Raw genomic sequence first — 54,692 nt, 5'->3', positions numbered from 1 at the left:
GCGCCCTCGACGCCGTCGACGGCCTGCTGTCCTCGGGGCGGCTGGACCGGCTCGCCGACGGGCTCGACCGGCTCCTGGCGGCCGACCTGCTGCCCCGGCTGGACCGGGCGCTGGACCTGGTGGGCGACGAGCGCCTGCAGCGGGCGCTGGACCTCCTGGCCGACGGGCGCACCGAGCGGGCGCTCGAGCTGGCCGCCGACGACCGGGTCGGGGTGGCCCTCCACCTGGCCGCCGACCCGCGCGTCGGTCGGCTGCTCGACCTGGTCGCCGACGACCGGATCGGCCGGGCTCTCGACCTCGCCACGGACGCCCGGACCGGGCGGGCCCTCGACGTCGTCACCGACGACCGGGTGGACCGGACGCTGGCCATCCTGACCGGCGACCGGGTGGAGCAGGCCCTGGAGCTGGCGGCCGACGATCGGGTCCGGGCGCTGCTCGACCTCGCCGCCGACGAGCGGGCGCGCCGGCTGCTCGGCCGGCTCGACCGGTTGCTGTCCGACCAGCACCTCGACGACGCCGAGGAACTGCTCGACGGCGGTCAGGCGGCAGCGGCCCTCGACCTGCTCGCCCGGCTCGACCGCGAGCTGACCGACGACGCGGTCCGCGCCCTCCGCACGCTGCTCGACCGCACGCCGGCCCTGCTCACCGACGACCGGACCGCGGCGCTGGCCGCGCTCGCCGACCAGGTGCCGCGCCTGCTCCGCGGGCTGGAGTCCGGGCACCTGCCGAGCGTCACCGACCTCGGGCGGGTGCCGACGGACCTGCACGCCCTGCTCGAGCTCCTCGACGACCTCCACCAGGTGGTGTCGGGGCTGCCCGGCGCCGGCCGCGCCCGCGACCGCGGCGACGACCCGCACCCGCAGGTCGAGGACCCCCGGCCGCCCGACGACGACCCGGCGCCGTCCGGGGACGCGCCGCCGGCCGTCGTGGACCCGGTCGAGGACGTCCGGCCGGTGGCCGTGGCGCCGCAGCCGGGGGCCTGACCGCGGCGCCCGGGATCAGTCCCGCGGTCGCCGGCCGATCCGGGAGCCGAGCCAGGTGATCGGGTCGAACCGGCGGTCGACCACACGCTCCTTGAGCGGGATGATCCCGTTGTCGGTCAGGTGGATGCCTTCCGGGCACACCTCGGTGCAGCACTTGGTGATGTTGCAGTAGCCGAGGCCGAACTCCTCCTGCGCGGCGTTCCTGCGGTCGGTGGTGTCCAGCGGGTGCATGTCCAGCTCGGCCAGCCGGATGAGGAACCGCGGGCCGGCGAAGGCGCGCTTGTTCTCCTCGTGGTCGCGGATGACGTGGCAGGTGTTCTGGCAGAGGTAGCACTCGATGCACTTGCGGAACTCCTGCGAGCGCTCGACGTCGACCTGCTGCATCCGGTGGGTGCCGTCGGCCTCGCGCGGGCGCGGGGCGAACGCCGGGATCTGCGCGGCCTTCTCGTAGTTGTAGGAGACGTCGGTGACCAGGTCGCGGACCACCGGGAAGGTCCGCATCGGCGTGACCGTCACCGTCTCGTCCTCGGCGAACGTGCTCATCCGCGTCATGCACATGAGCCGGGGCCGCCCGTTGATCTCCGCGCTGCACGAGCCGCACTTGCCGGCCTTGCAGTTCCACCGGACGGCGAGGTCGCCGGCCTGGGTGGACTGCAGCCGGTGGATGACGTCGAGGACGACCTCACCCTCGTTGACCGGCACGGTGAACGTCTGCAGGTCGCCCCCGGTGGCGTCCCCGCGCCACACCCGGAACGTCGCGTCGTAGGTCACGCCGAGCCCTCCTCGAAGATCTCGGCGAGCTCCCGCGGCATCTGGGGGAGCGGTTGCCGGGTCAGCGCGACGCCGCTGTCGGGACCGAGCGCGCAGACGAGGTTCGTCCGCGCCCACTCGGCGTCGGTGGCGGGGAAGTCGTCACGGGTGTGCCCGCCGCGGCTCTCCTGCCTCGCCAGCGCCGCCCGGGCGATGCACTCGCTGACCAGCAGCATGTGCGGCAGGTCCAGCGCGAGGTGCCAGCCGGGGTTGTACTGCCGGTGGCCCTCGACCGATAGCCTCGCGACCCGCTCCTTGAGCGCGGCGATCCGCTCCAGCGCCTGCTCCATCTCCGGCGCCGTCCGGATGATCCCGACCAGGTCGTGCATCGTCTGCTGCAGGTCGTGCTGCACGGTGTAGGGGTTCTCGCCGCCCTCCCGCTCGAAGGGGGCCAGCGCCGCGCGGGCCGCGTCGGCGAGCGCGTCGTCGGCGAGCAGCCCGCGGGTGTGCTCGCGCTTGGCGGCGTGCTCGGCCGCGGCCAGCCCGGCCCGCCGGCCGAAGACGAGCAGGTCCGACAGCGAGTTGCCGCCCAGCCGGTTGGACCCGTGCATGCCCCCGGCCACCTCGCCCGCGGCGAACAGGCCGGGCACGCGCGCCGCCTCGGTGTCCGGCTCGACCTCCACCCCGCCCATCACGTAGTGGCAGGTGGGGCCGACCTCCATCGGCTCGGCGGTGATGTCGACCTCGGCCAGCTCCTTGAACTGGTGGTACATCGACGGCAGCCGCTTGCGGATGTACTCCGCCGACCGGCGCGAGGCGATGTCGAGGAAGACGCCGCCGTGCGGGGTCCCGCGGCCGGCCTTCACCTCGCTGTTGATCGCCCGGGCGACCTCGTCACGGGGCAGCAGCTCCGGCGGCCGCCGGTTGTTCTTCTTGTCGTCGTACCAGCGGTCGGCCTCGTCCTCGGTCTCCGCCGTCTCCTTGCGGAAGAAGTCGGGGATGTAGTCGAACATGAAGCGGTTGCCGGCCGAGTTCCGCAGCACGCCGCCGTCGCCGCGCACGCTCTCGGTCACGAGGATGCCGCGCACCGACGGCGGCCAGACCATCCCGGTCGGGTGGAACTGGACGAACTCCATGTTCACCAGCGTCGCGCCGGCCTGGAGCGCGAGGGAGTGGCCGTCGCCGGTGTACTCCCACGAGTTCGAGGTGACCTTGTAGGACTTGCCGATCCCGCCCGTGGCCAGCACCACCGACGGCGCCTGCCAGGCCACGAAGCGCCCGGACTCCCGCCAGTAGCCGAACGCGCCGGTGATGCCGTCGTCGTCGGTGAGCAGCCGGGTGACCGTGCACTCCATGTAGACGTCGATGCCGAGGGCGACCGTGCGCTGCTGCAGGGTGCGGATCAGCTCGAGCCCGGTGCGGTCACCGACGTGGGCCAGCCGCGCGTACCGGTGGCCGCCGAAGTCGCGCTGGCTGATCAGCCCGTCGGCCGTCCGGTCGAACAGCGCACCCCAGTCCTCGAGCTCGCGGACCCGGTCGGGGGCCTCCTGCGCGTGCAGCTGGGCCATGCGCCAGTGGTTGAGCATCTTCCCGCCGCGCATGGTGTCGCGGAAGTGCACCCGCCAGTTGTCCTCGGGGTAGAGGTTGGCCATCGCCGCGGCGATCCCGCCCTCGGCCATCACCGTGTGCGCCTTGCCCAGCAGGGACTTGCAGACGACGGCGGTGCGCGCCCCGCTCTCGTGGGCCTCGATCGCGGCCCGCAGACCCGCGCCTCCCGCCCCGACGACGACGACGTCGTACTCGTGCTTCTCGAGCTCCATCAGAAGAACCTCGGGTCGGAGATCGTGCCGGTGGCCAGGAGGAAGACGTAGAAGTCGGCGAACGCGACGGTGAACAGCGAGATCCAGGCGTACTGCATGTGCTTGCCGTTGAGCCGGGAGACCAGCGTCCAGGCCCGGTAGCGCAGCGGGTGCCTCGAGAAGGAGTTCAGCCGGCCGCCGACGATGTGCCGGCAGGAGTGGCAGGAGACCGAGTACAGGAAGAGCATCACCGCGTTGACCAGCAGGATGAGCGTGCCGAGCCCCATGTGGCCCCACTCGCCGGTCTCGTCCCGGAACCCGCGGAACGCCTCGTAGAAGAGGATCACGTTGAACAGCAGCGCCGCGTACAGGAAGTACCGGTGCACGTTCTGCCCGATGAGCGGGAGCCGGGTCTCGCCGGTGTAGCGGCGGTGCGGCTCGGCCACCGCGCAGGCCGGCGGGGACAGCCAGAACGAGCGGTAGTAGGCCTTCCGGTAGTAGTAGCAGGTCAGCCGGATCCCCAGGGGCAGCACGAGGATGTAGATGGCGGGGGAGATCCAGGCCGGGCCGGTGAAGAACTCGGGGAAGCTGTCGCCCTCGCACCGGGTGGTGATGCACGGCGAGTAGAACGGCGAGATGTAGGGCGAGGCGTAGTAGTAGGCGTTCTGGAAGGCGCGGAACGTCGAGTAGGCGATGAACAGCAGCAGCACGACGACGGTGACCAGCGGCTGGACCCACCACCGGTCGGTGCGCAGGGTGCGCGCCGCGATCGTCGCCCGCCGCGGCGCCGGGCCCCCGTCGCCGCGTCCCGCCGACACCGCCCCGGACCCGCGGGGCGCGGTGGTGGTCACCGGCGCGTGCGGCCGGACCCGCCCAGGCCCTCGTCGTCCCCGTCGCCGTACACGATCGCGAACGGCTCGTACGTCCCGCGCGGCCGGGCGCCGCACAGCAGGTCGAGGTCGTCACGCAGCCGGGCGACGTCGACCCGCAGCCGGCGCGAGTCCAGGGTGTCGCCGAAGTGCCTCGTGACGAGGGCGCACGCCCGTTCCAGGGCGTCGACCGCCCCGCGTGCCGCCGTCACGTCCTGCTCCAGGGACATCGCTGCCTCCAGATCGCTCTGACGCCGCCGGGAGGGCGGGGCCGCAGTCCACCACGGACCCGCGCACCGGGGAAAGGGCTGCGCCGGTGGTTCCGCGACCGGCCGGTCTCCCCGCGCGGCGGGGACCCCGAGGTGTCGGCGGCGCCGGGGACGGGCAACCCCCGGGACGTCCCGACAGCTCCGCGCCGGCACCGCCGGGGAACCGGAGGACCAGCCGTGCAGCGAGACCCACGACCGGGCGAGGACGACGTCGACCGCGACGACGCGCAGGCGCTGTCGCGGGCCACCGGCGACGGCGGCGGGGGCGGGCCGGACGCGGACACGACGACGGGGACCGGCACCACCGGCACCTTCGTCGGACGCGTGTCCGGCCAGGACGTCGGCTACGCGGAGGAGACCGGCGCCGAACGGCGGGCGGCCGCCCAGCAGGACGACTGACCGCCGCCCGCCGGTCCGTGCACTTGCGCCGAAGTGCACGGATCGAGACCAGTTCGGCCGACCGCAGGAGCAGGATGCGGGCATGCCCCTGTTCACCGGCGTCGGCGTCGCCCTGGTCACCCTCTTCCGCGAGGACGGGGCGCTGGACGCGCCGGCCACCGCCGACCTGGCGGCGCAGCTGACCGGCCTGGGTGTGCGGTGCGTGCTCGTCGCCGGGACGACGGGGGAGGCGGCCGCCCTGACCGCCGAGGAGCGGGACGTGCTCGTCGGCGCGGTGCGGTCGGCGGTGCCGGCGGAGGTGCCCGTGCTCGCCGGCACCGGCGCGCCCACCGGCCGACAGGCGGCGGAGCTCACCGGGCGCGCCTTCGCCGCGGGTGCGGACGCCGTGCTGGTGCTCTCGCCGGCCGGCGTCCCCGACCCGCGGCCGTACTACGCAGCGGTCGCGGAGGCGGCCAGCGGGCCGCTGCTGGCCTACCACTTCCCGGGAGCCTCCGCGCCCGGGATCCCCGTCGACCTGCTGCCCGACCTGCCGGTGTCCGGGCTCAAGGACTCCTCCGGGGACGCCGGCCGGCTGCTGCTCGAGCGCGACGTCCTCGCCGGCGACCTCTTCACGGGCGCGGCGACCCTGGTCGGCCTGTGCACCGCGATCGGAGCGGCCGGCGCGCTGGTGGCGGCCGCCAACCTCGCCCCCGAGGAGTGCACCGCGGCTGCCGGCGGCGACTGGGAGGCGCAGGTCCGGCTCGCCGCCCTCGACCGCGGGGCGTCGGCCGACTTCCCGGCGGGCTACAAGCGGGCGGCCGCGGAGCGCTTCGGCACCTCGGTGGTCACCCGGGTGGGCGGCTGAGCGCGCTCAGTGGGACTCCCGGCCCACCGTCGACCCGCTCGAGCCGACGAGGAAGTCCAGGTCCGCGCCGGTGTCGGCCTGCAGCACGTGGTCGACGTAGAGCCGCTCCCAGCCGCGCCGGGGGGCGGCGAACCCGGCGACGGTCGCCTCGGCCGGCCGGCGCCGCGCCAGTTCGCCGTCCGGGACCTCGACGTCGATCCGCCGGGCCGCGACGTCGAGCGCGATGACGTCGCCGGTGCGCACGAGGGCCAGCGGGCCGCCGGCGGCCGCCTCCGGGGCGACGTGCAGGACGACGGTGCCGTAGGCGGTGCCGCTCATCCGGCCGTCGCACACCCGCACCACGTCGCGCACCCCCTGCTCCAGCAGCTTCCGCGGGAGCGGCATGTTCGAGACCTCGGGCATGCCGGGGTAGCCCCTCGGGCCGCAGCCGCGCAGGACGAGCACGGAGTCGGCGTCGACGTCGAGGTCGGGGTCGTCGACGCGGGAGTGGAAGTCCTCGATGGAGTCGAAGACCACGGCCCGGCCGCGGTGCCGCATCAGGTGCGGCGAGGCGGCGGCCGGCTTGATGACGGCGCCGGAGGGCGCGAGGTTCCCGCGCAGGACGGCGATGCCCCCGTGCTCGAGCAGCGGCTCCCCGCGGGGCCGGATCACCTGCGGGTCCCAGATCGCGGCGCCGTCGAGGGCGTCGACCAGCGGCGTTCCGGTGACGGTGAGCGCGGTCGGGTCGAGCAGGTCGCGGACCTGGCCCAGCACGGCGAGCAGGCCGCCGGCGCGGTGGAGGTCCTCCATGAGGAACCGCCCGGCCGGCAGCAGGTCGACCAGCACCGGCACGCCCGAGCCGATGCGGTCGAAGTCGTCGAGGGTCAGGTCGATCCCCAGCCGGCCGGCGATGGCCAGCAGGTGGACGACGGCGTTGGTCGACCCGCCGATGGCGGCCAGCGCCACGATGGCGTTGGCGAAGGAGGCCTTCGTCAGGAACGTCGAGGGCCGGCGGTCGGCGGCCACCATCTCCACCGCCAGCCGGCCGGTCCCGTGCGCGGCCTCCAGCAGGCGGCTGTCCGCGGCGGGGGTGCCGGCGACCCCGGGGACGACGGTGCCCAGCGCCTCGGCGACGAGCGCCATGGTCGAGGCGGTGCCCATCGTGTTGCAGTGCCCGCGGCTGCGGATCATCGCCGACTCCGACCGGGCGAACTCCTCCGCCGACAACGTGCCCGCGCGCACCTCCTCGGAGAGCCGGAAGACGTCGGTGCCGCAGCCCAGTGGCACCCCGCGGAAGGTGCCGGTCAGCATCGGCCCGCCGGGGACGACGACGGCGGGCAGGTCCACCGAGGCCGCGGCCATGAGCAGCGACGGAATCGTCTTGTCGCACCCGCCGAGCAGCACGAGCCCGTCGACGGGGTTGGCGCGGAAGGCCTCCTCCATCTGCATCGCGGCGAGGTTGCGCCAGAGCATCGCCGTGGGGCGGACCTGGGTCTCGCCCAGCCCGAACACCGGCAGCTCCAGCGGGGTGCCGCCGGCGGCGTGGACGCCGTCGCGCACGGCGGCCGCGACCTCGGAGAGGTGGCGGTTGCACGGCACGAGGTCGGAGGCGGTGTTCGCGATGGCGATCTGCGGGCGGCCGAACGCGTCGTCCGGGACGCCGCGGCGCATCCACGCCCGGTGGATGTAGGCGGAGCGGAGGTCCCCGGAGTACCACTGCGCGCTGCGGAGGGTCACGGCCGCCATCCTCACCGCGTGCTGGGACGGTGGTCCAGGTGAGCGCACCGACCATGCGGGCCTTCGTGCTGACCGGGCCGGGCGAGGGGGCGGTGCAGGAGGTCCCCGTCCCGGTCGCTGCGCCCGGCGAGGTGGTCGTCGAGGTGGACCGGGCCGGCGTCTGCGGCACCGACGTCGAGCTGTTCACCGGCGAGCTGTCCTACCTGCACACCGGGCACTCCTCCTACCCCGTGCGACCCGGCCACGAGTGGTGCGGCCGGGTCACCGCGGTGGGCGACGCGGTCGACCCGGCCTGGCTGGGCCGGCGGGTCACGGGGGACACGATGCTCGGCGACCGGGTCTGCCGCCGGTGCCGGCGGGGGCAGCAGCACGTGTGCGAGGACCGGCAGGAGGTGGGCATCCGAGGCGACCGCCCCGGTGCGCTGGCCGAGCAGCTCGCCGTCCCTGCGGAGTCGCTGCACGAGCTGCCCGACTCCGTCGACGCGGCGCTCGGCGCGCTCGTCGAGCCGGGGGGCAACGCCTGGCGGGCGGCGCAGGCCGCCGCGGTCGCCTCCGGCGACCGCGCGCTGGTGATCGGGCCCGGGACGATCGGCCTGCTGACGGCGATGTTCCTCCGTGCGGCGGGCGCCGAGGTGCACCTGCTCGGTATCACCCACTCCTCGCTCGAGTTCGCCCGCGGTCTCGGCTTCCCCGGTGCCTGGACCCGCGACACGCTCCCGGACCTGCCGTTCGACGCCGTCGTCGACGCCTCGACCGCCCCCGGGTCCCCGGCGCTGGCCGTGGACCTGGTCGAGCCCGCCGGGCGCGTCGTGTGCATCGGCCTCGCCGGCACGCCGAGCACCGTCGACACCCGCACGCTGGTGCTCGGGGACGTCACGGCGGTCGGGATCCTCTCGGCGTCCCCCGGCCTGGCCCCCACGATCGCCGCCTATCGGAGCGGGGAGGTCGACCCCCGGCCGCTGGTCGCTGCCACCGTGGGCCTCGATCAGGTGGGCGCGGTGCTCGCGGGCGGCCGCCCTCCGGGCAGCGGCGCCGGGCCCAAGGTCCACGTCGACCCGCGGCTGCCCGCCTGAGCGGGGCGCCCCAGCCCGCTGATCCGTGCACGTCCGCGGATGTGCACGGGGCACTTCCGCGGAAGTGCACGGGGGTCAGACCCGCAGTCGCGTGCACTGCCCGGCGCGTCGGGTCGTGTTCGCTCACCGCGGCGCGTCCTCCCTCACCGCGGCGCGTCCTCCCTCACCGCGGCGCGTCCTCCCTCACCGCGGCGCGTCCTCCCTCACCGCGGCGCGTCCTCCCTCACCGCGGCGCGTCCTCCCTCACCGCAGGGCGTCCTCCCTCACCGCAGTGCGTCCTCCCTCGTGGTGGGCGGTCGGGTAGGACGCCCGACGATCAGGTCACCTGATCGTGGCCACCGCCCCTCACTCGCGGGCGCGCTGCCCCTCGATCGCCTCGAGCACCGTCTTGCGTCCCTTGCCGAGTTCGCGCTCCGCCTGCTCGGCGCGGTCGAGCTGCGACTCGCCGGACATCCGGGCCACCCGTTCCCGCGCCTCCGTCGCGTTCGCATCGACCAGCTCGGCGGCCTTGCGGGCCTCCTTCGCCGCGTCGGTGTTGGCCACGTGCTGCTCGGTGGACCCCCGCTTCCTCGTGTCGGTGGCCCGCTTCTCCTCGTCGGAGAGCAGCTCCCACGCCGCGTCGGGCAGGTACCGCTTCGTCCCGTCCGAGCCGCGCGCCCGGTCGCCGCCGTCGGCGGTGTGCCAGTCCTGCGCGCCCCACTCCTGCAGGTGCCGCTGCGACTCGGTGCGCTCGCCCTCGTGCCGGTAGCCGCCGCCGGCCTTCTCGTACTCGGTGGTGAGCAGCTGGCTCTTGCGGGCGCTCCACTGGCCGGGCCGACCGCCCCGGTCGCCGGCCTTGATCTCCTCCTTGAGCCGCGCGCGCAGCTCCGGGTCGGTGTAGTCCTCGGCGTAGTCCTCGGCCGACTTCCCGCTCATGCCGACGGTGGTACCCCATCCGGCCGTGCCTCACCCGGTGTAGCACCACCGGTCAGCGGCGGGCGGGGGAGGCGCGCACGTGGATGCGCTCCCCCTGCGGGCCGAAGAGGGCGAGCACCTCGGCCGGCCGGTCGTCGGGGTTCCCCAGCCGATGCGGCGTGCGGGTGTCGAACTCGGCCACCTCGCCGGGGGTCAGGGTCACGTCGGCATCGCCGAGCAGCAGCCGCAGCCGCCCGGACAGGACGTAGAGCCACTCCCAGCCCTCATGCGAGCGGAGCTCGCCGGGCTCCCCGCCCCAGCCCGGCGGCAGCACCATCTTGTAGGCCTGCAGCCCGCTCGGGCGCCGGGTGAGTGGCAGGAAGGTGGCGCCGTGCCGGGTGATCGGCCGCAGCCGCACCCGCGGGTCGCCGGTCTCGGGGGCGTCGACGAGCTCGTCGAGCGGCACCTGGTGGGCGCGAGCCAGCGGCAGCAGCAGCTCCAGCGTGGGGCGGCGCTGCCCGGACTCCAGCCGCGACAGCGTCGACACCGAGATGCCGGTGTCCTCCGACAGCTGGGTCAGCGTGGCGCCCCGCCGGCGCCGCAGCTCGCGCAGTCGCGGGCCGACGGCGTCGAGGACGGCGTCCAGGTCGGTCACGTTGCCAGTATGGCAAAGGAACTTGCCTTCCTGGCAGGTCGAGGCGCACCGTCGTCGGCATGGACGAGACGTACGACGTGGTGGTCATCGGCGGGGGTGCGGCCGGCCTCTCCGGTGTCCTCGCCCTGGGACGGGCGCGCCGCTCGGTGGCGGTGGTCGACGACGGGACGCCGCGCAACGCGCCGGCGCACGAGATGCACAACTACCTGGGCCGCGACGGGACCCCGCCCGGTGACCTGCTCGCGGCCGGCCGGGTCGAGGTCGCCGGCTACGGCGGCGTGCTGGTCGAGGGCACGGTCACCGCGGCCGGCGGGTCGGCCGGCGCCTTCACCGTGGAGCTGGCCGGCGACCGGGTGCTGCGCGCGCGCCGGCTGCTGGTCACCACCGGCCTGACCGACGAGCTGCCGGAGGTCCCCGGCGTGCGCGAGCTGTGGGGCACCGACGTCCTGCACTGCCCGTACTGCCACGGCTGGGAGGTGCGCGACCAGCCCGTCGGCGTGGTCGCCACCGGCCCGATGTCGCTGCACCAGGCCCAGCTGTGGCGGCAGTGGAGCGCCGACCTCGTCTTCTTCCTGCACACCGCGCCGGAGCCGGACGACGCCACCGCCGAGGCCCTCGCCGCCCGCGGCATCCGGGTGGTGCGCGGCGAGGTCGCGGCCCTGGAGACCGACGGCGGCCGGCTGACCGGCGTGCGCCTGGCGACCGGGGAGGTCGTGCCGCGCAGCGCCGTCGTCGTCGCCCCGGTGTTCACCGCCCGCTCGGCCGTGCTGACCGGGCTGGGGCTGGAGGCGCAGCCGTTCCGTATGGGCGAGACGGTCGTCGGGTCGCACGTGCCGGTCGACGCGCGCGGGGCCACCGCGGTGCCCGGCGTGTGGGCGGCCGGCAACGTCGCCGACCCCGGCGCCCAGGTCGTCGGTGCCGCGGCCGCGGGGCTGATGGCCGCCGCCGCGCTCAACGCCGACCTCGTCGCCGAGGACACCCGGGCCGCGGTGGAGGTGGTCCGGGCGATGAGCGACCCGGAGTTCGGCGAGCAGTGGTGGGAGGAGCGCTACCGCTCGCACGGGCACGGCGTCTGGAGCGGCCGGGTCAACGACGTGCTGGCCACCGAGGCCGCCGACCTGCCGCCCGGGAGGGCGCTGGACGCCGGGGCCGGCGAGGGCGGGGACGCCGTCTGGCTGGCCCGCCGCGGCTGGGAGGTCACCGCGCTCGACCTCTCCCGCACCGCGCTGGACCGGGCCGCCGCGGCCGCCGCTGAGGCGGGCGTCGCGCTGGAGACCCGCCACGCCGACGTCACCGCATGGGAGCCGGGGGAGGAGCGCTGGGACCTGGTGACCGCGTCGTTCCTGCACTTCCCGCCCGGCACCCGCGACACCGTGCTGCGGCGGCTGGCCGCGGCGGTCGCCCCCGGCGGCACGCTGCTGGTCACCATGCACGACGGCAGCGACTCCTCCCGGGGCATCCAGCGGCCGGGACTGCCGGACTGGTACGCCACCGGCGAGCAGCTGGCCGCGGTCCTCGACGCCGGCGACTGGGAGGTGCAGGTGGCCGAGGCGCGGCCGCGCGAGGCCCGCGGCCACGAGCACGGGTCGGTCCACGCCGCGGACGCGGTCCTGCGGGCCCGGCGGCGTCAGCCGGTGACGTCGTCCTCGCTCGTGTAGAGCAGCCGCAGCCGCGCGGGCGGGGTGAACGGCCGCCAGCCGTCGCGGGTCTGGGCGAGGCGGTCGGCCACCAGCCACAGCACCGCCGGGTCGTGACCCATCCCCAGGTGGCTGGCGTGCACGCCGACGTTCTCCGCGCGCGGGCCGGGCGTCTGCCGGCAGGCCCGCCAGTCGACGACGCCGTCCCACCGCGAGTAGACGGCGGTGCTCGGCACGGGCAGGCCGCCGGCGAGCCCGCCCCGCCCGCGCGGCACCGCGTGCAGGTGCCGGTAGCGGGCGTAGGCGCGGGCGCCGGGGCTGTCGTCGGCGGGGCGGCCGGACATCCCGAACGGCGAGCCGAGGCTGACCACCTGGCGCACCAGGTGCGGGACCCGCAGTGCCAGCCGGCGGGCGTAGATGCCGCCGAGGCTCTGCCCGACGATGCTCACCGGCCCGCCGTGTCGCTCGGCGAGCCGCTCCACCAGCCGGGGTAGCTCGTCGGTGATCTCCTTGGTCGGACCGCGGTTGCGGCCCAGTTCCCAGCCGACCACCGGGTAACCCAGCCCGCGCACCCAGCGGCGGAGGGTGACCGTGGAGACGTCGGAGGCCAGCAGCCCGGGCAGCACCAGGACGCCGTGTGCCTCACCGCGCGGGGCGCCGCGCAGCAGGGGGTAGGCGAGGGCGAGCGCACCGGCGCTGGCGGCGGCGCGCACCGGCTCGGTGGCGGCCAGCAGCGTGCGGCGGCGTCCGGCGGTCCGGGGGTCCGGGGGTCCGGTCACGGGCTCTCCTCCGCAGGCGGCGGTTGCTGTCCGGGTGCCCATACCCGCCCGGACGCCTCCGGACCGTCGCCATGACGTGGCCCCGGTCGCGTTCTCGAGCCTCTTCCGGCTCCGGCCCGCGTCATGCCGGCGGGCCGGCGGGGTCTTCATGCGTGCACGGCCCCCGCGGTGACGACGCCGCACCGGGCCACACACGGAGGAGACGCCGATACCCAGCACGCTCAAGCGTTCCGCCGTCTGCGTGGTCGCCAGTGCCGCCCTCGTCACCGGCAGCGCCGGGATCGCCGGCGCCCAGCCGGTCCAGGACGGCCTCGTCAACGTGGCCGTCGGCGACATCACCATCCTCGAGGACGTCAACGTGGCCGTGGCCGCCCAGGTCGCGGCGCAGGTCTGCGGGCTCACGGTCGGGCTGGTGGCCGTGCTCGGCCGGGCCGTGGACCGCAGTGGCGAGATCACCACCGTCTGCGAGGCGCCGTTCGGGGACGTCGTCTTCGAGCAGGCCTGACCGAGCCGGCGCGGACACCCGTCCGCGCCTCATGAGCCCCCGGCCGGGAGCGAAGCCCCCCGACCCGGCCGGGGGCCCTCTCCTCACCGCGGGCGCAGCAGCGCCCGCTGGGCCATGTCCGACGTCGCCAGCACCTCGCAGAGGAACTCCGACGCGGCGGCGGCGACGTCGGGCAGCTCGCCCGCGGGCGTCTCCCGGAGCACCTCGAGCAGTACCTCGTGGTGCACCCGAGCGACCTCGAGGATCCCCAACCCCCCGGTGACCGCGGCCCGGCCGAGTTCGTAGCCGCGGTTGAGCGAGGCTTCGCTGCGGCGGGCGAGGTGGGCCAGGAAGCCGACGCGGTAGTCGCGGGCGAACCCCTCGACGCCGGTCACACGGCACCACCCCGCGGGGCCGTCAGCGGACGGCGGGCGCCGACGACCCGGTCGAGGAAGGCCAGTCCCTCCTCGAGATCGAGGGCGGTGTGCAGCGGCCCGGTGTCCATGCCCAGCGCCACCATGGCGAAGGCCACGTCCGGCTGGATGCCCACCACCACGGTCACCGCGCCGCGCAGCCTGGCGACCTCGCCGATCGTGCGCAGGGTCCGGGTCCCGAAGGAGTCCAGGACGTCGAGCGCGGCGACGTCGATGACGACTCCCCGTGCCCGGTCGCGGCCGATGCGCTCGACCAGGTCGTCCTGGAACGCGGTCATCTGCGTGTCGTCGAGGGCGGTGTGGATCGACGCGATCAGGTAGGACCCCTGCCGCAGGATCGAGACCAGCCGGGGCCCGGTCACGGGACCGCCGTCCCGTCGTCCCTGCCGCCGCTGTAGCCGAGGAGGCGCTCGGCCTCCTCGAGGCCGCCCTGCAGGTCGCCGATGGTGTCCATCTTGCTGAGGTCCACCCCGATGGTGACCAGGGTCTGGGCGATCTTCGGTGAGAGGCCGGTGATGATGACGCTGGCGCCCATGAGCCGGGAGGCGTCGACGGTCTGCACGAGGTGGTTGGCCACCGACTCGTCGACCTCGGGGACCCCGGTGATGTCGATGACCACCACCCGCGCGCGGTGGGTGCGGATGCCGGTGAGCAGCTGCTCGGTGAGCTGGCGGGCCCGTTCGCTGTCCAGGACGCCGATGATCGGCAGGATGAGCAGCCGCTCGCGCACCGGCAGGACCGGGGTGGACAGCTCGCGCAGCGCGTCCTGCTGCTGCCGGATGACCCGCTCGCGCTCCTCGACGAAGCTGACCGCGACGGTGTTGGCGATGCGGTTGGCGGCCGGCTCGTAGGCGTCGAGCACCCGGTTGAGCAGGCCGAAGTCGCGCTGGTACTTCTCGAAGAGCGACCGGGCGAGCACGTCGCGCAGCAGCAGCACGATGCCGACGACCTCGTGGGTCTCCACGCCGCGCGGGATGATCCGCTCCGAGAGGTCGCGGGCGTAGCGCCGCAGCGCCTCGACGCTGCCGGTCTCGAGCACCTCGACGTAGTTGTCGTAGACCGACGTCGTCTCGGCCGCCATCTCCTGCGGGGTCATCGCGTGCAGCAGGCCGGCCTGCTGGATGCGCTCGGCCCACTCGTGGCGCAGCCGGGTGCGGTGCTCGCGCAGGTGCGCGACGAGCTGGGGGAGCAGCTGGTCCTCGCCGGGGCCCTCGGCCGTGGCCGTGGCCGTGGCCGGAGCTGTTCCCTCGATGCTGCTCATCGCTCACCACACCATCTCGTCATCGTCACCGTCGTACCCCGCCCCACCTCGGAGGCGATCGCGAACTCGTCCATCAGCCGCCGGGCGCCGGGCAGCCCCAGGCCCAGGCCGGCGTAGGTGCTGTAGCCGTCCTGCAGCGCCCGCTCGACGTCGGGGATGCCGGGACCGGCGTCACGGGCGGTCACCTGCACGCCCTTGCGCGGCTCGTCGAGGACCTCGACGACGACCTCGCCCGAACCCGCGAACTTGACGATGTTGCGGGTCACCTCGGAGACCGCCGTGGCGATGAGCGTCAGGTCGGTGGGCGAGAAGCAGCCGAGCCGGCCGGCCATGGCGCGGGCGGCCTGCCGGGCGGCCACGACGTCGGCGTCGCCCTCGATCGGGATGCGGACCTCGTCGTCGCGCTGCGGCGCCCGCTCGAGCAGCGGCCGGCTGAGCCCTGCGCAGACGTCGCACTCGAGCAGGTGCCGCCCGGCGTCGACCTCGCGCTGCCGGCGGCGGTCACCGCTGGAGAGGGCGAACAGGACCGGGCGGCAGCGCTCGGTCGGCGGCTCGGTGCGGTCGCGGGCGAGCAGGTACTCCACCCGCAGCCGGGCCCGCGCGCGGTGCAGCTGCGCGGCGACGGCTCCGGCGGTCGAGCCGAGCTCGGTGGCCAGCGCCCGGGTGTCCCGGCCCGACACCTCGTGCTCGAGGAGCGCCTGCCGGTCGCGCTCGGAGAGCCGGGTCAGCGCCTCGGCGACCGCCGTCCGCTCCTCCGCGGCGAGCAGCTCGCCCTCGGGTGGGTCGGGCGCCCGGAGGTCGACCACGCGGTGCTGGTTGCGCCGCTGCCGGTCCTGCTCCCGCCAGGAGGTGGCGACGACGTTGCGCGCCGTGGCGATGGCGTAGGGCTCGAGCATGCCGGGCTCGACGCGGCCGGAGGCGGCGAGCACGCGGACGAGGGTCTCCTGGACCAGGTCCTCGGCGGCGGTGGCGTCGGCGACGCGGGCCGCCACGATGCGCCGGACCATGGGGATGAGCGAGGCCACGGCATCGGAGCCGCCCAACGGCGACGCACCGACGGACTCCGCGGCCCCCACCCGCGGGACGCTACCGCCGGACGGCCGTCCCGGCGCCTGCTGCGGAGCGCCGGGACGGCCGCCGCGGTCAGCGCTGCGCCAGGTAGGCGGCGGCGGTCTCCCGGAGCCGCTCGTGCACGCCGTCGGCGGCCGGGGCGCCCGGCAGGTACCGCTTGGCCAGCTTGGCCACCATCGTGTAGTTGGTGTCGACGACGTTGCCCGCCGGCGCCAGCCCCGCCTGGCTGACCAGCTGGTAGGCGTCGAGCCGGTCCCAGCCGGTGAGCTCTGCCGCCCACGTCACCAGGTCGTGCTGGCTGACCCGGAACGCGTCCTCGAGCGGCCGGACCGAGCCGGTGGACATGAGGAACTCGTCGGTCTCCAGCCGCGGCCACGCCGGGCCGCCGCCCTTGACCAGGTCGACGACGACCACGGTCCGCATGGCCGCCTCGACGGCGGTGCCGCAGACCTCGCCCTCGCCCTGCCGGCAGTGCCCGTCGCCGATCGCGAGCTGGCCGCCGGGGACGTTGACGCCGAAGTACAGCGTCGTCCCCGCGCGGACCTCGGGGGTGTCCATGTTCCCGCCGTGCGCGCCCGGCGTGATGCTCATGTGCACCTCACCGGCGCCGGGGGCGACGCCGATGGTCCCGTGCATCGGGTCGAGCGGGAGCTCCACCTCCGGCCCGCCGCGGCGCGGCCGGAACAGGCAGGTGCCCCGCTCCCGGTCGACCTCGTAGAGCCACACCAGCTCCTCGAGCGGCTCGTGCAGCATCGCCGTCTGGTGCGTGGTGGTCAGCGCCCCGAAGTGCGGGAAGGTGGTCGACACCGCCCAGTCCCGCACCGGGGCGATGTCGACCAGGTGCACGGCCAGCGTGTCGCCGGGCTCGGCGCCCTCGACGGCGATCGGGCCGGTGACCGGGTTGAGGTAGGGGAACACGCACACCTGGCTGGGCAGGTCGTCGACGCTGCGCACGGCCCCGCCGAAGCAGTCCTCCGTGGCCAGCTCGACCACCGTGCCGGGCGTGACGGTCAGCAGCGGCTCCCCGCCGCCGAACGAGTAGCGCAGCTGTTCGGGTGTCGGCTCCAGCGAGACGACCTCGAGGCTGGCGGTCACAGTCGCTCCTCCGCTCGGATCTCCGGCCGGCGACCGGTGGCGATCAGGACCACCATCAGCACCAGGCCGATCGCCAGCCAGGCGAAGCCCAGCTCCTGGGCCGCCACCTGGGCGTTGTAGACGACATAGGCGAGGATCGCGAACCCGATGACGGGCACCGCGAGGTGCAGCCACCAGTTGCGGCTGCCGTTCTTGACCACGAAGTGCACGACGACCGCGACGTGCAGCAGCAGGAACGCCGACAGGGCGCCGAAGTTGACCAGCGTGGACAGCAGCGTGATCCCGTCCTCCCGGGACTCCATGTACAGGCCCAGCACCAGGGAGATCGCGGCGACCAGCAGCGTGGCGTTGACCGGCACCCGGCGGGTCGGGTGCACCTGCCGCAGGAAGCTGGGCAGCTGCCGGTCACGGGCCATGGCGAACAGCAGCCGCGAGGTGGCCGCCTGGGCGACCAGCGAGTTGGCGAAGCCCCACGCGATCGCCGTTGCCACCGCCGTCAGCGTGCCCAACCAGGCACCGCCGGCCACCTCGGCCGCGTCGTAGAACGCGGTGCCGGCGGCGTCGCCCTCGGCGATGAGGGTGTCGGGGTCGGGCACCAGCAGCGCCGCGACCCAGGTCTGCACGATGAACAGCGTCCCGGCCAGCGCCAGCGCGGCGATCATCGCCTTGCCGATCGAGCGGGCCGACTCCCGGTTCTCCTCGGCCAGGGTCGAGATGCCGTCGAAGCCGAGGAAGCTCAGCACCGCGATCGAGACCGCGCCGAAGACCAGCTCCAGGGAGAACGTGTCGCTGTTGTAGATCGGGGTGAGGTCGAAGCCGCGGCCCTCGCCGGAGGCCAGCGCCACGACGCCGATCACGAGGAAGATCGCGAGCACGATCAGCTCGCCGATCAGCATGATCTTGTTGACCCGCGCGGTGAACTCGATGCCGAAGTAGTTGACGACGGTGTTGAGGACGACGAACCCGATGAGCCACACCCAGACGGGGACCGACGCGATGATCGAGTTCATCGCGATCGCGGCGATCAGGTAGAGCAGGGCGGGGACGAGCACGTAGTCGAGCAGGATCATCCAGCCGGCGATGAAGCCCACAGGCTGGGCGATGCCGCGCCCGGCGTAGGTGTAGACCGAGCCGGCCATCGGGAAGGCCCGCGACATCTGTGAGTAGGACGCCGCGGTGAACGCCATGGCCAGCCCGCCGATGGCGTAGGCCAGGGCCACCATGCCGCCGCTGGCCTGGAAGACGCCGCCGAAGATGCCGAACGGCGCGATCGGGACCATGAAGACCAGGCCGTAGACCAGCAGGTCGGTGAAGCTCAGCGAGCGCTTGAGCTCCTGCCGGTAGCCGAACTCCTCGACACCGGCGGCGCCGGCCGCCGGGACCGCGCCGGCACCGGTGCTCCCGGTGGCGTGCGCGGAGTGGGTGGTGCGGGGGTCGCTCACGACTCCTCCTCTCGGCCGGCTCGGGGCCGGACGCGGGGAGGGTAGGCCCAGTTGTTTCCATCTGGAAGCACCGGGGGTCAGCCGCGCGGCGGGACCTCCCGGAAGACCAGCCCGTCGGCGCGGGCCAGCCGCGGCTGCGGCGGCCGGACCGGTGTCGCCGCCCGCCCGCCGAGCAGGCCGGCCGCGGTGCGGACGCCGTCGTAGACCCCGCGCGCGTAGGCGCACACGACGGGTGCAGACGGCCCGGCCCGGGCGGCGAGCCGCTCCTGGAGGGCGAGCTGGCCCTCGTCGGCGGCGTCGGCCGCGGCAGCGAAGGAGGGCATGCAGGCGTAGAGCTCGCCGGTGCCGTCGCCACCGACGGCGTAGAGACCGTTCTCCTCCAGCGCCCCCGACAGCCGGACCACCCGCCGGTCGAGGCCGGCGCGGGCGAAGGCGCGGTTGAAGGCGACCAGGTCGCGGCCGACGAGGCTGAGCAGGACGGCGTCGGCCCGGCTGCGGCGGACCAGGTCCAGCGGGGGACCGGGGTCGGCCGGGCCGAAGGGGACCAGCAGCTCGCCGGCGACCTCGGCGCCCAGGTCGCGCAGCACGACGCGGGCGGCGCGGTGCACGGCCTGGGGCCACACGTAGTCGGTGCCGAGCAGCACCCAGCGCCGGGCCCGCCGGTGGCGTACCAGCCAGGCGAGCGCGGCGGCGTGCTGGGACAGCGGGGACGAGCCGATCCGCAGGACGCCGCCGACACTGCGGCCGCCCTCGTGCGGCGGGGTGAAGACGTAGCGGGCCCGGCCCGCCATCGCCGCGGCCACCGCCCGGGACACGTCGCTGGTGGAGAAGCCGACGAGGACGTCGACCGCGCCCGCGGCGTGCAGGGCCGCGGCCTCGGCGGCCACCTCGGCCGGGCCCCGGCCGGCGTCGACGGTGACCAGCTCGACCGGGCGGCCGAGGACGCCGCCGGCCTCGTTGAGCTCCTCGGCGGCCAGGCCCGCGAGGTCGAGCGCCGACGGTGCGGTCATGGCCAGGGGGCCGGACAGCGGGACGGCGAGTCCGACCCGCGCGACACCCGGGGTGCGGCCGGTGAGGGCGGCCTCCCAGGCGTCCATCGGGACGGTCGGTCCGGGCACCGTCTGAGTATGGTGCGGACCATGCCGGTCGAGCAGCGGGCCACGGGTTCTCGCGTGCCGTCGGCGACCGGGCCCTCCCTCGTCGAGCTGCTGACCGTCGTCGCCCGTCGGGTCGCCCGCGGCGTCGCCACGGTGCTCGCCGAGGACGGCGCGACGCTCGACGCGTACCGCGTGATGCGGGCCCTGGGTGACGGGCCCGGCCGCACGATGGGGGAGCTGGGCACGGCGCTGTCGATGCCGGCGCCCACCGTCACCCGGCTGGTCGACGGGCTGGTCGACGCCGCGCTGGCCTACCGGCTGCCCGACCCCGGCGACGGCCGGCGGGTGCGGGTGCACCTGTCCGCCCGCGGCCGCACCCGGCTCGACCGGCTCGAGGCGCTGGTGCGGGCGCACGAGTCGGCGCTGGCGGCGGAGCTGGGCGCCGACCGGGTGCGCGCGCTCGTCGCCGCGCTCACCGACCTCGCCGGCCCGCCCGACTGGTCCGCCGAGGTGGCACGGCACCGCTGAGGCGGACGGCCGCCGTGTTGATCATCGGATGGGTGCACGCGACACGCGCGGACACGCCGGTGCGGGCGGCACACATCCGATGATCGACAACCGGTCCGATGATCGACACGCGGCGCCGGACACGCGGCGCCGCCGGGCTCACTCGGCCGGCGGGAGGATCCGCGGGACGAAGACCTCGTCGATCGGTCGCGGCCCGACGTACTGCCGGCAGGTGCAGGGCACCCAGGTGTGACCGGCCCAGCGGCCGCGCTTGTCGTAGGCGTCGCGGCGCAGCTCGGCGTAGCAGGTGTTGGTCTCGGTGTCGTGCTGGCTGAGCGCGTGGCCGCAGCCGCACAGCGGGACCGGGTTCGGCGGGGGAGCGGCGGGACGGCGGCGTCCGAGCCGCCCGGCCACGAACCCGGCGACCAGCAGCGCCGCACCGACCACCAGGCTGACTGGTTCCACCGGAGACCCCTCCCACCGCGTCGACCTCCCGACGGTAACGCCGGGAGGGCGACGGCGGTGCCGGACGGCTCAGGTGTCCTGCTTGCCCCGCCCGCTGACGGCGTCGCGCAGGTGGTCGATGAGCGCGGCCACCGGGCCCAGGGCCGTCCGCACGGGACCCTCGTTGGGTACCGCCGGGTGCGGCCGGGTGGGGGCGATCGTCTTGATCCGCTCGACCTGCTCGGCCATGCGCACCAGCTCCGCCCGGTCGAACGAGGCCCGCAGTTCGGTGAACATGCGGCCCTCCTCGTGCTCGACGTGCGTGCGGATCTCGCGGATCAGCGTGCGGATCTCGGTGTCGTACCGCTCGTCGGACGGGTCGAGCCGCTCGAGCTCCTTCATGGTGTGCTCGGCGAGGTCGTGCTCGTGCTTGGCGCGCTCGGCCTCCTCGGCGTCGACCTCCTCCTGCACCCGCGGGTAGACCTGCGTCTCCTCGGCGACGGAGTGCTTGACCAGGCCGATGCTGACCTCGTCGACGAGGGCGCGCTTGCGGGCGAGCGCGTCGGGGTCTGTGCTGCCCATGAGCTGCTCGAGCTCCTGGAAGATGCGGTCGAACTCGCGGTGGTCGGCGCTGAGCAGGTCCACCACGTCGCGCTGGGTCTCGGTCACGGTGTCTCCCGGCTGGTCGGGCTCGGTCCCCGCGGCTGGGGAGGCCCCGACCGTTCCCCGAGCCCCGCCCGGGCACACCCACGGGACGGGGCCGCCCGCGCGCGGGTTTCGGCGGGACGGGACGCGGGGCACAGCAGGCCCGTGGAGTCCTACGCGGCCGGGCTCGCCCGGCCGGACCGGTGGACGCGGGGCCGGCCGGCCGGACAGCGCGCGCCCTGGCACGCCGTCGAGGCGCACCGCCCGCCCACCGAGCTCGACGGCGAGGTCGAGCTGGCGCTGTGCGGCGCGATCGTCCACGTCGAGGGCGGACGGCGCTGGGACCACGTCGGCGCCGGGCCCGCCGGCTGCGCCGAGTGCCGCCGGCTGTCGGGCCTGTCCCGGTCGGTCGAGGCCGGTCCGGCGCAGTTCAGCCGGGCGCGCTGAGCCCCCGCCCGGTCAGCGCCGCCGACCGCTGATCGCCGACAGACCGGTGATCTCGCGGCCGACGATGAGCGCCTGCACGTGGTCGGTGCCCTCGAAGGTGTAGATCGCCTCGATGTCGGCGTGGTGCCGCGCGATGTGGTGCTCGAGCAGGATCCCGTCGCCGCCGAACAGGTCGCGGGCGTCGGCCACGATCTGCCGGGCGGTGGCGCAGCAGTGCCGCTTGGCCAGCGACGCCATCGCCGCGGTCATCCGGCCGGCGTCGGCGAGGGTGGACAGCCGCCAGCACATCAGCTGCATGTTCGTGATCTCGGCGAGCATCGTGGCGAGCTTCTCCTGCACCAGCTGGTAGCCGGCGATGGGTGCGCCGAACTGCTCGCGGCCCAGGCAGTGCGCCAGCGCCAGCTCGTAGGCGGCCATGGCGACACCCAGCGCCCGCCAGGCCACGGTGTAGCGGGTGCGGTCGAGGATGGTGGAGACGTCCTTGAACGACCGGCAGTTCTCCAGCCGGTTCTCCGCGGGCACGCGGGCGCCGTCGAGGGTGATCTCGGCCTGCCACACCGCGCGCAGCGCCGTCTTGCCGGTCATGACCCGCGCGGTGAACCCGGGCGTGCCCTTCTCGACGACGTAGCCGCCGACCTGGCCGTCCTCCCCGCGCGCCCAGACGAGCACGTAGTCGGCGATCGAGCCGTTGCCGATCCACTTCTTCTGGCCGTCGAGGACGTAGCAGTCGCCGTCGCGGCGGGCGCTGGTCTCCAGGGCGACGGCGTCGCTGCCGTGCCGGGGCTCGGTCAGCCCGAACGCGCCGATCTTCTCCATCCGCGCCATCGGGGGCAGGAACCGCTCGCGTTGCTCCTCCGAGCCCAGCAGCGCGATCGACTGCATGGCCAGGAAGCTGTGCACGCCGTTGAACGTGCCGATGCTGCCGTCGGCGCGCGCCAGCTCGGCGGCGACCAGCCCGGCCGCCACCGCGCTCATGCCCGGCGACCCGTAGCCCTGCACCGTGCCGCCCGCGATGCCGAGCGCGGCGAAGCCGGGCACCAGCTCGAAGGGGAACTCGGCGCGCTCCCAGTAGTCGTTGATGCGCGGGGTGACCTCCTTGGCGCACCAGTCGGCCACCCGGTCCCGGATCTCGGTGTCCGCGGGGTCGAGCAGCTCCTCGAGGGCGTAGAAGTCGGTGCGCGCGGTCTCGGTCACGCGCCGACGCTACGCGCGGAGCGGGCGTCCTGCCGGGTGTGCTACCGGGCGTGCGGGGCTGGGAGCCCCCGCTGCCGGATGAGCACTCGCGGCTGCTCGACACGGCGTGGCGGCGCGTGTCGCCGACCGCGACTGCTCACTCGGGTCCCCACCCCGTGCGGGAGCTCAGGCGCCGAGCAGCCCCCGGGCGTAGGCCGCCTGGCCCACGTGCTGCAGGTCGTCGGAGAGGACGCTGACCAGCCGCACGCCGAGGGTGACCGGCGGGTCCCAGCGCTCGTCGACGACGCGGTCGAGGTCGTCGTCGGACAGCCCGCCCAGGAACCCGTCGCTGCGGGCGGCCACCGCGTCGGCGTACTCGAGGAGCAACTCGGTGGAGGGCACGCGCACCGCGGCCACCTCCTCCGGGGACATGCCGTAGCCGGTGGCGGCGTCGTCGACCGGCAGGCCGAAGCGGGCGGCGAAGCCCTGCGCCGTCCACACCTCGGGCGTGCCGGCGACCTCGGCGAGGTGGTCGTCCTGCACGCGGAGCAGGTGCCAGGCCAGCCAGCCGACCGGGTTGGCGTCGGGACCGGGCCGGTGCGCCAGCTCCTCCGGGGACAGGCCCTCGAGGGCGCGGTGCAGCGTCTCGCCGATCTGGGCGTAGGCGTACCGGAGGAGGTCGGAGGTGCGCATGCCCCGGCGCTACCCGTCCCGCTCGCGGGGGACGCCCGCGGCGGCGGCCCGACGGTAGGTTGCGGTGTCCACCCGCCGTCCGAGGGAGTCCCGCGTTGCCGTTCCTGCTCCAGCGGCTGCTGCGTTCCCTCCGGACCCGGCTGTCGGGTTGGCGCCTGCCGCTCGCCGTCGCCCTCCTGGTCTTCCTGACCAGCTGGGCGGCGATGGCGCTGGTCGAGCCGGCCGACAGCGGCCTGGCCGCCCCGGCCAACTACTGGTGGTTCTTCGTCGTCACCGCCGCCACCGTCGGCTACGGCGACCAGTTCCCCGTGTCCTTCGGCGGCCGGGTCGTCGGCGCCTACGTCATCGTCGGCGGGATCGTCACGCTGACCCTGCTGTTCACCGAGCTGGCCACCGCCCTGCAGACCACGCGGGGCAAGCGGCTGAGAGGAGTGGTCGGCCTGGACCTCCGGGACCACGTCGTCGTCCTGGGCTACACGCCGGGGCGGACCGAGCGGATCGTCGCCGAGCTGACCGTCGAGCCGGGCACGCGGATCGCGCTGTGCGCGCACGACGACGTCCCGGTCAACCCGATGCCCGAGGAGCCGGCGGTCTCCTTCGTCCGCGGTGACCTGACGCACGCCGACGTCATGACCCGGGCCGGGGTGGCCCGCGCCCGCACGGTCGTGATCGACGGCCGCGACGACAACGAGACGCTCGCCATCGCGGTCGCCGTCGACCACGCCAACCCCGACGTCCACATGGTGGCCGCGGTGCGTGACCTCGGCCGGCGCGTCACCCTGCGCTACGTCAACCCCGGGGTGCAGGTGGTGCAGTGGCACATGCCGTTCCTGCTCTCGGAGGAGGCGGCCGACCCGGGGCTCACCGCGGTCTACAACGAGCTGATGACCGCCGGCGGGCACGGCAACACCTACTCCGTGCGGGTGCCGGCCGGCCTGTCGCACCGCGCCTTCGGCGACTGGCAGACCGCCTTCGGCCGCGACCACGGCGCCACCGTGCTCGCCCTGCGCACCACCGATGGCCTGGTCGTCAGCCCCTCCTGGGACACCCCCGTGCCGGAGGGCGCCACGCTGTACTACGTCGCCGCCCACCGGCTCGACCCCGCCCGCCTCGCCCAGCGGGGCTGATCACCAGAAGCCGAGGAGGGCGGCGAGCAGCGCCACCACCCCGCCCAGGGCGGCCAGCACGGCGAGCACGGTCACGACGACCGGCACGACCACCCAGCGCCGCTTGAACCGCCGGCGCCGCGGCACGGGCGGTGCCGCCCGTCCCCGTCCCCGGCTCCGGCCCGGCGCGGGCGGCGCCGTCCGCCCGCGGCCGCGCACCGGTGCGGGCGGCGGTGCCTGCGGCGGGGGAGTCGGCGGGGCGGCGGCGCGCGCCTTCTGCTCGGCCCGCTCCCCGGACCTGCGCTCCCTGCGCTCCTTGCGTTCCCGGCGCTTGTCGGCGAGGTAGCGGGCCTGGTCGCGGGCGTCGCGGGCGACGGTGCCGATGACCGAGGCCAGGGCGCGCAGGTCGTCGAGGTCGAAGCGCTCGACCTGGCCGCCCAGCGACGGCGCGCCCTCGGCCGGGGGACCGCCGGGCGCGGGCGGCGTCCAGGCCGGTCCCGGCCCGGCGCCGGCGAGGGCGTCCCGCAGGCCGGCCCGCGCGCGGGCGACGTCCCACCGCTGGGCGGGGTCGCGGGTCAGCAGCCCGTGCAGGACCGGGGCCAGCGGACCGGCCCGCTCGACCGGCGCGGGATCCTCCTGGACGACGGCGAGCAGCGTGGCCATCGGCTCGGGCCGGTCGAAGGCGAGCCGGCCCTCGGCCGCGGTGTAGAGGGTCGCGCCCAGCGACCACAGGTCGACGGCGGGCCCGGGCTCCTCGCCGCGCGCCCGCTCGGGCGACATGTAGGCCGGTGAGCCGAGGATGGCGCCCGACGTGGTGATCGACGAGTCGCCGGTGGCCGTCGCGATGCCGAAGTCGGTCAGGTGCGCCGAGCAGTCGGCGCCGACGAGCACGTTGGCCGGCTTGACGTCGCGGTGCACGATCCCCGCCGCGTGCGCGGCCTCCAGCGCGTCGAGGACGTCGAGGCCGATGCGCGCCACCGTGCGCCACGGCAGCGGACCCGAGCGCTGCACGATCTCCTGCAGGCTGCGGGACTCGACCAGCTCCATCACCAGCCAGGGCCGGCCGTCCTCCTCGACGACGTCGTAGAGGGTGGTGACGCAGGGGTGCACCAGCCGGGCCGCCGTGCGGGCCTCGCGCAGGGTCCGCAGGCGCAGCGACTCGCGCTCCTCGTCGCTGAGGTGCGCCGGGAACACGATCTCCTTGAGGGCGACCGGCCGGCGCAGCACCTGGTCGGTGGCGCGCCACACGACGCCCATGCCACCTCGCCCGATGGTCTCGGTCACCGCGTAACGCCCGGCGACCAGGCGTCCGGTCCCGGTTTCGGCGGACATACGAGAACGCTACGCCCGGGGACGGGTCGGCGTCCTCCCCGCTCAGGCCGGGTTCGCCGGCTCCTCCGGGTCGCTGCGCGCCTCGAGGTCGTCGGCGACCTGCTGGGTCTCCATCTCGACGGCGATGTCGCGCGGCTGGGGGGCGTCGGGCTCGGTCGGCGGTGTCGTCATGACCGGCAGCCTGCCCCGGATCGCGCCGGCGCGCTCCCTAGACTCCGGCGACCGTGAGCGTCACCCGGCTGCTGGTCGCCAACCGCGGCGAGGTCGCCGTCCGCGTGCTGCGGACCGCGGCCGCGCTGGGCCTGTCCACCGTGGCGGTGGCTCCCGAGGACGACGCCGGGAGCCTGCACGTGCGCCGCGCCGACGACGCCGTCCGGCTGCCCGGCACCGGCCCGGCCGCCTACCTCGACGTCGCCGCGGTGGTCGGCGCGGCCGTGCGCGCCGGTGCCGACGGCCTGCACCCGGGCTGGGGGTTCCTCGCCGAGAGCCCGCGGCTGGCCCGAGCCTGCGCCGACGCCGGGCTCACCTTCGTCGGCCCGGACGCCGGCGTGCTGGCGCTCTTCGGCGACAAGACCCGTGCCCGCGACCGCGCGGCCGGGCTCGGCGTGCCGGTGCTCGCCGCCACCGGCGCCGACCCCGGCCCCGACGAGGCCGCGGCCTTCCTGGCCGGCGGCCCGGTGATGGTCAAGGCACTCGCCGGGGGCGGCGGGCGCGGCATGCGGCCCGTGCACGACGCCGCCGCGCTGCCCGCGGCCCTGGAGCGCTGCCGGTCGGAGGCGCGGGCGGCCTTCGGCGTCGGCGCCGTCCACCTCGAGCGGCTGCTCACCGGTGCCCGGCACGTCGAGGTGCAGGTGGCCGGCGACGGCGCCGAGATCGTGGTCCTCGGCGACCGGGACTGCTCGCTGCAGCGGCGCCGGCAGAAGCTGGTCGAGGTGGCGCCCGCGCCGGCGCTCGGCGCCGACCTGCGCGGCCGCCTCGCCGCGTGGGCGACGGCGCTGTGCGGGTCGGCGGGCCTGCGCGGGCTGGCGACGGTGGAGTTCCTCGTCCGCGGCGACGAGGTCGCCTTCCTCGAGGTCAACCCGCGACTGCAGGTCGAGCACACCGTCACCGAGGAGGTCACCGGCCTCGACCTCGCGGAGGTGGGCATCCGGCTGGCCGAGGGCGCGACGCTGGCCGGCCTGGGGCTGCAGACCCCGCCGCCGGTCCGCGGCGCCGCCGTCCAGGCGCGGGTCAACGCCGAGACCCTGCTCCCCGACGGCACCGTGCGGCCGGGCACCGGGGTGCTCGAGCGGTTCGTCCCGCCGACCGGGCGCGGCGTGCGGGTGGACACCGCCGCGGTGCCCGGCACCGAGATCGGCCCCCGCTACGACTCACTGCTGGCCAAGGTCGTCGTGCACGACCGCGACCTCCCGCGGGCGCTGGCCGGCGCCGCCCGGGCGCTGGCCGAGCTCGACGTCGCCGGCGTGCCCACCACCGCCGGCCTGCTCGCCGCGCTGGTCGCCCTGCCCGAGGTCGCCGAGGGGCGGGCGGACACCGACCTGGTCGACGCGCGCCTGGCCGAGCTGGTGCCCGAGCCGGCCCCGGAGCACCCCACCGGGCCCGCCGTCGACGGCGTCCTGCCGGTCACCGCACCGCTGTCGGGGGCGGTGGTCGAGGTCGCCGCAGCCGAGGGCGACGCCGTCGCCGCCGGGGCCACGCTGCTGGTGCTCGAGGCCATGAAGATGGAGCACGTGGTGGCCGCGCCGGTCGCCGGCGTGGTCACCGGCCTGACGGCGCGGGTGGGTGACGTCGTCACCGCGGGGACCGTGCTCGGCGGGGTCCTCGCCGGCGAGGTCGACGACGCCGCCGGCAGGCCGGGCGAGGACGACCCGGACGCGGTCCGCCCCGAGCTCGCCGAGCTGCACGAGCGGCGGGCCGCCACCCTCGACGCGGCCCGGCCCGACGTGGTCGCCCGCCGGCACGACGCCGGGCGGATGACCGCGCGGGAGACGGTGGCCGCGCTGGTCGACGAGGGCACCTTCGTCGAGTACGGGCAGCTGGGCATCGCCGCGCAGCGGGCGCGCCGGTCGCTGGCGGAGCTGGTCGCCCGCACCCCCGGCGACGGGATGGTCACCGGCATCGGCGAGGTCGGCGGCGTCCCCTGCGCGGTGCTGGTCTACGACTACACCGTGCTGGCCGGCACCCAGGGCCGCACCAACCACCGCAAGACCGACCGGCTGCTCGAGGTCGCCGCCGAGCGCGGGCTGCCGGTGGTGCTCGTGGCCGAGGGCGGCGGCGGGCGGCCCGGCGACACCGACGGCGGTGGCTTCTCCCGGCTCGACGTCCCGACGTTCACCACGATGGCGCGCCTCGCCGGGAGGGTGCCCACGGTCGCCGTCGTCTCCGGGTACTGCTTCGCCGGCAACGCCGCGCTGGTGGGCTGCTGCGACGTCGTCGTCGCCACCGAGGACAGCAGCATCGGCATGGGCGGCCCGGCGATGATCGAGGCCGGCGGCCTCGGCGTCGTCGCTCCCGGCGACGTGGGGCCGACGGCGGTGCAGGCGGCCAACGGCGTGGTCGACGTCGTGGTCGCCGACGACGCCGCCGCGGTCGCCGCCGCCCGGCGCGCGGTCGGGCTGCTGGCCGGGCGGGTCGAGCCGGGGGAGGCCGCCGACCAGCGGTCGCTGCGGACGGCGCTGCCGGCCAACCGGGTGCGCAGCTACGACGTGCGGCCGGTGGTCACCACGCTCGCCGACGCCGGCAGCGTGCTGGAGCTGCGCCCCGCGTTCGGCCGCGGGATCGTCACCGCCCTCGCCCGGCTGGGCGGGCGGCCGGTGGGGTTCCTGGCCAACGACCCGCGGCACCTCGGCGGCGCGATCGACGGCGAGTCGGCGGACAAGGCGGCGGCGTTCCTGCGGCTGTGCGGGTCGGCCGGGCTGCCGGTGGTGTCGCTGGTCGACACCCCCGGCTTCATGGTCGGCCCGGAGTCCGAGCGCACCGGCACCGTGCGGCGCTTCGGCGGGCTCTACGTCGCCGGGGCGCAGCTGCCGGTGCCGCTGCTCGCGGTGGTGCTGCGCAAGGCCTACGGCCTGGGGGCGATGGCGATGCTCGGCGGCGACCTGCAGGCCCCGCTGCTCACGCTGGCCTGGCCGACCGGCGAGTTCGGGCCGATGAGCCTGGAGGGCGCCGTCCGGCTCGGGGCGCGGCGCGAGCTGGAGGCGCTGCCGGCCGACGCCCGCGAGGCCCGGTTCGCCGAGCTGGTCGCGCAGTCCTACGCGCAGGGGCGGGCGCTCAACGTCGCGTCGGCGTTCGAGGTGGACGACGTCGTGGACCCGGCCGACACCCGCGAGGTGCTAGTGCGCGCGCTGGCCGGGCTCGCCGGGTGACGCTCAGCCGCCCTCGCCCAGGCGGCGCTGCAGCACCTCGTGCTCGCGGCGCAGCACGACCTGGGTGACCAGGTCGCGCACGGCCGCCTCGGCCTGCCGGCCGATGAGCGGGGCGTCGACCTTCGCGTCGCCGGTGACCGTGGCGCGGGTCCCGCCGTCCGCGGGCGTCAGCCGCCGGGCGCAGGTGACCCGGGCCTCGCGGCCCATGATCTCGGCGCGCAGGTCGAGGTCGCCGCGGTAGCCGCCGTCGCCGTCGGGGCGCCAGGTGGTGACCTGCGAGACCGGCACGGTGCTGCCGACGAAGCGGGCGAAGACCGGCGGGATGCCCGTCGTGGGCGCCGACAGCCGCATCCGCGTGGTGGTGCCGGCTCCCTCCGTGCGGCTCGACACCTCCTGCACCTGCGCCTCCAGGGCCTGGGCGACCTCGCGCAGGAGGGACTCGTCGGTGAGGACGGCGAGGACGCGCTCGGGGTCGGCGGGGTAGGTGGTGGTGACGTCGATGGGCACGGCTCATCCTCGTCCGGGCGGACCCGCGCCCGCTCGCCGGGGTCACACTGCCGCGGTGGACGAGGTGGTGATCCGGCCGGCGGAGCCGGGGGACGCGGCGGCGGTCGCCGCGGTGCAGGCGCGCGCGGGGCGGGCGGCCTGGTCGTCCTTCCTCGGCGACGTCCTGGCCGAGCCCGACGTGCCGCTGTGGCGGGAGCGGGTGACCGCGCCGGGGTTCCTGGTGGCCGAGCGCGGCGGCGCCGTCGTCGGCTTCGCGCGGGCCGACGACGCCACCGGCGAGGTGACGCTGCTCTACGTGGACCCCGTCGAGCAGGGGAGGGGCACGGGGCGCGCGCTGCTGGCCGCCGTCCTCGACCGCCTCCGCCGGGCCGGGTGGGACCGCGCCCGGCTGCGCACCGAGGAGCGCAACACCGGTCCGCGGGCGTTCTACGAGCGGGCCGGCTGGCGCCCGACGGGTGAGGTGCTCGAGCGCGAGTGGGCCGGCCACCGGCTGCGCGAGGTCTGGTACGCCACCGACCTGCGCCGGTAGCGCGCCCGGGTCAGGGAGTGGCCGGCGCGGGCTCGGCCGGGGTGCAGGGCACGGGCTCGCCGGTCACGGGGTCGGTCGCCGGCGGGGGCGGCGGGGTGGCCGCCGGGTCCGCGGGCGCGGGCACCTCGCACGCCGGCTCGGTGGGCTCGGCCGTCGGCGCCGGAGCGGGCTCGGGCGCCGGCGCCGGCGCCGGAGCGGGCTGGGGCGCCGGCGTCGGCTCGGGTGTCGGCTCGGGGGTCGGCTCCGGCGTGGGTTCCGGGGTGGGCTCGGGCGTGGGTTCCGGCGTCGGCTCCGGTGTCGGCTCGGGGGTCGGCTCCGGCGTGGGTTCCGGGGTGGGCTCGGGCGTGGGTTCCGGGGTGGGCTCGGGCGTGGGTTCCGGCGTGGGCTCCGGCGTGGGTTCCGGGGTCGGATCGGGCGTCGGCGGCGGTGTGGTCGGCGGCGGTGTGGTCGGCGGCGGTGTGGTCGGCGGCGGTGTGGTCGGCGGCGTGGTGGTCGGCGGCGTGGTGGGTGGCGCCGGCGTGGTGGACGGCGGCGGTGTGGTGGACGGCGTCGTCGACCCCGTGGGTGTGGTGGACGGTGCCGCAGTCGACGGTGCCGTGGTCGACGGTGCCGTGGTCGACGGTGCCGTGGTCGACGGTGCCGTGGTCGACGGTGCCGTGGTGGACGGTGCCGTGGTGGACGGTGCCGTGGTGGACGGTGCCGTGGTGGACGGTGCCGTGGTGGACGGCGCGGTGGTCGACGGCGCGGTGGTCGACGGCGCGGTGGTCGACGGCGCGGTGGTCGACGGCGTGGTCGACGGTGCCGCGGTGGACGGCGCAGCGGTCGGCGACGGCGGCGACGTGGTGTAGGTCCCGGTCGAGGGCGCGGCCGCCGGCGTGCTCGGGAGACCGGCCGCGGGAGCGGTCGTCGTCCCGGCGGTCGCCTCGGCGCGCAGGTACCGGTCCAGGTCCTCGGTGAACGGCGGGAACGGGTCCTGGGGCACCAGGGCCGCCCAGTCGACCACCGGCGCCTCCGGCGGCGCGGGTGCCCACCCCTCCTCGAACCCGGGGGCGAGCACGCCGATGCTCGGCAGGGCGAGCGGCCCGGCGCCAGATGCCGGCTCGGGCGTGGGGCGGTAGACGTCGCCGGCCGGCGCGGTGTCCTCTCCGCCCCGTTCCGCGCCGGGGACGGCCGACGTCGCGGACAGGGCCGCCGCCACCCCGAGCGCACAGGCGCTCGCTCCGACAGCCGGGATGAGGCGGGCCGAGCGGATCCCTCGCCGTGACCTGTCCACTGCGCTCCCCCCTGAGCTGCCGGACGACCGGGTGGGACATGGTGACCCGGACGGTTCCGCCCCGTCTACGGGAGCCCGCGCGTCGAGTCCGCTGCTCCCGCCACGGGGTGGCCGCTCAGCCCCGGTTGCGGCGGGCGATCTCGGTGCTCAGCGCCGTGGCGAAGGCCGTCCACGCGGCGTAGGGGAGCAGCGCCAGCCCGGCCGTCCGGTCGATCCGCGCCGACCGCCGGGCGAGGTCGGCGGTCGAGACGGCGAGCAGTGCCGCCTCCGCCGCTGCCGGCCACGGCCGGCGGGCGCGGAAGAACGCCCACGGCCACCCGGCGTTGAGCACCAGGTTGACCGCGAAGGCGCCCGACCAGCTCCGCCGGTCGGTGGCGGCCCGCCGCAGCGTGCGGGTCCCCGCCACGGCGACCAGCGCGTACAGCGCCGTCCACACGATCCCGAACACCGGGCCGGGCGGTTGCCAGCGCGGCGTGTCCAGCCGCCGGTACCAGTCCGAGCCGACGTCGGTGCCCGCCGTGCCCACCAGCGCGGTGAGCACGACGGGCACGGCGGAGGAGACCAGGGGGGAGGGGCGGCGCACGTCCCGAGGATGTCCCTCGCGGTCCCGGCCGGCACGGCGGTCAGACCGGTACGGCCTCCCGGGCGGCGGGGGCCGGTGCGTCCGGCCGGGCCCGGCGGGCGCGGGCCGCGCCGGCGCCGAGCAGGAGCAGGCCGGCCAGGCACCAGGCGGTGAGCACGAGCAGCGCGGAGCCCGCCCCGGCGCCGTCGAACCACGAGGTGGCGCGCAGCAGGGTCCCGGTCGCCCCCGGCGGCAGCCACTGGCCCACCGTGCCCCAGGCGCCCGGCAGCAGCTCCGGCGCGCCGGCCAGACCGGACAGCGGGTTGCCCAGCAGGACCGTCGTCGCCGCGCCCAGTGCGAGTCCCGGCGTGCCCAGCAGGTCGTGCAGGCCCAGCAGCACCAGGGCGGTCGCCGCGATGCCGAACGCCACGACGGCCGACGTCGTCCACCACCCGGCCTCGACCGCGCCGAGCCAGGTGCCCAGCACGGTCGCGGTGACCATGCCGCCGGCCACCGCCGCGGCGAGCGCCGCGGCGACCTGCCGGGCGCGGCCGCGCACCAGTCGCGAGGTCAGGGCGGCGGTGACGATGCCGCCCAGCGCGAGGGGCAGCGCGGCGGCGGCCAGCCCGGCTCCGCGCGGGTCCGCCTCGGGCGCGGGGACGACGTCCTCCACCGGCACGGGTGTCCCGGTCGCCGCCCCGAGGCCGGTGGCGACCTGGCGCAGGGAGTTCGCGACGGTCGGGGAGGCGGCCGAGGCGACGAGCAGACGCGGCCCGCCGGCGTCGACGACCACCGCGCCGTACACCTCGCGGTCCTCGATGGCCGCCCGGGCGGCGGGCTCGCCGTCGAGCGGACGGACGTCGTAGGCGCCGGGCGCCGCGGCGTCGAGGGCTGCGGTCACCTGCTCCGTGGCGGCCGGGGGCCCGGCGACGGCGAGCGGCAGGTCGTGCGGCGCCGACCGGACGGCCGGCCACGCGAAGGCGGTGAGGACGACGGTGAGCAGGACGGCGACGACGGCGACGGCGGCGGTCGCGGACGTGGCGGACCTGCGGGCGGGAGGCGGTGGTGCGGACGTGGACATGGGGACCGCTCCTGTAAAACGAAGGACCGTTCGCTTACCTGGCCGAGTGTGCTCCGGAGTCCCGCACTCGTCAAGAACGGTCGTTCGTTTTACTCTGGAGGCATGCCCCGCGTCCCCGAGTCCCACCTCGCCGCCCGCCGCGACCAGATCCTCGACGCGGCCACCGCCCGGTTCGCGGCCAACGGCTTCCAGGCCACCGGGATGGCCGACGTCATCGCGGCCTCCGGGATGTCGGCCGGCGCGGTCTACCGGTACTTCCGCAGCAAGGACGAGCTCATCGCGGCCATCGTCGACCGGATCCTCGGGGAGGCGGCGGTCCGGTTCGAGGCGCTCCTCGAGGAGGACGCCGCACCCGACCCGGTCGACGCGGTGGCCGCCGCGGTCCGGATGGTGGCCGACGTCGCCGCACGCGAGCCGGTCGACGTCACGCGGGTCGCCGTCCAGGCGTGGGGGGAGGCGCTGCGCAACCCCGCGGTGCACGCCGTCGTCGACCGGGCCTACCGCACCATCCGTGGGTACTTCGTCGAGGTCGCCCGGCGGGGGCAGGCGGCCGGGCGGCTGCCGGCCGGCGCCGACCCGCTGCACCTGGGCGCGGCGATGTTCTCCACGGTGATCGGCTTCCTCCTGCAGCGGCTGCTGCTCGGCGACGTCGACCCCGCCGCCTACGCCGAGGCGCTGCGGGCGGTCCGGGACGGCGCCCCGGTCGCGAGCGGGTGAGGCGGACCGGTCAGGGCCGCCAGCGGTGCAGGCCGGTGAGCCGCCGGACCGCCGTGGCCGTCACCCGGTAGGGGAGCCGTCCCAGCACGGCGGCCAGGCGGGCGTCGGGGCCGACCGGCACCCGGAACGGCGGGCGGTCCGCCGCCAGGGCGCGGGCGACGGCCCGGGCCACCTCGCGCGGGTCGCGGGAGCGCGGGAGGTGCTCGTCCTGCACGAACCGCTCGACCGCCTCCAGGAGGCCGCGGTACGCACTGTCCGGCGCGGTGACGCGCGGCGTCGTCGACCAGATGGCGGTGTCGTAGTTGCCCGGCTCCACCAGGACCACCCGTACGCCGAAGGGCTCCACCTCGTAGGCCAGTGACTCGGCCCAGCCCTCGAGCGCCCACTTGGACGCGCAGTACAGCGACAGGCCCGGGTTGCCGTAGCGCGCCGAGTCGCTGGAGACGAACAGCAGCCGCCCGGCCCGCTGCCGCCGCATGACCGGCAGCACCAGCTTGGCCAGCCGCATGCCGCCGAGCAGGTTGGTGTCGAGGACCCGCTGCCACTCGCCCTCGTCGGTGTCCTCGAAGGCGCCGCCCGAGGCGGTGCCGGCGTTGCCCACCAGCGCGTCGAGCCGCCCGCCGGTCAGCTCGAGGGTCTCCTCGACCGCCCGTTTGGCCGAGTCCGGGTCGGTGACGTCGAGCGCGACCACGTCGAGCGGGTCGAGGCCGGCCTCCCGTGCCCGGGCGTCGAGCGCCGTCCGCCGCTGCGGGTCGCGCATCGAGGCCACGACCTGCCACCCGCGGCCGGCCAGCTCGACGGCGGTCTCCAGGCCGAGGCCGGAGGAGCTGCCGGTGATCAGGACGGAGGGGTGCGCTCGGGCCACGCTCCTCCGATCGGCGGGCGGACGCCGCGACCGGACGTCCCTGCGGTCGGGTGGGACGGGTGTGCCTGGTGCTCAGTGCGCGGCACCGGCCGGGGCGCGGGCCGCCGTCCGCGCGGCCCACCGGGCGACCGGCCACGCCAGCGCGGTCGTGACGGCGGCCAGGGCGGCGACCCCGAGGACCGCCGTCCGCAGCCCGGCGGCGTCGGCCAGCACGCCGACGACGACCGGCCCCAGCAGGAAGCCCAGGTACGCGGTCGTCGCGACGGCGGAGGTCGCCCGCCCGCGCACCTCCGGCCGGACTCCCCGCAGCGACTCCCGCAGCAGGGTGGGGAAGAGCACCGAGGTCCCGGCCGCAGCCAGCGCCAGGCCGGCCAGGGCGGCGGCCACCGTGGTCGACCGGGCCAGCGCCACCGACCCGGCGGTGGCGGCGAGCGCGCCCGCGGTGAGCAGCAGCCAGGCGGGCAGGCGGGGGGAGGTCCCGGCCGCGAAACGGGTCAGGGCCGCCACCGTGGCGAACACCGCCGGCGCGGCCGCGGTCAGGCCGTCGGGCACCGCCAGCTCGTCGGCGAGGAACACCGCACCCCAGCTCTGGTGGGCGTTCTCCACCGCGAAGCCCAGTGCCCCGACCAGCCCGACGGCGACCAGCGGCAGGACCCACGCCCGCCCGCCCGGACCGCCCGAGGACGGGTCGGTGGGCCCGAGGCCGGCCGTCGGTCCCACCGGCCACAGCGACGCCCCGGCTCCCGCGGCGGCGACGACGACCAGCCCGAACGCCACGGCCACCGGCAACCCGGCCGCCACGATCGCGCCGGTGGCCAGGCTGGAGACCACCACCGCGGCCGAGAACACCCCGTGCGCCCGGGTCAGCACCGGCCGGTCCGCGGTCCGCTCGGCCGCTCCGGCCACCGCGTTGATCCCGACGTCGGCCGCGCCCGACGCCGCGCCGAGCGCCAGCAGCAGCACCGCCAGCGACGTCCCGCTGCGGGCGGCCGCGGCCACCGCGACCCCGCACACGGCCATGAGCACGAGGGCGAGCGCCACCACCCGGCCGCCGCGGCGGTCGACCGCGCGGCCGGTCAGCAGCATCGCGGGCAGGGCGCCGGCGCCGATGCAGAGCAGGGCCCGGCCCAGGTCCCCCTCGTCCACCCCGGCGGCGTCCCGCACCGCCGGCAGGGCGGCTCCCCAGGTGCCCCACAGCGCGCCGAAGGCCGCGAAGGACAGGTACGCCGGTCGACTGGCCGTCATTGCTCGTAACGTTACACACGCTAGGCTCCGGCGGTGTCGCGCAGGACCACGATGCCCGATGTCGCCCGCGCCGCCGGCGTCTCGGTGATGACGGTCAGCTACACCTACAACCGGCCCGACCGGGTCGCCGCGGCGACCCGCGAGCGGGTGCTGGCGGCGGCCGCGCGGCTCGGCTACCCCGGCCCGGACGCGGCCGCCCGCAACCTCCGCCGGGGCCGCACCGGCAACCTCGGCGTCGTGCTGGGCGAGCACCTCGCCTACGCGTTCTCCGACCCGCAGGCCACGGCGTTCCTCGCCGGGATCGCCGACGTCTGCACCGACCACGGGCTGGGGCTCACGCTCATCCCCGTCTCGGGGGCACCCAGCGACGTGGACCGGGTCCGGCAGGCCGCGGTCGACGGCTTCGTCGTGTGGACCACGGCGGACGACGACCCGGTTCTGGGGGCGGTCGCCGCGTCGGGGCTGCCGGTCGCCGTGCACGGGGGGCCGGCGGTCGAGGGGCTGCACCTGGTGACCGTCGACGACCGCGCCGCCGCCGCGGCCGTCGGCGCGGTCGGGGTCCGGTCGGCGACCCGGCCCGCGGTGCTGTCGTTCCCGGTCGACCGCCGCCGGGAGCCGCACGTCGCCTCCGGCCCGGATCCGGCGTCGGCGGCCTTCCCGGTCACGCGCGCCCGGCTCGCCGGCTACCGCGACGCGGTCACCGCCGCCGGGCTGGACTGGGCCGCCGTCCCGGTCGTGGTCCTCGCGCGCAACGACGGCGCCGAGGCCGAGCGGGCGCTCGGCCGGATCCCGCCCGGCACCGACGCCGTGCTGGCCATGAGCGACGAGTTGGCCCTGGCGGTGCTGCGCGCGACCCCGCTCGCGGTGCCGCGCGAGCTCGCCGTCACCGGCTGGGACGACGGGCCGGGCGCGGCCGCGGCCGGGCTCACGACCGTCGCCCAGTCGCTGCAGGACCAGGGCCGCCGCTGCGCCCGGCTGGTCCTCGGCGACCCGCCGGGGCCCGAGCCGTCGTGGGCGGTCGTCGAGCGGCGCAGCACCCGCTGACCGCCTTGTCGCGGGCGCCCGCGGGGCGCAGCCTGGCGGCATGGAACGCAGCGGGAGCACCACCGGCAGCGTCGTCCGGTGGGACGCGGACGCCGGTGGTGCCGTCATCGAGCTGGCCGACCCGCCGGGGGAGTGCTGGGCCGAGGCCTCCGTGGTGACCGGCGGCCCGCTGCGGGCGGGGCAGGTCGTGCACGTCGACTGGACCGAGCCCGGCGCCCACGGGCTGCCGTTCCGGGCGCTCCACGTCCGGCTGCGGACCGACCTGCAGTCCACGCCCGGCGGCTGAGCGACGAGCCCCGGGGACGGGGAGCCCTGGGACGTGCGGCAGCCGTCCCGGGACCTCCGGCACGCCTTTGGGGTCGCGTGCCGCTCTACCGTGCCGACGTGCCGGCGAGCGACGTGCCAGACGCGGCGGACGGGCGGGAGTCGGAGGCCGTCCCGTCCCCGCCGGTCCCCGACGGCGATGCCCCGAGCCGCTGGGGTGCCGAGCCGCCCTGGCTGCGCCGTGTCCTGCTGCTGGCGCTGCTCGCCGTCGCCGCCTACCAGGTGGCGGGCTGGGCGTTCACCCACCTGCGTGGCTTCCTGGGTCTGGTGTTCCTCGCCTGGATGTTCTCGATCAGCATCGAGCCGGCCGTGCACGCCCTGACCCGGCGGGGGCTGCGCCGCGGGGCCGCCACCGGCCTGGTCATGCTGGGCGTGGTGCTCGTCGGGGTCGGCCTGGTGGCCGCGTTCGGCACCCTGCTGGTCGACCAGCTCGCGGGTCTGGTGAGCTCGCTGCCCGAGGTCGTCCGCGACGTGGTGGAGGCGGCCAACGGGACGTTCGGTACCACGCTGCAGGCCGACGACGTCGTCGACTCCCTGCAGCTCACCCCCGAGCGGGTCCAGCAGGTCGTGCAGGACCTCACGCCCGGCGTCGTCGGGTTCGTGACCTCGGTGATCGGGGCGGTCTTCCAGGCGCTGACGTTCCTGCTGTTCGCCTACTACATGTCCGCCGAGGCACCTGCCCTGCGGGACACCGTCTCCCGCCGGTTCCCGCCCCGGCAGCAGCGGGTCATCGCGACCGTCTGGGACATCGCGGTGGAGAAGACCGGCGGGTACGTGTTCTCCCGGTTGCTGCTCGCCCTGCTCAGCGCCTTCGTCACGGCCGTCTTCCTGCTGCTCCTGGGGGTGCCGTTCTGGCTGCCGCTCGCGCTCTGGACCGGGCTGGTCTCGCAGTTCATCCCCACCGTGGGGACCTATCTCGCGATCGGCCTGCCTGCCGTCGTGGCACTCGCCGGCCAGCCGTCGGACGCGCTGTGGGTCGTGGTGTTCGGCGCCGCGTACCAGCAGGTGGAGAACTACCTGGTGGGACCGAGGATCACCGCGCGCACGGTGCACGTGCACCCGGCGGTCGCCCTCGGCTCGGTCATCGTCGGCGCGAGCCTGCTGGGGGGCATGGGTGCGCTGGTCGCCATCCCGGTCGTCGCTGCGTTCCAGGCGGTGATCGACACCTACGGGCACCGTTACGAGCTCGTCGCCGACGACGGCCCGGGGGAGCCGGGCCCCGTCGCCCGTCGCCGGTGGCGGGGGTTGTTCCGCCAGCCGCGGTGAGCCGGCAGTGGGTGCGCGGAGACGCACCGCTCCAGGCGGGCCGACCGGAGGCCCCCGCCGCCGTGCTGCGGGGTGGACCGGGACCCGCGGGTCAGTTGCCGCGCCGGCGACGGCGGGATCGCACCTGCGCACGGAGGACGCGGGACCGGGTCACCAGCAGCACGACGAGCACCAGGCCGGCCACCGTGCCCAGCCGGTTGACGTCGACCGCCGGCTGCCAGGTCACCTCCCCGTTCCTGATCACGTACACCCCGGCCGGACGGGCTCCCAGGCCGAACCCCGCGCCCTGCCCCTCCTGTCCGGAGTCGTCGTGCCCGGCGCCGCCTCCACCGCCTCCACCGATGCTGGCAGCGGGGATCACGGTGACGCCGTCCTTCTCGTAGGGCTCGGCGAACACCCGCTTCACGGTGATCGCGTCCCGTGCTCCGTTGACGATCGCACCGACGTCCATGGGCCCTCCTCGACCGTGGTGTCCGGGCTGGGGCCGTCGAGTCTCGACGGGGCGCCGGGGTCCGGGCACGGGCGCACTGCCCGGAGGGGCAGGGGCCAACGGCCCCTGTCACCGGGTGCGGGTCACCGGGCCGCCGGGGTCTGCCGCCGGGTGGGCGGCCAGGCGTCGAGGGCAGCCACCTCGCCGAGACCCCAGGTCACCACGGGGAACGCCACGGTGGACCACAGCAGCTCCTCGCTGGTGCCCACCCAGACGGTGGCGATCCCGAGGACCAGTCCGGCCGCACCCGTCGTCAGGGCGACCCGGTTGTTCGTCCGCGACCGCCGGACGGCCCGGCCGGGGACCAGGGCCGCCGCGACGCCGAGCACCAGGACCACTGCCCCCGTGCCCCGTGGGTCGCGCAGCAGCGGGAGGTCGTCGCCGACCAGGTGGGCGACGTAGGCGAGGACGGCCGCGGCGACCAGCAGGGTGGCGAGGGCGTCCCTCCACGTGGGTCTCACAGCGCTCCTCCTCGAGCGTGTCCGTCCGGGCGGCGCCGTCGGCCGGGCCGCTCAGCGACGCCGGCCCCAGCGGAACCAGGCGAGGGGACCGACCCAGTTGACGGCGATGACCGCCGCCCAGACGGCCTTCCGGCCGTGCACCTGGTCGGGGCGGCGGCGGGCGAGGTCGGTCCAGGCCGCGACCGCCAGGGACAGCTGGACCGAGCCGAGGGCCAGCAGCACCCCCTTCCGGCGGGGGCTCAGGTCGGCCCAGCGGAGTGATCGGTGCGACCGCGTCGCCGGGTCGGCTGCCGGGCGGCGTGCTCGGGCGCTGCGGCCGGTGGACGTCATGACGGACCTCCTCGGGACCTGAGCGGGCACGTGCGGGTCCCGTGCCGTCGATGGTCGGGCGGCGGCGGCGCGGCGTGGAGAGTCCGAGAGCACCGCCGGGCCGGGCCGTCGGTCCCGCGCGCCCGCCGGCCGCCGAGCAGGCGGTGCGTCCCTGCCACGCGGGACGTTCGGCACTCCGGTCCGGTGGTCCCCCGCGCTGGACTGGGTGCTCCGACAGCGGGAGGAGAGGTCATGCAGGCGCTCGTCTACCACGGTCCCGGCAAGCGGTCGTGGGAGGTCGTCCCCGATCCGCGCATCGAGGACGCCGAGGACGCCGTCGTGCGCGTGGACGGCTTCACCATCTGCGGCACCGACCTGCACATCCTCAAGGGCGACGTGCCCGAGGTGGCCCCGGGGACGATCCTCGGCCACGAGGCGGTCGGCACCGTCACGGAGGTGGGCCCCGGGGTGCGGACCGTCCGTCCCGGCGACCGGGTGCTCGTCTCGTGCATCACCGCCTGCGGCCGGTGTCGCTACTGCCGGGAGGCCCGGTACGGACAGTGCCGGAGCGCGGGCTGGATCCTCGGGCACACCACCCACGGCGTGCAGGCCGAGGCAGTACGCATCCCGTTCGCCGACAGCTCGGTGCACCGGCTGCCCGAGGGGGTCGCCGACGAGGCGGCGCTGATGCTGGCCGACATCCTGCCCACCTCCTACGAGGTCGGCGCGCTCAACGGCGGGGTGCGGCCGGGGGACACCGTGGTCATCGTGGGCGCGGGCCCGATCGGGCTGGCCGTGATCATGACCGCCGGCTTCTACACCCCGCAGCGGATCGTCGTCGTCGACCCGGTCGAGGCGCGCCGGGCCGCGGCCACCGAGCTCGGTGCCGACCTCGTCCTCTCGCCCGACGACGACGTCGTCGGCACCGTGCGGGAGCTGACCGGCGGGCTGGGCGCCGACGTCGGCATGGAGGCCGTCGGCATCCCGGCGACCTTCGACCTCGCCGTGGACGTGGTCCGGCCCGGCGGGCGGGTGGCCAACATCGGCGTGCACGGCAAGCCGACGACGCTGCACCTCGAGGACCTGTGGATCCGTGACGTCACCATCACCACCGGCCTGGTCGACACGAACACCACGCCGATGCTGCTGCGGATGCTGCAGGCCGGGAAGCTCGACGCCGGCCGCATCGTCACGCACCGCTTCGGTTTCGACGAGGTGCCCGCGGCCTACGACCTGTTCGCCGACCCGGTCGCCTCCGGTGCGCTGAAAGTCGCGGTCCACCGGTGAGCGGGACGGTGCAGGAGCACCCGGTCGTGGACGGCCCGGGGTACGGGATGTCGGTCGAGGTCGACCTCCCGTTCGACGAGGCGCTCACGCGGACCAGGGCCGCGCTGGCCGGTCAGGGGTTCGGCGTGCTGACCGAGATCGACGTCGCGGCGACCCTGCGGACGAAGCTCGGCGTGGAGGTGCCGCCGCAGCTGATCCTGGGCGCCTGCAACCCGCCGCTGGCCCACCGGGCGCTGGAGGCCGAGCCGGACGTCGGCCTGCTGCTGCCCTGCAACGTCGTCGTCCGGGTCGACGAGCACGGCGCCACCCGGGTCTCGGCGATGGACCCCGACGTCATGGTCGGGCTGACCGGCCGGGATGCGCTGGCCCCCGTCGCCGCCGAGGCGCGGGACCGGCTCGCGAGCGCGCTCGGCGAGGTCGCCGACGCGGCCCCGAGGGCCTGAGACGGTCCCGCGCCGGGCGCCGCCCGTACGTGGTGGTCCACGCCGAGGTCTCGCCGGTCGGCGTCACCGGCGGGTCCCGGTCGACGCGGGCCGCCGCCACGCCGCGGCCGGGACCTCGCACCCGAGACGGAGGGAGTGTCCCGTGCGTCCCACGCGGTTGACCCCGGGTGAGCTGGCGACCCTGTGGGTCGACGAGCCGGCCGTCCCGTTCCACATCGCCCTGGCCGGGGAGTTCGACGGCGCCCCGTTCCGGCGCGGCGGCGACACCCTGGACCTCGAGCGGGTCCGGTCAGCGCTCGTGCGCCGGGTCGCGCGGGTGCCGGCGCTGCGGCGCCGGGTGGTGCGGACCCGCTCCGGACGCGGCCGGCCGTACTGGGCCGACGATCCGGCCTTCGACGCCGGCAGGCACGTCACCGGGGTCCGCCTGCCGGCCGGGGAGCCGTTCCCGCACTGGTGCGCCGGGGCGGTCCTGCGCCCCCTGGCCCACGACCGGCCGCTGTGGCGCGCCGAGGTCGTGGACGGCCTGCCCGACGGGCGGTTCGGGGTGCTGGTCGTGGTGCACCACGTCGTCGCGGGCGGCCTCGCCGGTGTGGCCCTCGCTGCGGCCCTGCTCGACGGCGGACCGGAGCAGTCCGCGGAGAACCCCGGACCGGCGCGGAACCTCCCGGGTCCCGCGGTCGCCGGTGCCGGACCGCCGCGGCCCCTCCTCGACCGGGTGCGCCGCCGCCGACGGCAACTGGCCGACGCCGCGGCCGACCTCCGTACCCGCGCGCCGGTCACCTCGCTGTCGCGCGGGGTCGGCCCGGGGCGCCGGCTGGCCGTCGTGCGGCTCCCGCTGCCCGACCTGCGCGAGGCCGGGCACCGGCTCGGGGTGAGCCTCAACGACCTCCTGCTGACCGCGGTCACCGGTGGGCTGCGGGACCTGCTCACCGGCCGCGGCGACGACGTCGACGGCCTGGTGCTGCGTGCCTCGGTGCCGGTCGGTGCGCGCGGCGCCGGTCAGCCGGACGGCCTGCTGGTCGTCGGCCTGCCGGTCGGCGAGGCCGATCCGCTGCGCTGCCTGGCCGCCGTCCACGCCGACACGGCCCGGCGCAAGGAGCGGCTGCGCGCCGGCGGCGGCGACGTCCTCGACCTCCTGCAACTGCCCCTGCCCCTGGCGCGGCCGGCGGTGCGGTGGATGCGGCGCGTCGCCGGTGGGCGGGTCAACCTGTTCGTCACGGACGTGCCCGGCCCCGATCGACCGCTGTGGCTGGCCGGAGCCCAGCTGCTGGACGCCGTGCCGGTGGCACCGCTCGCCGCCGGGGTGCCCGTGGGCGTCGCTGCGCTGTCCTACACCGGCACCCTCTCCGTCGGCATCACCGCCGACGCCGCCGTCGACGACGTCGACGTGCTCGCCACGGGTGTGCAGCGGTCGGCCACCGCGCTCGTCGAGGCGGCCCGGTCCGGCGTCCGCCTGCCGTCCGTGCCGGCCGGTGGCGCCGCCCCGCGCGCCGCCCGGCGAGTCGTCGAGAACAGCGTCGTCGTCGACCGCGCACCCACGGAGGTGTTCGCGTTCATGACCGATCCCCACCAGGAGCTGGGGTGGAACCGGCAGCTGCTCGCGGTCGAGCAGCTCGACGAGGGGCCGGTCGGCGTCGGCTCACGGTTCCGGATGCGGTTCGGGCACGGCGTCGGCGACAGCACCGTCACCTACACCGGCTTCGACCCGCCGCGGTCCTGGGCCGCGCACAGCATGTCGCCCCGGCTGGACGTCCACGCCGAGGGCCGCGTGGAGGCGGCCGGATCCGGTGCGCGGCTGGTCGTGCGCACCGATGTGCGGCCGCGCGGGCCGCTGCGTCCGCTGACCCCGCTGCTGCGCCGCTACGTGCACCGGACGTGGGACCGGCACCTGGCCGCCGTCAGGGCCCGGCTGGAGCAGCCGGCGGCCGCTCCCGCCGGCCGCCGACCGGCCCAGCCGTGAGAGCTGCACTGCGTGGCCACCGCGGTCGACGCCGACCGCACGGTGCAGGCCTACCGGCGGCGCGGCCGGCCGCCGCCGGCCTCACCGTGCCCGTGCGGCGTGGTCCCGGGCAGGTCGGCCGGCGACTGCGCCGCCGGCCGGAACGCGACGAACGGGTGGGTCCGGACGAACCCGCGCACCGCGGCGTCGTCGCGCAGGTCGCCCCAGCCGAGGACGCTGCTGACCAGGCGCAGCCGGTGCGGGTGCGCGCGGCGGAACCGCACGGCGACGTCGAACGCCTCCTCGTCGGTGAGGAAGCGCTGCTGCGGGGTGAACGCGGCCCCGCCCGGCTGCACCGTCGTGGCGGGGTGCGCCCGCAGGTTGCGGTACCAGTCGGTCTGCGGTCCCCAGGCGGCGCAGATCGCGGCCTCGCCGGTGGCCTGGTCGTGGTGCAGGACCATCGCGACGGTCTGGTGCGGCCGGCCGGTCCTGCGGCCGAGGTGGGTGAAGGCGAGGAAGGTGCGGCCCACCGCCGGCCCGGCGCCGTGCCGGTAGGCCGCCAGCGGCAACCGGAACACCGCCCGCGCGAGCCGGCCGGGCCGGTGTCGCAGGCCGAGCAGCGGCCGGCCGCGATCGACACGGCGGGACGTCCCTGTCGTGGTCATGGCCGTCCCTCCGACGCACGTCGCGCTCTCGCCTGGGGCCACGGAACTCCCCGGCCACCGGACCGGACCAGTGACGATGGTCCTGCGGGCCCGGGCCCGTGCGGCGCCAGGGCCCGGGCGCCGTGGGACGAACGGCACTGACCCGCGCGGAGGCGTGTGGGCGAGGGTGGCCGCATGACGTCGGGAGGGACACCGGGAGGAGCCGGTCCGGCGGCCCTGTCTCCGGTGCTGCAGGCGATCCTCGACCAGCCGCGGGTCCACCGGGAGCACGAGCGGTTCTACTCGTCCTCCCCGCTGGAGACGGCGCTGCGGCTGCAGCGGCACGCCCGCACGCTGCAGGCCCTGGGTGATCGGTGGGCCACCGCCGTACCCACGCCGCGGCGGGGCGTGGTCGGTCCCTACCTGGGGGCCGACGACCTCAACAGCGAGGCGGCGATCGCCCTGGACGGGGCGCTGTTCCTCGAGGGGGAGGGGCGGCCGGCGGAGATCACCGCGATGATCGCCGGGATCCGCGCCGACGCCGAGGGCTTCGTCGCCGGGGGGCGCTGGCTGGCCACCGCGATGGAAGCCGCCTGGCAGGGTGCCGCGGCGGTCCTGGACGTGGACGGACTGGCTGACGTGCTGGGCGAGCGGAACCGGATCATCAGCAACGACTGGCTCGCGGCGCACGTGCAGTCGCTGCTCGGGCAGATGCTGGCCCGTGCGGCGGACATGCTCGAGGCTCTGGACCTCACCCCCGGCGCGCTGCGCGCCGACCTGGCCGGCGCGCGGGTCACCCCCCGTCGGGTGCACTCGGCGGCCGAGGTGATCTCCCGCGCGGCCGACCTGTGTTGTGAGTCCTCGCGGCTGGTCCACGACAACGAGCGTCGCTGGCGGGTCTTCCGGGACCGGGTGGCGGAGGTGGCGCGGGCGGTGGAGGCCGGCGCCGCCCTGCCGGCGCAGGGGAGCGCCCACGTCGTGCCGCAGGACGGGTAGCCGTCCTCCGAGAGCCGTCCTCCGCGTGCCCGCCCGCCGGCGTGCGGCCCGCGAGGGTCCCCCGTTGGTCCCGGGGTGGGCCGCCGACCGAGGTCCTCCGGTCGCCCGGGCGAGGTCGGCGGGCCGTCTCACCGCCGTGCACGGACGGTGCGCTCAGGTGCCGCGGCCGTTGCGCCGCCGGGTCAGCGGCACGCGGAGGCTGCCGCGCGGGTCCAGCTGGTGGTCCTGGTCGCGGACCCGCAGCGGCAGCACGGCCGCCCGTCGGAGGTCACCGCCGACGACGACCTCGCCGTGGGTGATGTCCACCTCGACCTCGGGGTGGTCCCGGTACCGCAGCCGGAACCGCATGCCGGCGAGCGCGTCCGGCAGGTACGGGTCCAGCCCCAGCGCGTCCCCGCGCGTCTCCAGCCCGGTGAACGCCCGCTGCAGCAGGTCCACGGTGCCGGCCATGGCCCCGAGGTGGATGCCCTCGCCGGTCGTGCCGCCCTGCACGTCGGCGACGTCGCTCTCCAGCGCCTCCAGCCAGTGGGCCCACGCCCGGCGCCGGTCCCCCCGCGCCAGCACCCACGCGTGCACCACCTTCGACAGCGTCGAGCCGTGGCAGGTGCGGTCGAGGTAGTAGCGGATGGTGCGGGGGATGGTCTGCCGGTCGTGGGGGTAGCCGAGCCGGTCCAGGACCGCGTAGAACTCGTCGGCCGTCAGGAGCTGGAACAGCATGAGGACGTCGGCCTGCTTGGACAGCTTGTAGCGGTTGGTCGAGTCGCCCTCGGCCTCGAGGATCCGGTCGAGCCGGCTGATGTCGCCGTAGCGGCGGCGGTAGCCGTCCCAGTCGAACTCCTCGAGCCGGTCGTAGTCGCGGAACTGGCTGAGCACCCCGTCGTCGTGCCAGCACAGCCGCAGCTTCCGGGAGACGTGCTCCCACCGTTCGAGGTCGGCCCGGCCCAGGCCCAGCTGGTCGAGCAGCTCCGCCTGCCGCCGCGGGGCGAGCAGGGCGAGGCAGTCCTGCGCCCGCGCCAGCGTCCAGGCGGTCATGACGTTGGTGTAGGCGTTGTCGTCGAGCCCGGGCCGGTCCCGCCACGGCAGCGCGTCGTGGTACTCGTCGGGTCCCATCACGCCGCAGACGTCGTAGCGGTCGTCGCTGCGGTCGTAGGTGGCGAGGTCGGCGAAGAACGCCGCGACGTCCAGGAGGAGCTCCGCGCCGTGGGCGTCGAGGAAGCCGGTGTCGGCGGTCGCCTCGTGGAAGCGCCAGGTGTTGTAGGCGACGGCCAGTCCGATGTGCCGCTGCAGCGCCGAGTCGTCGGGCAGCCAGTGGCCCGACCGCGGGTTGAGGTGCAGCGTCTGCGACTCCTCCCGGCCGGTCGAGCCGCTCTGCCAGGGGAACATCGCGCCGCGCCGTCCGGCCGCCCGCGCGGCGGCGCGGGCGGCCGGCAGCCGGCGCCAGCGGTACAGCAGCATCGCGCGGGCGACCTCGGGCAGGCGCAGGGTGAGGAAGGGCAGCACGAACAGCTCGTCCCAGAAGACGTGCCCGCGGTAGGCCTCGCCGTGCAGGCCCCGCGCGGGGATGCCCACGTCGAGGTCGATGCTGTGCGGCGAGACCGTCTGCAGCAGGTGGAACACGTGCAGCCGCAGCACCAGCGAGGCGCGCGGTGGCCTGTCGATGACGACGTCGCACCGGTCCCACAGGCGCCGCCAGGCCTGCTCGTGACGGGTCAGCACCTCGTCGAAGCGGGGGGCGCGGACGACCGCGTCCAGCGCCGCGGCGCCCGGCTCGTCGATCGCCCGGTCCCGCGAGGTGCACAGCGCGGCGACCTTCTCGACGGTCACGACCCGGCCGGGGGCGACGTCGAGGACGAGCTCCGCGCCGGCGTAGACGTCGCCGTCGACGACGGGGACGACCGGGACGTCCCACGGCTCGCCGTCCACGAGCACCCGGTGCCGGGCGGCCAGCCCGACCCGGACGTGGGACGTGCTCGTCTCCGTGGTCAGCCGCAGCACGCAGTCGTCGTCCACGGCGGCCTCCCGGGGCACCAGGTGCCGCCCGCTCAGGTGCCGGTAGCGCGCCACGCCGGCGTTCTCCACCCGGCCGTCGAGGCCGGACCGGACGACGACCCGCCCCTCCCAGTTCTCCGCCACGACCGTGGTGTCCAGCGCGGCCAGGAAGGGGTCGGCCATCGACACCAGCCGGCGCTGGGCCACCCGGGTGGTCCGGCCCTGCCCGTCGGTGACCCGGTAGCGCCGGGTGAGCACGCCACGGCGCAGGTCGAGCTCCTGCACGTGGGCGGAGACGGTCCCGGTCTCCGGTCCGAGGTCCGGTCCGTCGGCGATCCGCAGGGTCAGTGACTGCCAGTCGGGCAGGTTGACGATGCTCTCGTTCTCGACGCGCCGACCGTCGACCTCGTCGACCAGCCGGTTGGACACCCCCGCCGCGTACGTCCCGGGGTAGTGGCAGCCGCCGGCGCGCGCCTCGGGGGCGGCGCCGCGGGTGGCGAACCGGCCGTTGCCCAGCGTGCACAGCGCCTCGCGGAGCGGCTCTCGTGCCGGGTCCAGGCCCTCGTAGCGCAGCAGCCAGCCGGTCACCGGGGGACTCCTGGGGCGTCGGCCTGCGCCGCCGCCTCGCGCAGCCACGCGGCGACCTCGTCGTCGACCTCGGCGGGGTCGTGCACCTCCAGGTGGTGCACCCAGTGGCGCGGCGAGGGGTGCACGACCTGCTTCCACCGCGGCGACGGGTCGCACCGCCCCAGGGCCACCGACAGCACCACCTCCGACGTGGGCCCCCGCAGGTACCGGCCGGGCCGCCAGGGCCAGGCGAAGCCGCGCCGTCCCCGCAGCGCGACCTGGCTGCGCGACACGCGCACGTCGCAGTCCGGGAGGAGCGCACGCACCCGGCCGTACACGGCCGCCCCCACGGAGGAGCCCGTGGAGAAGTCCTCCGGCGTCACGGCACCGCCCCGCCCGGCCGGCCGGCGGTCAGACCGGGGTACGGGCGAGCTCGTTCCACCGGTCGAGCAACCGGTCGACCCGGCGCATCGCCTCCACCACCCGTTGCCGGGCCGCCGGCGTGTCCTCGGCCCGCCGGGCCCGTCGCGCCTCGCCGAGCTCGAGACGGGCCAGATCCAGCTGCAGCAGCAGGCCCTCGTCGACATCGGGGTGCAGGACGTCCATGGCGACCTCCCACTGCCTTCCGGACCGGCGGTCGGCGTCGAGCCCTCATCGTCGGCCGACCGCGGGTCCTCCGGCACGGCCGGAGGACCGGTCACCGGGAGGACCTCCGACCCCGGTGGGACTCGCTGCCCGGACCGGTCCGGGAGGGCCGGTCGGAGCGGCGCCGGCCGCGGCGACCAGCTCGGCGAGGCCGGTCTCGATGCCGCGTGCGAGGGTCCAGACGTCGGCCGCGGACTCGCGGTCGCCGGGGACGCCGAAGGCGAGCCGGTCCCGGTAGCTGAAGACCGCCACCCCGGTGCGCAGCCGCGAGGCGATGGGCACGTAGGGGATGATCTCCAGCAGCTCGCGACCGAGCGCGTAGAGCGGCTGCCGCGGGCCCGGCACGTCGGTCGTCACGGTCACCACCGAGCGCTGCGGCAGGTGCGCGGCGAGCCGCACCGGCGAGGCGACGGCCGGGAAGGCCTCCAGTCCCGCGATCCGGAGCAGCGCGACCCCGGCCTCCACCTCGTGCTCGGCCTTGAGCCGGGTCATCCCCCCGCGGACGGCGAGGAGGCGCTCGACCGGGTCGGCGAGGTCGACGGGCAGCTCGGCGAGCATCAGCGAGATGCGGTTGTCGCGGATGGCCTCCTCGCCTGGAGCGCGCACGTTCACCGGCACCAGGGTCCGCACCAGGTGCGGCACGGGCCGCTCGCCGCGGCTGAGCAGCAGCGTCCGGAAGCCCGTGCTGACCGCCGCCAGGACCACGTCGTTGAACGTCCCGCCGAGCGCGTGCCGGACCGCCGAGACGTCCGCCACCGAGCCACGGGCGAAGGCGAACCGCCGGTGCGCCGAGACGGGACCCGACAGCGACGAGCGGGGCGCCGGCAGCAGCGCGCCGGCCAGCGCCCGGACCCCCCGGACCGTGGTGCCCACCTGCCGGGCCAGCTCCGCCGGACGGCGGGCCACCGAGGCCAGGGCCCGTGCCTGGTCCAGCGGCAGCCGGGCCAGCCGCGTGACCGCCTGCGCGGCCAGGACCGCCGCCGACGGCTCCAGCCGCGGGCGCCAGTCGTCGGGTACCGCCGGCCCGCGCTCGGGCGTGGGATCGAGGATGAGGCGGTAGAGGTCGGTGCCCGAGATCCCGTCCACCATGCAGTGGTGGACCTTGGACACCAGTGCCCACCGGTCCCCGGACAACCCCTCGACCAGCCAGCACTCCCACAGCGGGTGGGCGCGGTCCAGCCGGCTGGACACGAGCCGGCCCATGAGCGTGGCCAGCTCGGCGTCCCCGCCAGGAGCGGGCAGCGCGGTCCGCCGCACGTGGTAGGAGAGGTCGAAGGCCGGGTCGTCGACCCACACCGGCGGTCCGAGGTCGAGGGGGACCTGGCGGGCCTTCTGCCGGTACCGCGGGATGAGCGGCAACCGCCCGGCCAGCGCGGACTCGAACTCGCCCGGTGCCGGCGCCGGTCCCTCGAAGACGGCGATCGACGCGATCGCCAGCGAGACGCCCGGCTCCTCGTCCTCACCCTGCAGGAAGGCCGCGTCGAGCGGGCTCATGCGCTCCATCGGTCCGCCCGGTCCCGTCGGCTCCTCACGGCGCCAGGTGCGCGGGTTCGCCGGTGGCCTGCTCGACGTCCTCGGTGGCGGTCTGCAGCAGACGGTGGGCCAGCTCGGCCAGCGCACGGGCGGCCGCGATCTCGTCGCCGATCTCGGGGACGTCCCGGTCGGCGGGGGCCAGCCGGGCGGAGCCGACCCCGACCAGCCGTTCGGTGTCGCGGGTCTGCAGGTGCGCCACGGCCTGCGTCCGGCCGTCGTGCTCGCCGATGTCGATGCGCACCGTCCAGGTCTTCGTCGCGTCCACGTCGGCCTCCTCGTCGTCGTCCGTGGTGCCACCGACGGTGCGGGCGCGCCGCGCCGGGCGACGCGGCCGGAAGGCCGTACCGCGCGGGACCTCCGGCCCGGGTCACCGGCCGCGGACGGCCGTCGGCCGTGCCGGGGTGCGGTCACAGGTGCCGGACGGCCCCGGCGGCGGGGACCTCCGGTGGCTGCCCGGAGCCGGATGCCCGGTGCAGGCTCGGCGGTGTCACCGGCCCGGAGGTGACCCGGACCGGTTCGTCGGCCTGCTCGTGCTCGGGGGGCTCCTGCTGGTCCGCCTGGCCCGGCAGCAGGAGCGGCCCGCGCCGCCGTCACCGGGGCAGCTGCTGGCGGAGCGGTACGCCCGTGGTGACATCGAGGAGGAGTACCGGCGCCGGCTGGCCACCCCGGCCGACACCGACGCGCTCAGCCGCTGAGGCGGTGCCGGGGGGCACGAGCGGCACGGCGGCGACCCTCAGCTCCGCGTCCTGACCGCAGGCCCTTGTGCGCCGCGTCGGCCAGCAGCACCCCGGGCACGGCGAGCAGGGCGACGCCGAGACCCAGCACCGGTGGCAGGGCCTGCCCGAGCAGGTCGGCCACCGGCGGGACGGCGAGCACCGCCGCGAGCAGCAGCAGCTCCACGCCGACGGCCCACACCAGCAGCGGGTTGCCGCGCGGGTCGAGCCGCCAGAACGGCCGGGTGGCGCTGCGGCAGGCCCAGGCGTTGGCCGCCTGGCCCAGGACGACGGCGGCGAACGCCGCGCCGCTGGCCGAGGCGAGCACGCCCGCCGGGACGTCCTCGCCGAAGGACCAGCCGGCACCGGTCAGGACGACCAGGAACGCGAGCATCGAGACCGCGGCCTCCACCGGGCCGAGCACGCCGAAGGCGCGGCGCACCACCGCCGCGTCCACCAGCCGCCGGCGCGGGGGCGGACCGTCGAGCACCCGCGCCGAGGCCGGCTCGGCACCCAGCGCCAGGGCCGGCCCCTGGTCGGTGACGATGTCGAGGCAGAGGATCTGCAGCACGCTCAGCGCGAGGGGGATCCCGCCGGCGCTGACGGTGAAGACGACGAACGGCGTCAGCTCGGCGACGTTGTCGGACAGGTGGTAGGTGAGGAACCGCCGGATGTTGGCGAACGTGGCCCGGCCCTGGCGCACCGCGGCCACGATCGTGGCGAAGTGGTCGTCGAGCAGGACCAGGTCGGCGGCCTGGCGGGCGACGTCGGTGCCGCTCGCGCCCATGGCCACCCCGATGTCGGCCGCCCGCAGCGCCGGCCCGTCGTTCACGCCGTCGCCGGTCATCGCCACCACGTGGCCGCGGGCGCGCAGCGCCTGCGCGATGCGCAGCTTGTCCTCGGGCGCGACCCGGCAGACGACCGTGCCGTCGGAGTCGAGCAGCTCACCCAGCGCGGCGGGGTCGGCCGGCAGGTCCTTCCCCTCCACGACGACGCTGCCCGGGCGGGACAGCCCGATCTCCGCCGCGATCGCCGCGGCGGTGGCACCCGAGTCGCCGGTGACCATGGCGACGGCGATCCCGGCCCGGCGGCACTCGGCCAGCGCGCGGTCCACGTCGGGACGGGGCGGGTCCTCGATGCCGACGAGCCCGAGCAGCTCGAGGTCGCGCTCGGCCGCGTCGGCGTCGGCCGGCAGGTCGACGGTGCGGCGCGCGACCGCGAGCACCCGCAGCCCGCGGGCGGCGAGGTCGTGCGCCGCCGCGGAGGCGTCCGCCGCCACGGCGGGGCAGCGTTGGAGGACGCTCTCGGGCGCGCCCTTGACCAACAGCCGGCCCTCGGCCCAGACCGACATCCGCCGGCGCCGCGGGTCGAAGGGGAACCGGCGACCGCCCTCGGGCGCCCCGGTCACCGCGCCGGCCGCCCCGAGTCGCCGGGCCAGCGCGTCCAGCGCCGCCTCCATCGGGTCGCCGACCGCCGTCCACGACCCGCCGTCCTCCCGGACGTGCCCGGTGGAGCAGCGCACCGCCGTCGTGGCGAGGGTGCGGGCGGTGTCCAGCGCGGCCGGTGCGCCGTCGACCTCGGCCGTCGGCTCGTAGCCGACCCCGCGGACGGCGACCGGCCCCTGCGGCGTCCACACCTCGACGACGGCCATCCGGTTCTGGGTGAGCGTGCCGGTCTTGTCCGTGCAGATGAACGTGGTCGAACCCAGCGTCTCCACCGACTCCAGCCGGCGGACCAGGGCGTCCTGCCGGGCGAGCAACTGCCCGCTGCGGGCCAGCGACAGGGTCACGGTGGGCAGCAGGCCCTCGGGTACCAGCGCCACGGTGACGCCGACGGCGAAGAGGAAGCCCTCGCCGAGCGGCAGCCCGATCAGGAACCCCGCGCCGAAACAGGCCGCGCCCAGGCCCAGCGCGGCCACGGTGACGAACCGGACGACCCGGTCGAGCTCCTTCGTGAGCGGGGTCTTCGCCCGCTCCACCGTCCGCGTCATCGTGGCGATCGAGGCCAGCCGGGTGTCCCCGGCGACGGCGACGACCTCGGCCGACGCCTCCCCCTCGACGACGAAGCAGCCGGCGTACACCGGGTCCCCGGCGTCCTTGTCGACCGGCACGCTCTCCCCGGTCAGCGTGGCCTCGTCGACCCGCAGGCCGTGGACGTCGACCAGCCGCAGGTCCGCGGCGATCCGGTCCCCGGCCTCCTGCAGCACCAGGTCGCCGACCACCAGGTCGACCGCGTCGACCTCCTGCCGCCGACCGTCCCGCACGACGGTGACGCGGTGCGGCACCAGGTCGCGCAGCGCCTCGGCCGCCTTGTCGGCGCGGTACTCCTGCACGAACGCGAAGACGCCGTTGAGGACGACCACCACCACGATCGCGACCGCCAGCTGCGGCATGCCGCCGACCAGCGCGAGGACCGCGGCGCCCCACAGCAGCAGCGCGAAGAAGTGCACCATCTGCCCGACGAGCAGCCGGACGGGGGAGGGCGGCCGCTCCACCGGCAGCCGGTTGCCGCCCGCCGGGCGCCGCCGCGCGGCCTCGGCACCCGACAGCCCGGTGCGGGCCGGTGCGGTCGTCGTCATCGCGGTCTCCGGGGCTCTCGCGGGGCACCCAGCGTCGCGGGGCCGGTCCCGCACCGGCGTCGTCCGTACGTCCCTGATCGACGGCGACCTTCGGCCCTCCGGGAGCGGCGCCGGGGTCCCCACCATGGCGGGCATGACCGGGACGCGGACCCGCCCGCCCTCCACCGCCGGGCGCCGCAGCGCCGCCGTCGCCGCCGTCCTGGCCAACGGGGTCCTGCTGCTGCTCGTCCACGTGTGGCCGGGATGGGAGGTCGTGCCCTTCCTGACCGGCGAGACGACCCGGGTCCTGCCCTACGTCGACGCCGCGCTCGTCGCCGGCATCGCGGTCGCCCTCCTTCAGCTGGTTCGGCCCGGGGGCGCGGCGGTCCCGGCGGGGTCGCTCGTGACGACGGCGTTCGGCCTGGCGGCCACGGTGCGGGTGCTGCAGGTCTTCCCGTTCGACCTGGGTCCCGGCTGGGAGGTCGTCGTGCGCGTCGTGCTGTGGCTCGGTGTCGCCGGCGGCGTCGTCGGACTGCTGGCCGCGTTCGTCGCGCTGTCCCGCCGGCGGACGGTCTCCCGGTAGGCCCCTGCCAGGGGGCCGGTGGTGACCTCTCGCGTGCCCGCCGGGGCCCTACGGCCCTGCCCCGGCGGAACCGGACTCCACCAGCCTCGACCCGTGCCGTACCACCCGACCGCCGGCCGTCCCCGGCGGTGACCGCCACCGTCCCGGCCCGGGCCCCGGGGCAGGTCGGCACCCCCGTCGGGCTCCGGCCGGCCAGGGCGCTGCTGCGGGACGGCACCCCGGTCGTGCTGGGCCCGTTGACCCCCGCCGACGGCCCGGAGCTGCTCGCCCTGCACGAGGGTCTGGCCGAGCGGGACCGGTGGCTGCGCTTCGCCACCCTGCACCCGGCCGACCTGCCGGGGTACGTGCGGCGCAGCCTCGATCCGGCCGGCGGGAACCTGACGCTGGGTGCACGGGTGCGCGGGCGACTGGCCGGCGTGGTCCAGCTGTTCCCCCTCGGCGACGGCGCCGCGGAGATCGCCGTCGTCGTGGACGGTCACGAGCGCCTGGCCGGGGTGGCGACCGCCCTGCTGGAGCAGGTGGCGGCCGAGGCGACCCGGCTCGGGATCGGCCGGCTGGTCGCCCAGGTGCTCGCCGAGAACGGACCGATGCTCCGGGTGCTCGCCGACCTGGGCCTGGCGGTACGCCGGCGTGCCCAGGGCACCGACGTCCTCGTCGAGGTGACGCTGGACGCCGGTGCCCGCTACCTGGAGGCGGCCGAGGAGCGGCACCGGCAGGCGGCCGCCGCCGGCCTGCAGGCGGTCCTCCGGCCGCGCGCGATCGCGGTGGTCGGTGCCGGTCGCGGCGCCGGGTCGGTCGGGCGGGCGGTCCTGCGGGAGCTGCGGGCGGCCGGGTTCCCGGGACCGGTGACGGCGGTCAAC

General features: G+C 76.4%; 59 protein-coding genes (2 of these 59 cut by a window edge). 23 read left to right on the top strand and 36 right to left on the bottom strand.

From position 1 onward, the window contains the following. Positions 1-983: the 3' portion of a hypothetical protein gene (locus ACI79O_RS12980; RefSeq protein ID WP_456914343.1), read on the top strand. The gene continues 367 nt to the left of window position 1, outside the view; the window shows 983 of its 1,350 coding nt (coding positions 368-1,350); the start codon falls outside the window, past its left edge; its stop codon occupies positions 981-983. A gap of 15 nt (positions 984-998) precedes the next feature. Here the strand turns inward: ACI79O_RS12980 and ACI79O_RS12975 are convergent, their stop codons facing one another. The 4 genes from ACI79O_RS12975 to ACI79O_RS12960 are packed head-to-tail and all read right to left on the bottom strand — an operon-like array spanning position 999 to position 4,631. Continuing rightward, on the bottom strand, positions 999-1,754 hold the full coding sequence (locus ACI79O_RS12975) for a succinate dehydrogenase/fumarate reductase iron-sulfur subunit (protein ID WP_456874115.1): 756 nt from the start codon (positions 1,752-1,754) through the stop codon (positions 999-1,001). Beyond that, positions 1,751-3,553, bottom strand: coding sequence for a fumarate reductase/succinate dehydrogenase flavoprotein subunit (locus tag ACI79O_RS12970; protein WP_456889212.1), 1,803 nt, complete (start codon positions 3,551-3,553; stop codon positions 1,751-1,753). The genes ACI79O_RS12975 and ACI79O_RS12970 overlap by 4 nt, the downstream gene beginning before the upstream one ends. Further along, entirely contained in the window at positions 3,553-4,383 is an 831-nt protein-coding gene (locus tag ACI79O_RS12965) for a hypothetical protein (protein ID WP_456874113.1), read from the bottom strand. Before ACI79O_RS12965 ends, ACI79O_RS12970 begins: the two co-directional genes overlap by 1 nt. Beyond that, a complete protein-coding gene (locus tag ACI79O_RS12960; protein WP_456874112.1) occupies positions 4,380-4,631 on the bottom strand; it encodes a hypothetical protein in 252 nt (83 codons plus the stop codon). Before ACI79O_RS12960 ends, ACI79O_RS12965 begins: the two co-directional genes overlap by 4 nt. 216 nt (positions 4,632-4,847) lie before the next feature. On the opposite strand from ACI79O_RS12960, the gene ACI79O_RS12955 reads away from it, so the two are divergent. Together ACI79O_RS12955 and ACI79O_RS12950 are read left to right on the top strand one after the other, a co-directional pair. Continuing rightward, entirely contained in the window at positions 4,848-5,069 is a 222-nt protein-coding gene (locus tag ACI79O_RS12955; protein ID WP_456889214.1) for a hypothetical protein, read from the top strand. An 82-nt stretch (positions 5,070-5,151) separates the two neighbouring features. Further along, the gene (locus ACI79O_RS12950) at positions 5,152-5,913 is read left to right on the top strand and encodes a dihydrodipicolinate synthase family protein (RefSeq protein WP_456889215.1); all 762 of its coding nucleotides are present in this window, start codon (positions 5,152-5,154) and stop codon (positions 5,911-5,913) included. Positions 5,914-5,919: 6 nt separating this feature from the next. Here ACI79O_RS12950 and ACI79O_RS12945 read toward each other — a convergent pair whose 3' ends face one another. After that, positions 5,920-7,638 carry a dihydroxy-acid dehydratase gene (locus ACI79O_RS12945; RefSeq protein ID WP_456914342.1) on the bottom strand — a complete coding sequence of 573 codons (1,719 nt, stop codon included), beginning with the start codon at positions 7,636-7,638 and terminating at the stop codon, positions 5,920-5,922. A gap of 29 nt (positions 7,639-7,667) precedes the next feature. Here ACI79O_RS12945 and ACI79O_RS12940 point away from each other — a divergent pair, with 29 nt between their 5' ends. Further along, positions 7,668-8,702 (top strand): zinc-dependent alcohol dehydrogenase, encoded by a 1,035-nt coding sequence (locus tag ACI79O_RS12940; protein WP_456914341.1) that lies wholly within the window; start codon positions 7,668-7,670, stop codon positions 8,700-8,702. Between the two features lie 345 nt (positions 8,703-9,047). Here ACI79O_RS12940 and ACI79O_RS12935 read toward each other — a convergent pair whose 3' ends face one another. Together ACI79O_RS12935 and ACI79O_RS12930 are read right to left on the bottom strand one after the other, a co-directional pair. Then, entirely contained in the window at positions 9,048-9,617 is a 570-nt protein-coding gene (locus ACI79O_RS12935; RefSeq protein ID WP_456889222.1) for a hypothetical protein, read from the bottom strand. Between the two features lie 52 nt (positions 9,618-9,669). Beyond that, on the bottom strand, positions 9,670-10,251 hold the full coding sequence (locus ACI79O_RS12930; RefSeq protein WP_456914340.1) for a helix-turn-helix domain-containing protein: 582 nt from the start codon (positions 10,249-10,251) through the stop codon (positions 9,670-9,672). Between the two features lie 59 nt (positions 10,252-10,310). Here ACI79O_RS12930 and ACI79O_RS12925 point away from each other — a divergent pair, with 59 nt between their 5' ends. Then, the gene (locus ACI79O_RS12925; RefSeq protein WP_456914338.1) at positions 10,311-11,909 is read left to right on the top strand and encodes an FAD-dependent oxidoreductase; all 1,599 of its coding nucleotides are present in this window, start codon (positions 10,311-10,313) and stop codon (positions 11,907-11,909) included. Here ACI79O_RS12925 and ACI79O_RS12920 read toward each other — a convergent pair. Beyond that, positions 11,879-12,667 (bottom strand): esterase/lipase family protein, encoded by a 789-nt coding sequence (locus ACI79O_RS12920; protein ID WP_456889227.1) that lies wholly within the window; start codon positions 12,665-12,667, stop codon positions 11,879-11,881. The two genes, ACI79O_RS12925 and ACI79O_RS12920, sit on opposite strands and share 31 nt — an antisense overlap. Positions 12,668-12,908: 241 nt before the next feature. Between ACI79O_RS12920 and ACI79O_RS12915 the strand changes: the two genes are divergently transcribed. Continuing rightward, a complete protein-coding gene (locus ACI79O_RS12915; RefSeq protein WP_456889229.1) occupies positions 12,909-13,172 on the top strand; it encodes a hypothetical protein in 264 nt (87 codons plus the stop codon). Between the two features lie 83 nt (positions 13,173-13,255). Here ACI79O_RS12915 and ACI79O_RS12910 read toward each other — a convergent pair whose 3' ends face one another. From ACI79O_RS12910 to ACI79O_RS12880, 7 genes are all read right to left on the bottom strand, one after another. Continuing rightward, positions 13,256-13,546, bottom strand: coding sequence for a phosphatase RsbU N-terminal domain-containing protein (locus ACI79O_RS12910; RefSeq protein WP_456889230.1), 291 nt, complete (start codon positions 13,544-13,546; stop codon positions 13,256-13,258). Next, positions 13,543-13,947 (bottom strand): STAS domain-containing protein, encoded by a 405-nt coding sequence (locus ACI79O_RS12905; protein ID WP_456889232.1) that lies wholly within the window; start codon positions 13,945-13,947, stop codon positions 13,543-13,545. Before ACI79O_RS12905 ends, ACI79O_RS12910 begins: the two co-directional genes overlap by 4 nt. Then, the gene (locus ACI79O_RS12900; protein WP_456889234.1) at positions 13,944-14,846 is read right to left on the bottom strand and encodes an STAS domain-containing protein; all 903 of its coding nucleotides are present in this window, start codon (positions 14,844-14,846) and stop codon (positions 13,944-13,946) included. Before ACI79O_RS12900 ends, ACI79O_RS12905 begins: the two co-directional genes overlap by 4 nt. Next, a complete protein-coding gene (locus tag ACI79O_RS12895) occupies positions 14,843-15,871 on the bottom strand; it encodes a sigma-70 family RNA polymerase sigma factor (RefSeq protein ID WP_456914337.1) in 1,029 nt (342 codons plus the stop codon). Before ACI79O_RS12895 ends, ACI79O_RS12900 begins: the two co-directional genes overlap by 4 nt. Positions 15,872-15,989: 118 nt before the next feature. Continuing rightward, entirely contained in the window at positions 15,990-17,012 is a 1,023-nt protein-coding gene (locus ACI79O_RS12890; RefSeq protein ID WP_456889240.1) for an acetamidase/formamidase family protein, read from the bottom strand. Beyond that, a complete protein-coding gene (locus tag ACI79O_RS12885; protein WP_456889244.1) occupies positions 17,009-18,454 on the bottom strand; it encodes an APC family permease in 1,446 nt (481 codons plus the stop codon). Before ACI79O_RS12885 ends, ACI79O_RS12890 begins: the two co-directional genes overlap by 4 nt. A gap of 77 nt (positions 18,455-18,531) precedes the next feature. After that, entirely contained in the window at positions 18,532-19,572 is a 1,041-nt protein-coding gene (locus ACI79O_RS12880; protein WP_456889248.1) for an ABC transporter substrate-binding protein, read from the bottom strand. A gap of 21 nt (positions 19,573-19,593) precedes the next feature. Between ACI79O_RS12880 and ACI79O_RS12875 the strand changes: the two genes are divergently transcribed. Continuing rightward, the gene (locus ACI79O_RS12875) at positions 19,594-20,079 is read left to right on the top strand and encodes a MarR family winged helix-turn-helix transcriptional regulator (protein ID WP_456889249.1); all 486 of its coding nucleotides are present in this window, start codon (positions 19,594-19,596) and stop codon (positions 20,077-20,079) included. A gap of 138 nt (positions 20,080-20,217) precedes the next feature. On the opposite strand, the gene ACI79O_RS12870 is transcribed toward ACI79O_RS12875, so the two are convergent. Together ACI79O_RS12870 and ACI79O_RS12865 are read right to left on the bottom strand one after the other, a co-directional pair. Then, the gene (locus tag ACI79O_RS12870; RefSeq protein ID WP_456874094.1) at positions 20,218-20,523 is read right to left on the bottom strand and encodes a hypothetical protein; all 306 of its coding nucleotides are present in this window, start codon (positions 20,521-20,523) and stop codon (positions 20,218-20,220) included. Positions 20,524-20,592: 69 nt separating this feature from the next. Next, a complete protein-coding gene (locus ACI79O_RS12865; protein ID WP_456889250.1) occupies positions 20,593-21,171 on the bottom strand; it encodes a hemerythrin domain-containing protein in 579 nt (192 codons plus the stop codon). Positions 21,172-21,312: 141 nt separating this feature from the next. On the opposite strand from ACI79O_RS12865, the gene ACI79O_RS12860 reads away from it, so the two are divergent. Beyond that, complete coding sequence (locus ACI79O_RS12860) at positions 21,313-21,594, top strand: hypothetical protein (RefSeq protein ID WP_456889251.1); 282 nt, start codon at positions 21,313-21,315, stop codon at positions 21,592-21,594. A gap of 12 nt (positions 21,595-21,606) precedes the next feature. Here ACI79O_RS12860 and ACI79O_RS12855 read toward each other — a convergent pair whose 3' ends face one another. Then, positions 21,607-22,788 carry an acyl-CoA dehydrogenase family protein gene (locus ACI79O_RS12855; protein WP_456889252.1) on the bottom strand — a complete coding sequence of 394 codons (1,182 nt, stop codon included), beginning with the start codon at positions 22,786-22,788 and terminating at the stop codon, positions 21,607-21,609. Between the two features lie 165 nt (positions 22,789-22,953). Further along, a complete protein-coding gene (locus ACI79O_RS12850) occupies positions 22,954-23,460 on the bottom strand; it encodes a mycothiol transferase (protein WP_456889254.1) in 507 nt (168 codons plus the stop codon). 95 nt (positions 23,461-23,555) lie between these two features. Between ACI79O_RS12850 and ACI79O_RS12845 the strand changes: the two genes are divergently transcribed. Further along, positions 23,556-24,587: an ion channel gene (locus ACI79O_RS12845; protein WP_456874089.1), complete on the top strand. Its 1,032-nt coding sequence runs from the start codon at positions 23,556-23,558 to the stop codon at positions 24,585-24,587. On the opposite strand, the gene ACI79O_RS12840 is transcribed toward ACI79O_RS12845, so the two are convergent. After that, positions 24,588-25,898: a serine/threonine-protein kinase gene (locus ACI79O_RS12840; RefSeq protein WP_456889256.1), complete on the bottom strand. Its 1,311-nt coding sequence runs from the start codon at positions 25,896-25,898 to the stop codon at positions 24,588-24,590. Positions 25,899-25,940: 42 nt separating this feature from the next. Next, positions 25,941-26,069, bottom strand: a complete 129-nt coding sequence (locus ACI79O_RS12835) for a hypothetical protein (protein ID WP_456874087.1) — start codon at positions 26,067-26,069, stop codon at positions 25,941-25,943. A gap of 53 nt (positions 26,070-26,122) precedes the next feature. Here ACI79O_RS12835 and ACI79O_RS12830 point away from each other — a divergent pair, with 53 nt between their 5' ends. Then, complete coding sequence (locus ACI79O_RS12830) at positions 26,123-29,263, top strand: carboxyl transferase domain-containing protein (RefSeq protein ID WP_456914336.1); 3,141 nt, start codon at positions 26,123-26,125, stop codon at positions 29,261-29,263. A gap of 3 nt (positions 29,264-29,266) precedes the next feature. Here the strand turns inward: ACI79O_RS12830 and ACI79O_RS12825 are convergent, their stop codons facing one another. Continuing rightward, positions 29,267-29,770 carry a DUF2505 domain-containing protein gene (locus ACI79O_RS12825; protein ID WP_456889260.1) on the bottom strand — a complete coding sequence of 168 codons (504 nt, stop codon included), beginning with the start codon at positions 29,768-29,770 and terminating at the stop codon, positions 29,267-29,269. A 55-nt stretch (positions 29,771-29,825) separates the two neighbouring features. Here ACI79O_RS12825 and ACI79O_RS12820 point away from each other — a divergent pair, with 55 nt between their 5' ends. Then, entirely contained in the window at positions 29,826-30,299 is a 474-nt protein-coding gene (locus tag ACI79O_RS12820; protein WP_456889261.1) for an N-acetyltransferase family protein, read from the top strand. A 17-nt stretch (positions 30,300-30,316) separates the two neighbouring features. Then, positions 30,317-31,147, top strand: a complete 831-nt coding sequence (locus tag ACI79O_RS12815) for a hypothetical protein (RefSeq protein ID WP_456889262.1) — start codon at positions 30,317-30,319, stop codon at positions 31,145-31,147. 540 nt (positions 31,148-31,687) lie between these two features. Here the strand turns inward: ACI79O_RS12815 and ACI79O_RS12810 are convergent. Both ACI79O_RS12810 and ACI79O_RS12805 read right to left on the bottom strand, forming a co-directional pair. Further along, positions 31,688-32,155: a TspO/MBR family protein gene (locus tag ACI79O_RS12810; protein WP_456889264.1), complete on the bottom strand. Its 468-nt coding sequence runs from the start codon at positions 32,153-32,155 to the stop codon at positions 31,688-31,690. Positions 32,156-32,195: 40 nt separating this feature from the next. Then, positions 32,196-33,215 carry a hypothetical protein gene (locus ACI79O_RS12805; RefSeq protein ID WP_456914335.1) on the bottom strand — a complete coding sequence of 340 codons (1,020 nt, stop codon included), beginning with the start codon at positions 33,213-33,215 and terminating at the stop codon, positions 32,196-32,198. Positions 33,216-33,317: 102 nt separating this feature from the next. Here ACI79O_RS12805 and ACI79O_RS12800 point away from each other — a divergent pair, with 102 nt between their 5' ends. After that, positions 33,318-33,932: a TetR/AcrR family transcriptional regulator gene (locus tag ACI79O_RS12800; RefSeq protein WP_456889268.1), complete on the top strand. Its 615-nt coding sequence runs from the start codon at positions 33,318-33,320 to the stop codon at positions 33,930-33,932. A gap of 10 nt (positions 33,933-33,942) precedes the next feature. Here the strand turns inward: ACI79O_RS12800 and ACI79O_RS12795 are convergent, their stop codons facing one another. After that, a complete protein-coding gene (locus ACI79O_RS12795; protein WP_456889269.1) occupies positions 33,943-34,797 on the bottom strand; it encodes an SDR family NAD(P)-dependent oxidoreductase in 855 nt (284 codons plus the stop codon). Between the two features lie 72 nt (positions 34,798-34,869). Next, positions 34,870-36,042, bottom strand: coding sequence for an MFS transporter (locus ACI79O_RS12790; protein WP_456914334.1), 1,173 nt, complete (start codon positions 36,040-36,042; stop codon positions 34,870-34,872). A 33-nt stretch (positions 36,043-36,075) separates the two neighbouring features. On the opposite strand from ACI79O_RS12790, the gene ACI79O_RS12785 reads away from it, so the two are divergent. From ACI79O_RS12785 to ACI79O_RS12775, 3 genes are all read left to right on the top strand, one after another. Next, positions 36,076-37,086, top strand: a complete 1,011-nt coding sequence (locus tag ACI79O_RS12785) for a LacI family DNA-binding transcriptional regulator (protein ID WP_456914333.1) — start codon at positions 36,076-36,078, stop codon at positions 37,084-37,086. 40 nt (positions 37,087-37,126) lie between these two features. Next, positions 37,127-37,372 carry a hypothetical protein gene (locus ACI79O_RS12780; protein ID WP_456889275.1) on the top strand — a complete coding sequence of 82 codons (246 nt, stop codon included), beginning with the start codon at positions 37,127-37,129 and terminating at the stop codon, positions 37,370-37,372. 98 nt (positions 37,373-37,470) lie between these two features. Continuing rightward, positions 37,471-38,676 (top strand): AI-2E family transporter, encoded by a 1,206-nt coding sequence (locus tag ACI79O_RS12775; protein WP_456889277.1) that lies wholly within the window; start codon positions 37,471-37,473, stop codon positions 38,674-38,676. Between the two features lie 91 nt (positions 38,677-38,767). Here ACI79O_RS12775 and ACI79O_RS12770 read toward each other — a convergent pair whose 3' ends face one another. The 3 genes from ACI79O_RS12770 to ACI79O_RS12760 form a co-directional block, all read right to left on the bottom strand. Next, positions 38,768-39,127 carry a spore germination protein GerW family protein gene (locus tag ACI79O_RS12770; RefSeq protein WP_456889279.1) on the bottom strand — a complete coding sequence of 120 codons (360 nt, stop codon included), beginning with the start codon at positions 39,125-39,127 and terminating at the stop codon, positions 38,768-38,770. A gap of 122 nt (positions 39,128-39,249) precedes the next feature. Further along, the gene (locus ACI79O_RS12765) at positions 39,250-39,627 is read right to left on the bottom strand and encodes a hypothetical protein (RefSeq protein WP_456914332.1); all 378 of its coding nucleotides are present in this window, start codon (positions 39,625-39,627) and stop codon (positions 39,250-39,252) included. 51 nt (positions 39,628-39,678) lie between these two features. Continuing rightward, positions 39,679-39,957 (bottom strand): PLD nuclease N-terminal domain-containing protein, encoded by a 279-nt coding sequence (locus ACI79O_RS12760; RefSeq protein WP_456889282.1) that lies wholly within the window; start codon positions 39,955-39,957, stop codon positions 39,679-39,681. Between the two features lie 231 nt (positions 39,958-40,188). Here ACI79O_RS12760 and ACI79O_RS12755 point away from each other — a divergent pair, with 231 nt between their 5' ends. From ACI79O_RS12755 to ACI79O_RS12745, 3 genes are all read left to right on the top strand, one after another. Next, positions 40,189-41,223: an alcohol dehydrogenase catalytic domain-containing protein gene (locus tag ACI79O_RS12755; RefSeq protein ID WP_456914331.1), complete on the top strand. Its 1,035-nt coding sequence runs from the start codon at positions 40,189-40,191 to the stop codon at positions 41,221-41,223. Positions 41,224-41,249: 26 nt separating this feature from the next. Further along, on the top strand, positions 41,250-41,666 hold the full coding sequence (locus ACI79O_RS12750) for a DUF302 domain-containing protein (RefSeq protein WP_456914330.1): 417 nt from the start codon (positions 41,250-41,252) through the stop codon (positions 41,664-41,666). A gap of 142 nt (positions 41,667-41,808) precedes the next feature. Next, a complete protein-coding gene (locus ACI79O_RS12745) occupies positions 41,809-43,626 on the top strand; it encodes a wax ester/triacylglycerol synthase domain-containing protein (protein WP_456914329.1) in 1,818 nt (605 codons plus the stop codon). Positions 43,627-43,676: 50 nt separating this feature from the next. Here the strand turns inward: ACI79O_RS12745 and ACI79O_RS12740 are convergent, their stop codons facing one another. Then, positions 43,677-44,270 (bottom strand): nitroreductase family deazaflavin-dependent oxidoreductase, encoded by a 594-nt coding sequence (locus ACI79O_RS12740; protein WP_456914328.1) that lies wholly within the window; start codon positions 44,268-44,270, stop codon positions 43,677-43,679. Positions 44,271-44,495: 225 nt separating this feature from the next. Between ACI79O_RS12740 and ACI79O_RS12735 the strand changes: the two genes are divergently transcribed. Continuing rightward, positions 44,496-45,245 carry a hypothetical protein gene (locus ACI79O_RS12735; protein WP_456914327.1) on the top strand — a complete coding sequence of 250 codons (750 nt, stop codon included), beginning with the start codon at positions 44,496-44,498 and terminating at the stop codon, positions 45,243-45,245. Between the two features lie 153 nt (positions 45,246-45,398). On the opposite strand, the gene ACI79O_RS12730 is transcribed toward ACI79O_RS12735, so the two are convergent. From ACI79O_RS12730 to ACI79O_RS12710, 5 genes are read right to left on the bottom strand one after another with little or no spacing between them, the layout of a single operon-like run. After that, positions 45,399-47,822 (bottom strand): glycoside hydrolase family 65 protein, encoded by a 2,424-nt coding sequence (locus ACI79O_RS12730; protein WP_456914326.1) that lies wholly within the window; start codon positions 47,820-47,822, stop codon positions 45,399-45,401. Next, complete coding sequence (locus tag ACI79O_RS12725) at positions 47,819-48,184, bottom strand: DUF5655 domain-containing protein (RefSeq protein ID WP_456889293.1); 366 nt, start codon at positions 48,182-48,184, stop codon at positions 47,819-47,821. The genes ACI79O_RS12730 and ACI79O_RS12725 overlap by 4 nt, the downstream gene beginning before the upstream one ends. A 28-nt stretch (positions 48,185-48,212) precedes the next feature. Beyond that, the gene (locus tag ACI79O_RS12720; RefSeq protein WP_456889294.1) at positions 48,213-48,407 is read right to left on the bottom strand and encodes a hypothetical protein; all 195 of its coding nucleotides are present in this window, start codon (positions 48,405-48,407) and stop codon (positions 48,213-48,215) included. Between the two features lie 45 nt (positions 48,408-48,452). Then, positions 48,453-49,940 (bottom strand): WS/DGAT/MGAT family O-acyltransferase, encoded by a 1,488-nt coding sequence (locus tag ACI79O_RS12715; RefSeq protein WP_456914325.1) that lies wholly within the window; start codon positions 49,938-49,940, stop codon positions 48,453-48,455. Between the two features lie 34 nt (positions 49,941-49,974). Continuing rightward, on the bottom strand, positions 49,975-50,244 hold the full coding sequence (locus tag ACI79O_RS12710) for a DUF1876 domain-containing protein (RefSeq protein WP_456889298.1): 270 nt from the start codon (positions 50,242-50,244) through the stop codon (positions 49,975-49,977). 205 nt (positions 50,245-50,449) lie between these two features. On the opposite strand from ACI79O_RS12710, the gene ACI79O_RS12705 reads away from it, so the two are divergent. Continuing rightward, positions 50,450-50,674, top strand: a complete 225-nt coding sequence (locus tag ACI79O_RS12705; RefSeq protein WP_456914324.1) for a hypothetical protein — start codon at positions 50,450-50,452, stop codon at positions 50,672-50,674. Here the strand turns inward: ACI79O_RS12705 and ACI79O_RS12700 are convergent. After that, positions 50,664-53,270 (bottom strand): cation-translocating P-type ATPase, encoded by a 2,607-nt coding sequence (locus ACI79O_RS12700; protein WP_456914323.1) that lies wholly within the window; start codon positions 53,268-53,270, stop codon positions 50,664-50,666. The two genes, ACI79O_RS12705 and ACI79O_RS12700, sit on opposite strands and share 11 nt — an antisense overlap. A gap of 133 nt (positions 53,271-53,403) precedes the next feature. Here ACI79O_RS12700 and ACI79O_RS12695 point away from each other — a divergent pair, with 133 nt between their 5' ends. Next, the gene (locus ACI79O_RS12695) at positions 53,404-53,832 is read left to right on the top strand and encodes a hypothetical protein (RefSeq protein ID WP_456914322.1); all 429 of its coding nucleotides are present in this window, start codon (positions 53,404-53,406) and stop codon (positions 53,830-53,832) included. A 128-nt stretch (positions 53,833-53,960) separates the two neighbouring features. Beyond that, on the top strand, positions 53,961-54,692 hold the start of the coding sequence (locus tag ACI79O_RS12690) for a GNAT family N-acetyltransferase (RefSeq protein ID WP_456914321.1). The gene runs 1,947 nt beyond the window's last position; the window shows 732 of its 2,679 coding nt (coding positions 1-732); it begins with the start codon at positions 53,961-53,963; its stop codon lies off the right edge, out of view.

It is taken from the genome of Geodermatophilus sp. SYSU D00696, assembly GCF_054050235.1.
This window is presented reverse-complemented; position numbering and strand designations above follow the sequence as displayed.

What these genes read in the sequence shown, in the direction of transcription:
- ACI79O_RS12800 (WP_456889268.1), top strand. Translation starts at nt 33,318, where the DNA reads ATGCCCCGCGTCCCCGAGTCCCACCTCGCCGCCCGCCGCGACCAGATC.
- ACI79O_RS12805 (WP_456914335.1), bottom strand. Translation starts at nt 33,215, where the DNA reads ATGTCCACGTCCGCACCACCGCCTCCCGCCCGCAGGTCCGCCACGTCC.
- ACI79O_RS12755 (WP_456914331.1), top strand. Translation starts at nt 40,189, where the DNA reads ATGCAGGCGCTCGTCTACCACGGTCCCGGCAAGCGGTCGTGGGAGGTC.
- ACI79O_RS12875 (WP_456889249.1), top strand. Translation starts at nt 19,594, where the DNA reads ATGCCGGTCGAGCAGCGGGCCACGGGTTCTCGCGTGCCGTCGGCGACC.
- ACI79O_RS12960 (WP_456874112.1), bottom strand. Translation starts at nt 4,631, where the DNA reads ATGTCCCTGGAGCAGGACGTGACGGCGGCACGCGGGGCGGTCGACGCC.
- ACI79O_RS12950 (WP_456889215.1), top strand. Translation starts at nt 5,152, where the DNA reads ATGCCCCTGTTCACCGGCGTCGGCGTCGCCCTGGTCACCCTCTTCCGC.
- ACI79O_RS12900 (WP_456889234.1), bottom strand. Translation starts at nt 14,846, where the DNA reads ATGAGCAGCATCGAGGGAACAGCTCCGGCCACGGCCACGGCCACGGCC.
- ACI79O_RS12780 (WP_456889275.1), top strand. Translation starts at nt 37,127, where the DNA reads ATGGAACGCAGCGGGAGCACCACCGGCAGCGTCGTCCGGTGGGACGCG.
- ACI79O_RS12925 (WP_456914338.1), top strand. Translation starts at nt 10,311, where the DNA reads ATGGACGAGACGTACGACGTGGTGGTCATCGGCGGGGGTGCGGCCGGC.
- ACI79O_RS12790 (WP_456914334.1), bottom strand. Translation starts at nt 36,042, where the DNA reads ATGACGGCCAGTCGACCGGCGTACCTGTCCTTCGCGGCCTTCGGCGCG.
- ACI79O_RS12840 (WP_456889256.1), bottom strand. Translation starts at nt 25,898, where the DNA reads ATGTCCGCCGAAACCGGGACCGGACGCCTGGTCGCCGGGCGTTACGCG.
- ACI79O_RS12945 (WP_456914342.1), bottom strand. Translation starts at nt 7,638, where the DNA reads ATGGCGGCCGTGACCCTCCGCAGCGCGCAGTGGTACTCCGGGGACCTC.
- ACI79O_RS12695 (WP_456914322.1), top strand. Translation starts at nt 53,404, where the DNA reads ATGACCGGGACGCGGACCCGCCCGCCCTCCACCGCCGGGCGCCGCAGC.
- ACI79O_RS12970 (WP_456889212.1), bottom strand. Translation starts at nt 3,553, where the DNA reads ATGGAGCTCGAGAAGCACGAGTACGACGTCGTCGTCGTCGGGGCGGGA.
- ACI79O_RS12770 (WP_456889279.1), bottom strand. Translation starts at nt 39,127, where the DNA reads ATGGACGTCGGTGCGATCGTCAACGGAGCACGGGACGCGATCACCGTG.
- ACI79O_RS12935 (WP_456889222.1), bottom strand. Translation starts at nt 9,617, where the DNA reads ATGAGCGGGAAGTCGGCCGAGGACTACGCCGAGGACTACACCGACCCG.
- ACI79O_RS12835 (WP_456874087.1), bottom strand. Translation starts at nt 26,069, where the DNA reads ATGACGACACCGCCGACCGAGCCCGACGCCCCCCAGCCGCGCGACATC.
- ACI79O_RS12720 (WP_456889294.1), bottom strand. Translation starts at nt 48,407, where the DNA reads ATGGACGTCCTGCACCCCGATGTCGACGAGGGCCTGCTGCTGCAGCTG.
- ACI79O_RS12740 (WP_456914328.1), bottom strand. Translation starts at nt 44,270, where the DNA reads ATGACCACGACAGGGACGTCCCGCCGTGTCGATCGCGGCCGGCCGCTG.
- ACI79O_RS12700 (WP_456914323.1), bottom strand. Translation starts at nt 53,270, where the DNA reads ATGACGACGACCGCACCGGCCCGCACCGGGCTGTCGGGTGCCGAGGCC.
- ACI79O_RS12715 (WP_456914325.1), bottom strand. Translation starts at nt 49,940, where the DNA reads ATGAGCCCGCTCGACGCGGCCTTCCTGCAGGGTGAGGACGAGGAGCCG.
- ACI79O_RS12760 (WP_456889282.1), bottom strand. Translation starts at nt 39,957, where the DNA reads ATGACGTCCACCGGCCGCAGCGCCCGAGCACGCCGCCCGGCAGCCGAC.
- ACI79O_RS12850 (WP_456889254.1), bottom strand. Translation starts at nt 23,460, where the DNA reads ATGCGCACCTCCGACCTCCTCCGGTACGCCTACGCCCAGATCGGCGAG.